This window comes from Dactylosporangium sp. CS-047395, assembly GCF_050942185.1.
GTDB lineage: Bacteria > Actinomycetota > Actinomycetes > Mycobacteriales > Micromonosporaceae > Dactylosporangium.
Genome location: NZ_CP192015.1, coordinates 1,822,357 through 1,879,411, shown reverse-complemented (window position 1 = coordinate 1,879,411; position 57,055 = coordinate 1,822,357). Strand labels below are relative to the sequence as shown.

The window sequence follows — 57,055 nt, the reverse complement described above, 5'->3', positions numbered from 1 at the left end:
TCACCGGCGTCGACCTGCGGGTGCCCGCCGGCACGGTGTTCTGCCTGCTCGGCCCGAACGGGGCGGGCAAGACCACCACGGTGCGCATCCTCACCACGCTGACCCGCCCGGACGGCGGCCGCGCCCGGGTGGCCGGCCACGACGTGGTCCGCGACCGCGCCGGGGTGCGCCGGGCGATCAGCCTCACCGGCCAGTACGCCTCGGTCGACGAGCTGCAGACGGGCGCCGAGAACCTGCGCATGATGGGCCGGCTCTCCGGGCTGTCCAAGCGCGACGCCCACCGGCGCGCCGACGAGCTGCTCGAGCGCTTCGACCTGACCGCGGCCGCGCACCGGCGGGTCGGGCACTACTCCGGGGGTATGCGGCGCCGCCTCGACCTCGCGGCCGGGCTCACCGGAACAGCGCAGGTCATCTTCCTGGACGAGCCGACCACCGGGCTGGACCTGACCAGCCGGCAGGGCATGTGGGAGGTGGTCGACGGGCTGGTCGCGGCCGGGCGGACGGTCTTCCTGACCACGCAGTACCTCGAGGAGGCCGACCGCCTCGCCGCCCGCGTCGCCGTCGTCGACCACGGCCGCGTCGTCGCCGAGGGAACCCCGGCCGAGCTCAAGGCGCGCTTCGGCGACCAGCGCCTCGACCTCGACCTGGCCGACCGGGGCGCCTACGACGCGGCGGCGGCCGTGCTCGGCGCCCGGGTCGTGCAGCGCGACGACGCCGGGCTGACCCTCGGCGTCACCACGGACGGCAGCGCGGCCCACGTGCGCTCGGTCCTGGACGAGATCGACCCGGCGGGCTCGGGGGTCCGCCGGTTCTCCCTGCACAGCGCCACCCTCGACGACGTCTTCCTCGCCCTCACCGCACGCAAGGAGCTGGCCGGTGTCCAGTAGCGCCCTCACCCAGTGGACCGTGCTCGGCGGCCGCTCGCTGCGCCTCGGCCGGCGCAACGTCGAGGCCCTGCTCATGTCGATCATGCTGCCGGTGCTGCTCATGGTGGTCTTCGTCTACCTGTTCGGCGGGGCGATCCAGACCGGCACCGAGTACGTCACCTACGTCGTGCCCGGCGTCATGCTGCTGTGCGTGGCGTTCGGCTCGGCGATGACCGCGGTCTCGGTGGCCAACGACCTCAAGGAGGGGATCGTCGACCGGCTCCGCACGCTCGACGTCGGCGGCGCCGCGGTTCTCTCCGGGCACGTCTTCGCGAGCCTGGCCCGCAACGTGGTCTCCAGCGCGCTCGTGCTCGGGGTCGCGTTCGCGCTCGGGTTCCGGCCGCACGCGGACGCCGGGCAGTGGTTCGCCGCGCTGGGCATCCTGCTGCTGACGATCGCCGCCGTCTCCTGGCTCTCGGCGTGCCTGGGCCTGCTCGCCGGCACCCCCGAGGCGGCCAGCGGCTACACGTTCGGGATCACCTTCCTGCCGTACGCCAGCAGCGCCTTCGTCCCGATCGACACGATGCCCTCGTGGCTGCGCGGGTTCGCCGGCAACCAGCCGGTCACCCCGATCACCGAGAGCCTGCGCGGGCTGCTGCTGGACCAGCCGGTCGGCGACGCGCCGTGGCGGGCGATCGCCTGGTGCGTGGGGATCATGGTGGTCTCGGTGATCGCGGCCGCGTTGCTCTTCCGCGCGAAAACTCGGACATAAGCCGTGAATTACGTATAGCGTGCCCGAATGCGGAGCCTCCTCGCCGTCGTCATGCTCGCCACGCTGGCCCACCCGGTCTCGCCCGCGGATACCGGTAACGGCCACGCCCAGGCGGGACGGCACGAGGAGGCCGCCGCGGCGACGCCCGGCCCGCGGTACACGGTGCAGGGCATCGACGTCTCCAGCCACGACCACAGCGTCTACAAGACGATCGACTGGGCCGGCCAGGCCGCGCAGGGCGTGCAGTTCGCCTACGTCAAGGCGACCGAGACGAACAACTACATCAACCCGTACTTCGCCCGGGACATCGCCGACGCCAAGCGGGCCGGGCTGCTGGCCGGCGCGTACACCTTCGCCCGCCCCGACCACGGCGACCCGGTCGGCGACGCGAACATCTTCATCGACAACGCGGCCTGGGTGAACGACTCGAAGACCCTGGTGCCGTTCGTCGATCTGGAGTGGCCGTACTTCAACACCGTCGGCGCCTGCTACAACCTCGACCAGACCGCGATGCGCGCCTGGATCCAGGCGTTCCTCGACCAGATCCAGGTCCGCATCGGGCGCAAGGCGATGATCTACACCGCGGCGAGCTGGTGGAACCAGTGCGTCGGCGGCACCAGCCAGTTCAGCTCCTACCCGCTGGACGTGGCCAGTTACAGCGGCACCGCGCCGAAGCTGCCGGGCGGCTGGAGCTCGTGGACGCTGTGGCAGTACGCGGCCGGCGAGAACGACCAGCAGGGCAACTACGACAAGGACGTCTTCAACGGCACCCTCGAGCAGTTGCGCCGGCTGGCCGGGATCGACCCGCCGGAGCCGCTGATCGCCAAGCCGGTCGCGGTCGCCCATCCGGCCACGACCCAGCTGCAGGTGTACACCGACGCCACCCACGGGCTGTCCCAGCGGTACTGGAGCCCGGGCTACGGCTGGTCCAGCTGGAGCAACTTCGGCGGCGGCATCGCCGGCACCCCGCACGTGCTGCAGAACCCGGCGGCCCGCACGGTCGAGGTCTACGCCCGCACCCGCGACGGCCGGCTGGCCCAGAAGTACTGGCTGGGCGGGCGCTGGTCGGACTGGACGGACCTGGGCGGGGACCTGGCCGGCGATCCGGTGGTGTTCTGGAGCCCGCGGTACCGGACGACCGAGATCTACGCCCGCGGCGCGAACGGCCACCTGATGCAGCGCTTCTACAACGGCGGCTGGTCACCCTGGAACGATCTCGGCGGCGACCTCGCGGGCGACCCCGCCGAGGTGCTCTACAACCCGGTCTACAGGACGACCGAGATCTACGCGCGGGGCGCCACCGGCCACCTGATGCAGCTGTACTACGGCGCCGGCTGGTCGGGCTGGCAGGACCTCGGCGGCGACCTGCGCGGCGATCCGGTGGCGTTCCGCAGCCCGCTGCACGGCACCACCGAGATCTACGCCCGCTCGTCCGGCGGAAGGCTCGCCCAGCAGGTGTACACGGGCACGCGGTGGACGGGCTGGACGAACCTCGGCGGCGCGCTGTCCGGCGATCCGGCGGTGTTCTACAACCCGCGGTACCGGACGACCGAGATCTACGCGAACGACGCCGGCACCCTCAAGTACACCCTGGTCATGCCCTTTGGCACGTGGACGCCGTGGACCAGCATCGGCGGGGTCGCGCTCGACACGGACCCCGCCGTGGTGCTCAATCCTTGGACCGGCAACACCGAGATCTATGCCGTCTCCGGCGGCAACCTCGTCACCCAGCTGTGGCTGCGCGACCAGTCCACGTGGACCGGCTGGTCGAACCTCATGCAATGAGCTGCCACTCGGCGAGCTGCGTCTCGGCCGCGCCGTGGTTGGCGGTGATCTGCAGCCGGTACCGCGAATAGGACGCGCTGCCGGTGACCACGAACGCCCGCGTCTGGCGGCGGTCGGCGAAGTCCACATTGGACCGCGTGTCGACCGTCGTCCAGGTGACCCCGTCGTTGGAGCCCTGCAGCGTCCAGGCCCGCGGGTCCCGGCCGGGGACGTCGTCGGCCGAGGTCAGCGTGTACTGCTTGACCGCCACCGACGCCGTCAGCTGGTCGGTGAGCGTGGCCGTGTTCGCGAACGTGAGCCACTTCGTCATCGACGTGTCGTCGGTCAGCTTGTCCCGCGCCTCGCCGGGGCCGTTCTCGCCGCTGGCGGTGAGCGTGCCGCCCGGCGTCCGGTCGGTGAGGCGCGCGGGCGCGGCGGCCCCGGAGGTCAGCGACGGCGGGATGTCGGCCGAGCCGGTCCCCCACGAGGACGGGTTCGGCCCCATCACGAACGCGAGCGTGCCGCCGGCCAGCAGGTCCGCGTGGGTCAGATAGTTCCGGGTGTACGGCACGCCGTTGAGCGTCGCGCTCTGGATGTACCGGTTGGCGTCGCTGACCCCGGGCGCGCTCACCGTGAACGACTTGCCGTTCTCCAGCGCGATGGTGGCCTTCGGGTGCAGCGGCGCGCCGATGGTGTAGTCGGTGCTGCCCATCCGGGCCGGGTAGAAGCCCAGCGCGGAGAAGACGTACCAGGCCGACATCTCCCCGTTGTCCTCGTCGCCGAGGTAGCCGTTGCCGGTCCCGGCGCCCGAGTCGTAGAGCTGGGTCAGCACCCGGCGCACCTGGTTCTGGGTCTTCGCGGGGGTACCGGCGTAGTTGTACATGTAAAGCATGTGGTGAATGGGCTCGTTGGCGTGCGCGTACTGGCCCAGGTTGCCGTCGTACGCCTCGCGCATCTCGTGGATGACCCCGCCGTAGCAGCCCGGCAGGTAGTCCCGGGACGCGGCCAGCACCTGGTCGATCTTCGCCGACATCGCCGCCCGGCTGCCGTAGAGCCCGGCCATGCCCTGCGGGTCCTGCGGGGCGCCCATCGCGTAGTGCCACGGCGCGCCCTCGGTGAACTCGCAGCCCCACAGGTTCGGCTTGAAGTCGGCGTCGCTGGTGCGCCAGTTGCCGTTGCTCTGCCTCCCCCGGAACATTCCTACTGTTGGGGAGTACAGGTTCACGTAATCCAGCGCGCGGTTGCGGAAGTACGCCGCGTCCTCGGTCTTGCCCAGGGCCGAGGCGAGCTGGAAGACGCCGAAGTCGTTGTTGGCGTCCTCGAGCGTCCACGACGCCGACTCGCCCCGCACGTCGGTGGGCACGTACCCCTTGAACGTCGAGACCTCGATGCCCTGGCGGCCGTTCTGATCCGACCCCGCGTACACCGTCGCGTTCTTCACCATCGAGGCGTAGGCGGCGGCGTAGTCGAAGTTCCGCACGCCCTTGACGTAGGCGTCGGCGAACGCCAGGTCCTGGTTGGAGCCGACCATCGCGCCGACGTTCCACGGGCCGGACCAGCGCGGGGTCCAGCCGACCTCCTTGTAGGCGTTGACGAACCCGTCGAGCATCTCGCCGGTGTGGGTGGGGCTCAGCAGCGTCATGAGCGGCCACTCGGCCCGCGAGGTGTCCCAGAAGCCGTTGTTGACGTACATCTGGCCGTCGTGGAGCTGGTTGTCGTACGGGCTGAGGAAGCGCCGCACCCCGTTCACCATCTCGGCGCGGTTGTTCGGGTACATGTTGGCCCGGTACAGGTTCGAGTAGAAGGTCACCAGCTGCGCGTTGCTCGCGCCCTCCAGCCGCACCTTGCCCAGCACGGCGTCCCACTGGGCCTGGGCCTCGGCCCGGACCGTCTCGAAGTCCTTGGCGCCGACCTCCTGGGCCAGGTTGGCCGCGGCCTGGGGCACGCTGATCCACGAGGTGCCGATCCGCAGCGTGACCCGCTGGCCGTTGCCGGTCGCGAAGGTGACCCCGCCCGGGGTGCCGGAGGCGGCGATCGCGGTGTCGACGGTGGCCGAGAAGTACAGCTTCTGGCCGCGGTGGTCCGAGTAGCCGCTGATCGTGCGGGACCCCGGGTCGACGCTGAACGAGCCGCCGGCGCTGTCGATGACGTCGAACAGGATCGCCGAGTCGGACGCGGCCGGGAACGTGAAGCGCATGACGCCGGCGTGGTCGGTCGGGGTCATCTCGGCGGTGATGCCGTAGGTGTCCAGCCGCGTCGCGTAGTAGTGCGCCCGCGCGACCTCGTTGCCGTGGCTGAACGTCGACTTGCGCGCGTCCGGCGACGCCTTCACCCCGCCGGTCATCGGCATCACCTGCAGCTGGCCGTAGTCGCCGATCCAGGGGCTGGGCTCGTGGCTGATCGCGAAGCCCTGCACGGTGGCCGCGTTCCACTGGTACAGCCAGCCGTCGCTGTTGCCGTTCGTGACCGGCGTCCAGAAGTTGAACCCGTTGGGCACCGTCGCGCCCGGGAACGTGTTGCCGCGCGAGTAGCCGAAGTCGGAGTTCGAGCCGCGCCGGGTGTCCACGTAGTTGGCCAGGGTGCCCGGCGTGATCGAGATGTCGTCGAAGTACCCGCGGAACGTGGCGGTGCCGGCCGGCTGGTCGTAGCCGATCAGGATGCGGTCGATCGTCTTGCCGGCCGTGTTCGCGCCGATGTTCGAGGTGACGACGTTCCAGGTGTTGAAGGACAGGACCGAACCGCTGCCCTGGTACTGCGGGTGCACGCGCACCCCGTGCTGGTCCACGGCCCCGGAGTCGCGCAGGTACGTGCCGTCGGTGAAGGCCAGGTCCACGGCGACGTCGAGGTTGCCGCCGCTCTGCGGGAACACCCAGTACGACAGCGTGGTGCCGGCCCCGACCGGGATGTCGACGTCGAAGACCCGGTTGTAGGAGTAGCTCGACGTGGCGCTCGTGTCGGCGCCGGAGTACATCAGGGCGGCCGTGCCGGTGTGCGCGGTCTCGCTGCGCACCCCGCTCTCCATGCCGGTCAGGCCGCAGCAGTACCCGCCGACGCCCGCGCTGCGCTCGACGCTGTCGGTCCACGTCGGCTGCGGGTCGCCGGCCTCGAACGAGGTGCTGAACGTGTCCGGGCCCGCGGCGTGCGCGGGGGTGCCGATGAACGTCAGCAACCCCGCGGCGAGGACCGCGACCATGAGCGCCCTGCCACCCCATCGATGCATATCGACAGGCTGCGGGGTACCGCCGGTTCTGTCAATGCTTTACGGAAGGTTTGCTACCAGATCCGCGATCTCGCGCCGCCGCCCGGTGTAGAACGGGACCTCCTCGCGGACGTGCCGGCGGGCCCGCGACGCGCGCAGCTCGCGCATCAGGTCGACGATGCGGTGCAGCTCGTCGGCCTCGAAGGCCAGGATCCACTCGTAGTCGCCGAGGGCGAAGCTGGCCACCGTGTTGGCCCGCACGTCCGGGAAGCCACGGGCCTGCTGCCCGTGCTCGGCGAGCATCGAGCGGCGCTCCTCGTCCGGCAGCAGGTACCACTCGTAGGAGCGCACGAACGGGTACACGCACACCCACTCCTTGGGCTGCTCCTCGCCCAGGAACGCCGGGATGTGGCTCTTGTTGAACTCGGCCGGCCGGTGCAGCGCCATCTGCGACCACACCGGGGCCATCCGCTGGCCAACGCTGGTGCGGCGGAACCCGGCGTACGCCTCCTGAAGGGCCTCGGCGCTCGGCGCGTGCCACCAGACCATCAGGTCGGCGTCGGCGCGCAGCCCGGCGACGTCGTACGTGCCGCGGACGGTGACGTCCTTGGCCGCCAGGTCGGTGAAGAACGCCGAGACCTGGGTGGCGTCGCGGCTGTCCGCGCCGTAGGGCTGAGCGAGGCGGAACACCGACCACATGGTGTACCGGATGCTGTCGTTGATCTCCCTGATGCGGGCCGCGTTCGTGCTCGTCATGTGCTCGATTCTCCCAACTGCGCTTCGGTCAACTGCGCGATGACCGCCTCGGCGGCGGTGCGCCCGGACGTGATGCACGCCGGGATGCCGACGCCGTCGTAGGCCGCGCCCGCGACCGCGATCGGTGCGTAGGTCTCGATGGTCCGTCGCAGGGCGGCGACCCGGTCCCGGTGCCCGGGCGCGTACTGCGGCAGGGCACCGCCCCAGCGGTACACCCCGCGGTCGAGCTCCTCGGGGAGCGCGTCGACGCCGATCAGCCGCGCGACCTCGGCCCGGACCACGTCGGCCAGCCCGTCGTCGGTGCGCTGCAGCTGGGCCTCGTCGCCGTGCCGGCCGACGGACGCGCGCAGGATCGTCACCCCGGGCCGGCGCAGGTGCGGCCACTTGCGGTCGAAGAACGTGACCGCCTTGACCGCGAGGCCCTCGGTGGCGGGGACCAGGAAGCCGGACAGCTCGGGCAGCTTGGTGGCGGGCAGCGCCAGCGCGACCAGCGCGATGCTCGCGTACTCGAGCTCGAGGGTCTGCACGTCGTCCAGCAGCCGGCTCGCGTTCGGGGCGGGGACGGCGAGCACGACCGCGTCGGCGTCGAGCGTCTCGGCGTCCCGGGTCGAGCCCAGGACGAGCCGCCAGCCCTTTGCGGTTTGTTGGAGCTCGCGGACGGTGACGCCGCTGCGCACGTCAGGCAGGTTTTGGGTGATGGCCTGGACGAACCGGCCCATCCCGCCGTCCGCGATGGCGCCGAAGACCGGTGCGCCCGGCTCGCGCGGGCTTGTCGCGTTTTTCAGCGCGGCGGTCAGCGTGTCGTGCCGCTCGGCCGCGGCGGCCAGGTTGGGGATCGCCATGCGCAGCGACAGCTTGTCGGCGCGGCCGGCGTACACCCCGCCCAGCAGCGGCTCGACGTAGTGGTCGACCACCTCGTCCCCGCGCCGGGGCCGGACGAACGCGCCGACCGAGATGTCCGCGTTTTCGTTGAGGAGCGGGCCGTCGCCCGGTGGATCCTCGCCTTCGAGGGGGATCCCCATCAGCGTGCCGGACGGCAGGTCCCGCAGGTGGCCGCCGATCGCGACCGCGGCCCGGGCCGGGCCCGGGTGCACGACGGCGTCGCCGAGGCCGACCTCGTGGGCCAGCTCGACGGCCGCGGACGGGCCGCCGACCAGGAAGGACTCCGCCCCGCGCTCGACCGGCAGGCCGGCCAGGGAGCCGGTGGACAGCTTGCCGCCGGGGCGCTCCCGCTGGTCGAGCAGGATCACGTCGAGGTCTGGTCGCAGCGTGTGCAGCCGGTGGGCCGCGGCCAGTCCGGCGATGCCGCCCCCGACGACCACGACGCGCTTTGTCATACCTGGAGTCTATTGTCGCGGCATGGATGACGACCGGGTGGCAGTGATCACGGGCGCGGCTCACGGCATCGGCCGGCGGACCGCCGAGGTGCTGGCCGATGAGGGCTACCTGCTGGCCGTCATCGACCGCGAGCCCGTCTCGGCCTTCGACGCGCTCTCGTTCGTCGGCGACGTCTCCGACGAGGACGACGTGGAGCGCTTCGTGGAGCTGGTGGAGGCCCGCTACGGCCGGGCCGACGTGCTGGTCAACAACGCGGGCATCGCCTCGATCGGCCCGGCCGAGGAGACCACGGCGGCCACCTGGCGCCGCGTGCTGGAGGTCAACCTGACCGGCCCGTTCCTGCTCAGCCAGGCGTTCGGCCGCCGGATGCTGGTCCGCGGGGCGGGTTCGATCGTGAACATCGCCTCGGTGGCCGGGCTGATGGGCGTGGCCGACCGGGTGGCCTACAACGCCAGCAAGCACGGCCTGATCGGGCTGACCCGGACCCTGGCGGTCGAGTGGGGCGGGCGCGGCGTGCGGGTCAACGCGGTCTGCCCGGGCTGGGTCAAGACCGAGATGGACGACGCCTCCCAGGCCGAGGGCGCCTACGTGGACACCGACATCACCGAGCACGTGCCGATGGCCCGGTTCGCCCAGCCGGACGACATCGCCAAGGCGGTGGCGTTCCTGGCCGACCCGGCCCGCAGCGGCTTCGTCAACGGCGCGGCCCTGTCGGTCGACGGCGGCTGGGCGGCCGACGGCTCCTGGCAGTCACTGCGCCTGGACAGCCGGTCCCGTTGATCTCCCGAATGTGTGTCGATATGTCAGTGAGTAGGGTGATCGTCCGTCCCTCCTTGTCCTTCTGAGGGTTGAACCCCTCTGGAAGATCGCCGCTGCGGGGCGCACACTCTCGGGGATGAGCGACCTCGCGTCCTCCCGACCAGTGCCCGACGAGCCGCCGGACCCGCGCCCCGGTGGCCCCTCCGACGTGTCCGGGCTGTTCCCGAGCGCCTCGGAGCTGTACGTGCCGGCCGCCCGGGAGCCCTCCGATCTGGACGAGCTGGCTCTGAGCCCGCTGGCCGAGGTGATCGCCGACCTGGCCGATCTGCGCACCGAGAGCGGCGGCTCGCCCTTCGCCGCGGACGCCGGCCCGGACGACGCCGAGCCGACCGCGCAGAGCATCGCGGCCCTGCTGAGCTCCCCGGCGACCCGCCCGGCCGAGCTCGCGGACGCGGTGGCCTGGTGCTACGACGACACGGCGCTGCCGCTGCTGCTGCCGCTGGCCCGCCACCCCGACGCGGGCGTGCGCCGGGCGGTGGCCCAGGCCCTGCCGAGCGTGCTGGGCGAGGCGGCGGCCGACGACACCGTGCACGCCCTGATCCTGCTCAGCGCCGACCGCGACGACGACGTGCGCGACTGGGCCTGCTTCGCGCTGGGCACCCAGCTGTCCGAGATCGACTCGGCCACCGTGCGCGGCGCCCTGGCCGCCCGGCTCGACGACCCGCACGACGACACCCGCTGCGAGGCGCTGCTGGGCCTGGCCCGCCGCCGCGACACCCGGGTGCTGCCGGTCCTGCGCGAGCGGCTGGCCCGCGACAACGTGTTCTCGCTGGAGATCGACGCGGCCGGCGCGCTCGGCCACGCCTCGCTGCACACCCTGGTCCGCGGGCACCTGTCCGGCTGGGACGACGACGTGGTGGCCCGGGTCTGTGCGGCGCTGCGCCTCACCGACCCCGACGGCGTCGGCGACGACCTGCTCGACGGCCTGGCCGACTGGTTCCGGGCCGGCGCCCCGCACGCCACCGACGAGGACCGCTACTGGTGGGCGGTCACGCTCCAACTCCTGGAGCACGCCGAGTACCGGGCGCCCGAGATCGCCGAGCAGGTGCACTACCGGCTGCAGGCGGCCGAGCCCGCCACCGGGCTGATGCTCGGCTCGCGGCTCTCCCAGCTCGCCGGCGACCACGGCTGGCCGCGCTGGAGGCCGAACTACTAGCCCTCGGTGTGGACCAGGTCGACCAGGCGGGTGAGCGCGTCCGGGTCGGTCTCAGGCAGTACACCGTGGCCGAGGTTGAAAATGTGGCCGGGTGCCTTGGCGCCCTCGGCCAGCACGCGGCGGGCCTCGGTGGCCACGACCTCCCAGGGCGCCAGCAGCGTGCAGGGGTCGAGGTTGCCCTGCAGCGCCTTGCCGGGGACCCGGCTCGCGGCCACGTCCAGCGGCGTGCGCCAGTCGACGCCCACCACGTCCGCGCCCGCCTCGGCCATGGCGGGGAGCAGCTCGCCCGTACCGACGCCGAAGTGGATCCGGGGAACTCCCAGGCCGGCGAGCACGGCCTGGGAGTGGGGCAGCACGTAGCGCCGGTAGTCGGCCTCGGACAGCGCGCCGGCCCAGGAGTCGAACAGCTGGATCGCGTCGGCGCCGGCCTCGATCTGCACCTGCAGGAACGTCCGGGTGATCTGGGCCAGGCGCGAGCACAGGGCGTGCCAGACGTCGGGGGCGCCGTACATGAGCGCCTTGGTCTTGGCGTGGTGCCGCGACGGGCCGCCCTCGACGAGGTAGCTGGCCAGCGTGAACGGGGCGCCGGCGAAGCCGATCAGCGCGGTGTCGCCCAGCTCGGCCACCAGCAGCCGGACCGACTCGGCCACGAACCCGACGGCCTCCGGCTCGAGCCCGCCGATCGCCTCGACGTCGGCCATGGTCCGCACCGGCTCGGCCACCACCGGGCCCGTCCCCGCCACGATGTCGAGGTCGATGCCGGCGGCCTTCAGCGGGACCACGATGTCGCTGTACAGCACGGCCGCGTCGACCTTGTGCCGGCGCACCGGCTGGAGGGTGATCTCGCAGACCAGGTCGGGCCGGCGGCAGGCGTCCAGCATGCCGATGCCGGCGCGCACCTCGTGATATTCGGGCAGCGACCGGCCGGCCTGTCGCATGAACCAGACGGGAACGTGGGGCACGGCCTCGCCCCGGGCGGCGCGCAACAACAGTTTCGTCATCGGGTCCATCGTTTCACTCAGTGTGCACCGGCGGCGCGGCGGCACCCCCTGCGCACGTTTCGGTCTTAGTCTTCCGTTATGGCGCCATCGACCGCGACTCCCCCCACGTTCACCCGGGCGGTGGAGGATTTGCGCGCCGTGACCACCAGGCCGGAGATCACCCTCGAGGAGGTCCCGGCGCCGCAGCGGCTGGCTCCCTTCGCCCACGCCATCAGCGGCACCGTGCTGCGCCACGGCGACGAGGTGGCCACGGGGCGGCTGATCCTGCTGCACGACCCGGCCGGCCACGACGCCTGGGACGGCACGATGCGGCTGGTGACGTACGTGACCGCCGAGCTGGAGGCCGAGCTGGCCACCGACCCGCTGCTGCCCGGGGTCGGCTGGAGCTGGCTGGTGGACGCGCTCGACGGGCACAACGCGGCCTACACGGCGATCGGCGGCACGGTCACGCAGACGATGTCGACCCGGTTCGGCGACCTGGCCGGTCCGCCGGCCGCGGCCGACCTGGAGATCCGGGCCTCGTGGACGCCGACCGACGAGGACATGCAGTCCCACGTGCACGCGTGGTGCGCGCTGCTGGCCTCCACGGCGGGCCTGCCGCCACCCGGGGTCACCGCGCTGCACGCATGAAAAAACGGGCCCCCTGTCCAGGAGGCCCGTTCTTTCGTTCTTAAATCCCGAGGATGACCTGCGCCTCGTTGCAGGGCTTGTCCATCTCGTTGATCTTGTTCTGGGTGGTCGTCTTGTCGCCCGCGGCCGAGGCGTCGAGGGCCTCCAGCAGCAGCTTCAGGCACTGGCCGATGACGTCGCGCTGGCGCTTGGCCTCGGTGCTGTCGGCCTGGGTGCCGCGCAGGTCCTGCTGCGACTTGCTCAGCTCGTCGGCCTTGGCCTGCAGGTCCTTCTTGGTCGAGTCGAGGTCCTTGTTCGTCTGGTCGAGCGAGGCCTGACGCTGGGCCGAGGTGTTCTCGGACTTGTCGAGCTTGCTGGACTTGTCGACGTACAGGCCGACGAACACGCCCGCGGCGATGACCGCGAGGGCCAGGAGGCTCGCCAGCAGCGGCACCGCGATGCCGCGCTTCTTGGCGGGCTCGGCCGGCGGCGGGTAGAGCGGCTGGCCCGGGAAGCCGGTGGTGGGCGGGCCGGAGACCGGGCCGTAGGCGACCGGCGGGCCGGACATCGGCGGGCCCGACATGGGCGGCGCGGACATCGGCGGGGCCGACTGCTGCATGGGGGCGGTCGGCGGGGCCGAGACCGACGGGTCGAGGCTATAGGAGGCCTCGCCGCCGTACGCCGGCAGCTGCGAGGTGCCCTGGTCGTGGGTCGGCTGCGGCTGCGGCGGCACGGGCTGGCCGTACTGCGGGGCCGGCTGGCCGTACTGCTGCTCGGCGGGCTGGCCGTACTGCGGCTGCGCCGGCTGGCCGTACTGCGGCTGGGCCGCCTGCTCACCGTAGGGCGACACCGGCGCGGCGGCCGGGTAGCCGCTGGTCGGAGCCTGCTGGGGCGGCGGCGGGTAGGCGCCGGCCGGGGCGTTGGGGTCGGGGTAGCCGTATCCCTCGTTCGGGTTCCCCTGGGGGCTTCCGGGGTATGTCATGGTCTCTTCCTCCTGGTGGCCCCGCCGGGCAGCGCCCCGGCGGGAGGTCGTACTACCGGCGCGTCCGGGAGCGCCGGCGGTGAAGCGGGTTCAGACGGACGGGTCAGCAGACCGACGGCACCGTGTCGCACACCACGGAGATCGGGATGGCCAGGCCGATGCCCTCGGCCTGCTGCGCCTTCAGGGTCGCGACGCCGACCACCTCCTTCTTGGCGTTGAACACGGGACCCCCGGAGTTGCCCGGGTTGATGGCCGCGTCGAACTGCATCAGCTGCTCGCCGTTGAGGGTCCGGAAGGCGCTCACGACACCCGTGGTGACGGTGTCCTCGAGGCCCATCGGCGAGCCGATGACGAGCACGGGCTCGCCGACCTTCGGCACGGTGGCGGCCGCCGAGAGCTTGGCGAAGTCCTCGTCGGTGTGCAGCACGGCGAGGTCCTTGTCCGGGTGGACCTCGATGATCTTGGCCGGGAAGCGCTGGTCGGTGCGCTCGAGGCTGACGTCCTTCTCGCCCTTCTCGTACGCGTCGGCGACCACGTGGTAGTTCGTGATCAGGTTCGTGCCGCCGCCCTGCGGGGCCTTGCCGACCGCGAACCCGGTGCCGATCGCGTACTTGGTGGTGACCCGGAAGACGCTCGGGCGCACGGTCGCGGCCACCTCGGGCGCGTCCAGGCTGCCGCCGGTCTTCTGCTCCAGCTTGTCGGCCCGGTCCTCCAGCGCCTTCAGCCGGGACGCGTCGCCGGCCGCGGCGGTCTTGGCGGCCGCGTCGGCCTTGTCGACCTTCTTCTCCAGGTCGACGATGAACGCCGTCTGCAGGCCGGCCACGATCAGCAGCAGCACCGCGATGACCAGGGCGATCGCGGCCAGCGGGCTGCGCTTCGGCCCGGCCGGCACCGGCGGCACGCTGTGCGGGGAGATGCTGTGCGGCGGCGCGCTCTGCGGGGCCGGCGCGGGGCCGGAGACCGGCCAGGAGCTGGTGGGCTGCGGCGGGACGGAGTGCGTGGGGATCGACCCGGTCTGGGTGATCCTCGGGGGAAGTGGACCGAGTCGTTCCGAGTCGTCGCCCGGCGCGGCATGCCGCGGGCGCTCGTCGTACCCATCGGAACTGCCGGAAGCCACCGGGTTGGAGGGGTCATACCCGGCCGTCATGCTTCTCGTTTCCTTCCTGTCACGGTTCCACCCGTTTCGCCGGAAGTCCGGCCTCGGCGTGAGGCCACCGGCGATACCGCGGTCGGCCCTCAATCTAGACGGCGGGCACAAGTGCCGCGACCTCCGATGCAGCCTGTGTACAGAACCGGACCGCCCGCGCTGACGAACCGTACCGGCAAGGACCGCACCCTGTCCGTCCCGTTTCCAGTGGCTCCCGCCACCGTTTCCGACGACCCCTCATACCGTTTCCGGCGGCTCCGGACAGTCAAGAACGCCGACGCGCCGGACCGGCTGCACACAGGGACCTATGGCGCAACGTACGGTTGTCGCGTGACCGACGAACCCCCCGCGCGGCGTCGGGACGAGGAGCCAGACAGTCCGGGCAATCCGGACCCAACAACCGAGCCCGTCCTGCTGACCGCCCCCCGAGACGGGACCCCCGAGCCGATCGCGGATCGAGCCGAGCTGGCGCGCGCCGTCGAGCGCTTCGCCCAGGGCACCGGCCCGGTCGCCGTGGACGCCGAGCGCGCCTCCGGCTACCGGTACACCCACCGCGCCTACCTGGTGCAGCTGCGCCGGGCCGGCGCGGGCACCGTGCTGATCGACCCGCTGCCGTTCGGCCAGCTGCCGGAGCTCGACGAGGCCATCTCGCCGACGGAGTGGATCCTGCACGCCGCCAGCCAGGACCTGCCCTGCCTGACCGAGCTCGGGCTGCGGCCCACTCGGCTGTTCGACACCGAGCTCGCGGCCCGCCTGTGCGGGTTCGAGCGGGTCGGGCTGGCCGCGCTGACCGAGTCCCTGCTCGGGTACACGCTGGAGAAGCACCACTCGGCCGCCGACTGGTCCACGCGCCCGCTGCCGGCCTCCTGGCTGACCTACGCCGCCCTCGACGTCGAGCTGCTGCTGCCGCTGCGCGACACGCTCGCCGAGGAGCTGGCCAAGCAGGGCAAGACCGAGTGGGCCGCGCAGGAGTTCGCCGCGCTCGTCGCCTCGGCCGGCGACCCGCCGCGGGTGCGGGCCGACCCGTGGCGGCGCACCTCCGGCATCCACCGGGTCCGCGGTGCCCGCGCGCTGGCCCGGGTCCGCGCCCTGTGGACCGCCCGCGACGAGATCGCCCAGCGCCGCGACGCGAGCCCCGGCCGGGTGCTGGCCGACGCGGCCATCATCGCCGCGGCCGAGAACGACCCGAAGGACGAGCGCTCGCTGCTGGCCCTGGCCGGGTTCGGCGGGCGCTCGGCGCGCCGGCTGGCCCCGACGTGGCTGACCGCGCTGTCGGACGCCCGGGCGCTGTCGGACAAGGAGCTGCCGACCACCCCGCCGTCGGAGGGGCCTCCCCCGCCGCACCGGTGGGCCGAGCGCGATCCGGTCGCGGCGGCCCGCCTGGCCCGGTGCCGGGAGCTGGTGACCACGCTCGCCGCGACGCACCACCTGCCGCCGGAGAACCTGATCACCCCGGATTCGGTACGGCGCCTGGCCTGGTCGCCCCCCGAGGAGCTCACCGACGAGGCGGTGGCCGCGGTGCTCGCCGGCTTCGGCGCGCGCCCCTGGCAGGTCGGCCTGGTCTCCCCCGGCCTCACGGAGGCGCTCAAGATCCCGGAGTGAGCCCGGGGTGCGCCCGAGTGAAGGGGTTCACAGCTCCTGGCGACTTACTGGCGAGTAACATAGCCGGTACTTAGTCGCTAGGAGGACACCCGTGCCCCGTGCTGTCCGCGACGTCGTCTTCGTCGACGGCGTGCGCACCCCGTTCGGCAAGGCCGGTGGGATGTATGCCAACACCCGCGCCGATGACCTGGTCATCCGCTGCATCCGCGAGCTGCTGCGGCGCAACCCGCAGCTGCCGCCGGAGCGCGTCGACGAGGTGGCCATCGCGGCCACCACACAGACCGGCGACCAGGGCCTGACCATCGGCCGGACCGCCGCGCTGCTCTCCGGCCTGCCCAAGACCGTGCCCGGCTACGCCATCGACCGCATGTGCGCGGGCGCCCTGACCGCGGTGACCACCGTGGCCGGCGGCATCGCGTTCGGCGCCTACGACGTGGCGATCGCCGGCGGCGTCGAGCACATGGGGCGCCACCCGATGGGCGAGGGCGTCGACCCGAACCCGCGCATCCTCGCCGAGAAGCTCGTCGACCCGTCCGCGCTGGTCATGGGCTCCACCGCGGAGAACCTGCACGACCGGCTGCCCGGCATCACCAAGGAGAGGGCCGACAAGTTCGGCTACGCCTCGCAGGTCCGCACGGCCGCCGCGTACGCCGCCGGCAAGCTGCAGCCCGACCTGGTCAGCGTGGCCACCCGCGACCCGGAGACCGGCTGGGGCCTGGCGACCGTGGACGAGGCGCCGCGCGAGACCAGCCTGGAGAAGCTCGCCACCCTCAAGACGCCGTTCCGCCCGCACGGCCGGGTCACCGCGGGCAACGCGGCCGGCCTGAACGACGGGGCCACCGCCTCGATCATCGCCGCCGAGGACGTGGCCCGCGAGCTCGGCCTGCCGGTCGGCATGCGGCTGGTGTCCTACGGCTTCGTCGGCGTCGAGCCCGAGGTGATGGGCTACGGCCCGGTCCCGGCGACCGAGAAGGCGCTGCGCCTGGCCGGCCTCACCATCGAGGACATCGGCCTGTTCGAGCTGAACGAGGCGTTCGCCGTACAGGTGCTGGCCTTCTTGGACCACTTCGGCATCGCCGACGACGACCCGCGGGTCAACCCGTGGGGCGGCGCGATCGCCGTCGGGCACCCGCTGGCCTCCTCGGGCGTGCGGCTGATGACCCAGCTGTCCCGGCAGTTCGCCGAGCGGCCCGACGTGCGCTACGGGCTGACCGCCATGTGCGTCGGCATCGGCATGGGCGCGTCCGTGATCTGGGAGAACCCCAACTGGAAGGGCGACAAGTGACCGCCGCGCTGACCAACCCCAACGAGGTCGTCACGAAGGCCCTCCTGCGCTTCGTGACCCTGCCCGGCCGCGAGCGGGCCGCCGTCATCACGCTGGACAACGGCTTCGACCACACCAAGCCGAACTCGTTCGGCCCGGGCGGCCTGGCCAGCCTGGAGGCCGCGATCGACGAGGCCGTGGCGGCGAGCCCGAAGTTCATCGCGCTGACCGGCAAGCCCTACATCTTCTGCGTCGGCGCCGACATCACCGGCATGCCCCTGCTGACCGCCCGCGAGCAGGCGGTCGAGCTGGGCCGCTACGGCCACCGGGTCTTCAAGAAGTTCAAGGATTCGCCGGTACCGACCTTCGCCTTCATCAACGGCGCGGCGATGGGCGGCGGCCTCGAGGTCGCGCTGCACTGCCACTACCGGACGGTCTCCTCCGGCGCGGCCGCCCTGGCCCTGCCCGAGGTCGCGATCGGCCTGGTGCCCGGCTGGGGCGGCACCCAGCTGCTGCCGAACCTCATCGGCATCGCCCCGGCGGCGCAGGTCATCCTGCAGAACCCGCTGACCCAGAAGCAGCTCAAGCCGGCCCAGGCCCACGAGTTCGGCATCGCCGACGCCATCTTCGAGCCGGCCGACTACCTCGAGCGCTCCCTGGAGTGGGCCGCGGGCGTGGTCGACGGCACGATCACGGTGACCCGCCCGGAGATCGACCGGGACATGTGGGACGGGGTGCTGTACTTCGCCAAGGCCCAGCTCGACGAGCGCCTGCACGGCGCCGTGCACTCGGCCAACAAGGCGCTCGAGCTGCTCGCCCTGGCCAAGGACGCGTCGTTCGAGGACGGGACGGCGGCGGAGGACGCGGCCCTCGCCGACCTGATCATGGGTGACCAGGCGCGGGCCAGCCTCTACGCCTTCGACCTGGTGCAGCGCCGGGCCAAGCGGCCCGCGGGCGCGCCGGACCGGAACCTGGCCCGGGACGTCACCAAGGTCGGCATCGTCGGCGCCGGGCTGATGGCCTCCCAGCTGGCGCTGCTGTTCGTGCGCCGCCTCGAAGTGCCAGTAATCCTTACTGACCTGGATCGGGAGCGCGTCGACAAGGGCGTCGGCTACGTGCACGCCGAGATCGAGAAGCTGGTGAGCAAGGGCCGCCTCGACGCCGGGCGGGCCGCGAAGTACAAGGGCCTCATCGGCGGCTCGGTCGACAAGGCCGCGTTCGCCGACGCCGACCTCGTGCTGGAGGCGGTCTTCGAGGACCTCAAGGTCAAGAAGCAGGTCTGGGCCGAGGTCGAGGCGATCGTCCGCGACGACTGCGTGCTGGCCACCAACACCTCCTCGCTGTCGGTCACCGACATGGCGGCCGACCTCGCCCACCCGGAGCGGGTCGTCGGCCTGCACTTCTTCAACCCGGTCGCGATGATGCCGCTGCTGGAGATCGTGCGGGCGGACCGGACCGACGACGCCACCCTGGCCACCGCGTTCGCCGTGGGCAAGGCCCTGAAGAAGTCCTCGGTGCTGGTCAAGGACGCCCCGGCGTTCGTGGTCAACCGCCTGCTGACCCGCTTCCTGGGCGTGGTGACCGGCGCGGTCGACAACGGCACCCCGATCGACGTGGCCGACTCGGCCCTCGACCCGCTCGGCCTGCCGATGCGCCCGATGGCCCTGCTGACCATGGTCGGCCCGGCGGTCGCGCACCACGTGGCCGAGACCCTGCACCACGCGTTCCCGGACCGCTTCGGCGTCTCCGCGAACCTGGCCAAGGTCGTCGGGGCCGGCAAGCGCGGCTTCACCGACAAGGAGGGCAACCCCGACCCCGAAGTGCTCGCCCTGCTGGAGGTCGGCGACTCCCCGTCCACCGCCGAGGAGCTGCGCGAACAGGCCACCTCGGCGCTCGCGCAGGAGATCCGGCTGATGCTGGACGAGGGCGTGGTGGCCGACGCCCGGGACATCGACCTGTGCATGATCCTCGGCGCGGGCTGGCCGTTCCACCTGGGCGGCGTCACCCCGTACCTGGACCGCGAGGGCATCTCCGAGAAGGTGACCGGCGCGCGTTTTCTCGCGGAAGGCGTGGCAAACGCCCCGAACGGGTGATCCTTTTCTGAAATACCGCATTTCGGACCCCGTCAACGCCTAGCGTTGGCGGGGTTCGCGGTCCCCCCGGCCGGAGCAGGACTCCATCTCGACCCCGGGGGTGCACCATGTCCTTGTCCAAAATCGGCGCCGCGCTAGGCGTCCTGGTCGCATCCGTGGCCATCTCCCCCGCCGCCGCGCAGGCCGCGACCGCCGCGACGGTCGTCTCCCCCAAGCGCCCGCTGAACGTCCGCGAGGGCGCCGCGGTGTGGACCCGCTCCCTGCGCACCCTGCCCAACGGCACCGCCGTGCAGATCGAGTGCCAGGTCAAGGGCCAGCTGATCGACCAGGGCCCGGTCCGCGTCACCGACCAGTGGGACCGGCTCACCGACGGCAGCTTCATCAGCGACGCCTGGGTCCGCCGCGGCCCGGCCGCCCCCGCGTGCACGCCGGCCCAGCAGACCGCGGCCCCCACGGCGGCCGCCGCGGCCGCGGGCGCGACCACCGCCGGCACCGTCGCCTCGGGCGCCATCCCGCTGAAGGCCCGCAGCGGCCCGGCCCGCGCCGCGTTCCTCTACAGCGGCCTGCCCAACGGCACCGCGCTGAACATCGCCTGCCAGGTCCAGGGCGAGCCGATCACCGGCACCATGCGCGCCACGGCCGCCTGGGACCGCCTCGACTCCGGCGCCTACGTCTCCGACGCGTACGTCAAGCGCACCGCCGAGCCCCCGGCCTGCGCCGCCACCGCCGCCCCGGCCGCACCCGCCCCCGCACCCGCGCAGGCCGCGCCGGTTGCCGAGGCGGGCCGCTGGGTGAGCCCGCTGCCCGGCTTCTCGGCCCGGCCCGGCTTCCGCACCCCGACCAACCCGAACCACGTGGGCGTCGACATCATGTCGTTCGTCGGCACCCCGATCCACGCCGCGGCGGCCGGGACCGTCCTCGAGGTGGTGTGCAACATCGAGGCCGGCCACAGCTGCGACCAGACCGGCAGCGCCTCGATCGGCGGCTGCGGCTGGTACGTCAAGCTCCAGCACGCCGGCGGCGTCTCCACGCTGTACTGCCACATGGTCCGCCGCGGCGTCGTCAAGCCCGGCCAGAAGGTGGCGGCCGGCCAGGTCATCGGCTACGTCGGCAGCTCCGGCAACTCCTCCGCGCCGCACCTGCACTTCGAGGTCCACGTGCACACCCCGCCGACCTCGCCCGGCAACGCCATCGACCCGCTGCCCTTCATGCGCACGCACGGCGCCTCGATCGGCTGACGCTGCTATAACCCCGCTGGGGGTATACCCTCGGTGGCGTGCCGAAAATCAACGTCTACCTGCCCGACGAGCTCGCCGAGGCGGTGAAGGCGGCCGGAATACCGGTCTCCGCGATCTGCCAGCGGGCGCTGGAGCAGGCGGTACGCCGGGTCACCGCGATCCGCGAGACCGTCAGCGGCCTCGGCGACGGCGACCTCGACGACGCCGCGCTGGCCGCGCGGTTGCCCCATCTCACCGCTCGCGCCCGCACGGTCCTCAAGCTGGCCGGCGCGCACGGCCGCCCCGTCGGCACGGCGGAGCTGCTCGGCGCGCTCGTCGACGAGGGCGCCAACCTGGCCCTGCACGTCCTGCGGGCGATCGAGATCGACCCGGCCCGGGTCACCGAGGCGCTGGCGACCCGGCCGAGCCGGCCGGAGACCACCGAGGCCACCACCGCCCTGGAGCTGGCGGTCAGCGAGGCCACCGCGCTCGGGCACAACTACGTCGGCTGCGAGCACCTGCTGCTCGGCCTCATCGCCGAGCCCGACGGCGCCGCCGGCCAGGTGCTGCGCTCGCTGGGCGCCGAGCTGCGGCTGACCCGCCGCGCCGTGTCGGCCGCCCTCGCCGGCTACGTGCACCTCCAGGCCCAGACCCCGTCCGTCGAGGCGGCCCTGAAGCCCCTGCTGGAGCGCATCGAGCGGCTGGAGTCCCGGCTCGAATGAGACTGCTCCTGCTGGCCACCAAGGACACCATCGCCTACCGCGACGGCTTCGTCGCCACCGGCGCCGAACTGCTCGAATCCGTGGCCACGACCGCGGACGTCACCGTCGAAGACCTGCTGACCGAGCCCGGCTTCGACACCACCCCCGGCACCATGGCCGCGACCGCCCGCCGGGTCCGCAAGGCCCTGGGCGAGGACGGCTTCCAGGGCGTCGTCGTCACGCACGGCACCGACACCCTGGAGGAGGCCGCCTACCTGACCGACCTCATGGCCGGCGCGGCCGCGGCCCGGGGCAGCATCGTCTACACCGCCGCCGCGCACCCCGCCGACGGCCCGGCCAACCTCGCGGCCGCCCTCGCTGCCGCCGCCGATCCGGCCCTGCGCGGCCTGGGCGCGGTCGCGTGCGTCTCCGGCGATCTGCACGCCGCCCGCTGGGTACACCAGGCCACCACCGGCACGTTCACCTCATCCCCGCACGAGCCGCTCGGACGCGGCCGCGCGCCGCTGCGACCCCAGCCGGCCCCGCCCGGCGAGATCGAGACGAACGTCGCCCTCATCAAGGCGTACCCGGGGATCGAAGCCAACCTCCTCACCACGGCCGTCGACGCCGGTGCGCGCGGCATCGTCCTGGAGGGCACCGGCGCGCACAACGTCCCCGTCTCCCTGCTCGGCGCCATCACCGACCTGGTCGCCTGGGACATCCCGGTGGTCGTCTGCTCCCGCGCCCGCACGGCCGGCCCGCCACAGCTCCCGGACGGCCTCGCGGCCCAGGTCGGCGCGATCCTGACCGATCTGCCGGCGGGCAAGGCCTTCGTCGCGCTGATGGTCGCGCTCGGGGGCGACCCGCGGGTCTACTTCGCAGCCCTCTCGGCGCCGTAGACCGCGAGCGCGCGGAAGGCGGCCTTCGGCGTCCACGAGCCGTCCGGGAGCACCCGCACGATCCCGCGCGCGGCCAGGTCGAAGTCGCGCGCCGGATCCTCGGTGGTGGGCAGGTGCCGGTTCGCGAACGTGTACACGAACGCCGCCTCCACCCCGCCCGCCTCGTAGTCGCGCAGCAGCTCGACGACGTACCGCGCCTGCCCCTCCTCGTCCCGTTCCAGCTCCGCGGTGAGCGCGACCGCGCGCCCGTCCGGCCCGTAGGTCACCGGCTCCGGCTTCCCCGCCACGTCCCCGGCCCCGCGGAAGGTGCAGCAGCCGAACTCGGTCGCCGCGTACGGCTTGCCCTGCCCCACCGCCGCCGCCAGCGTCAGCGGGAAGCTCGCGGCGTTGGAGGCATCCCGGTAGCCGCCGTCGCTCGCCACGATGTCGAAGGGCGCCCAGTCGACGGCCTCCAGCGGCACCGACGCGTAGCCGACCGGCCCGCCGAACCGGGCCCGCACCTGCGGCACCAGCTCCGCGAAGAACGCGCGCACGGCCGCCTGCGCGGCGGGGATGGCCGCCCGCAGCGCCGCCAGGTCGGTGAAGTCGGGCCGGCCGCCGGGCACGAAGCCGTCGGTGAACAGGCTGATCTCCGAACCGGTGAGGTACACGACGCGCGCCCCGGCGACGCGCAGCTTCTCCGCCCGCTCCGCGCCGTCGAGCAGGAACGCGCGCAGTCCGGCGCGATCGAGGCCGTTGGTGAACGGGCAGTACCAGACCTCGAGCCCCACCTCGGCGGCCAGCCCCGCGGCGAGTTCCAGCCGGTCCGGCACCCCGCCGGTGATCCGCACCGCGTCGCAGCGCAGCTCCTCGCGGATCACCCGCAGGTCCCGCCGCACCACCTCGGGGTCGAACGGCTCGTGCGTGGTCGACCCGCCGCTGGTGAACCCGGTGTCGTAGTTGATCCCGAACACGCGCATGCCCACTCCTCGCCGACAGGGTACGGACCCCTAGGTTCTGCAACAGGCCCTAGCTTCCACCGAGGTGCGGAAGGGCGCGCGCGGCGGTCTGGACGGCGGCCACCGCGGCGTCGATCGCCTCGTCCGGGCCGGCCGGGCGGACGGTCAGGTGCACCTCGAAGGTCAGCGGCGCGTCGGCGACGATCGGGACCCACTTGAACCGGTCCGCGTACCGCCCGCCGAACTCCATGCCGGCCTTGAACGGCAGGGACACGTCCGACGGGGCGACCAGCACGCGGCCGTCCCAGCGCGCGGCGGTCTCGTGGCGCAGGCGCAGCACGGCGGCGGCGGTGTCCCCGGTCGGCCGGCCGACGTGGGCGCCGGGGTGGCGGTCCAGCCCCCACGCCGCGCGGCGGTCGTCGGGGACGCCGGTGAGGTGCGGGATCACGCGGTACCGCCGCAGCAGCTCCGGCAACGCCAGCCGCACGCCCGGGAAGTGCGCCGCCGGCACCATCGCCTCCAGGCGCGCGGTGTAGAGGCGGACCGACCGGCTCCCCAGCGGCGGCGGCGCCCCGATGAGCAGGGCGTGCCGGTGCAGGTCGGGCGCGGCGTGCCGGTGCGGCTCGAGGTATTCGACCGCCACCCGGGGCCGGCCGAACCGCTCGATGAGGCGGGCCTGCGCGGGCGCGACGAACGCGGCGTGGTGCGGCAGGCAGGCCAGCCGCGGCAGCCCGTCGCCCGGGTTCGGCTTGCGCATCAGCTCGTACTCGCCGACGACACTGCGCGCCGCCCGCTCGAACTCGCGCCCGCGTTCGGTCAGCCGCAGCTGCCCGCGGTTGCCCTCGAACAGCGGCTCGCCGCACCAGCGCTCGATCCGCGCGATGGTCTTGCCGACCAGCTGCCGCGCATAGGGTTTGTCGCGCAGGTGCTGCGGCCGTGTCGGGGACAGCGCCTCGGCGGCCTTGGTGTGCTGGCGGTGCTCGGCGACGGCGAGGAAGACACGGCACTCCCACTCGTCGGGCGCGACGTCGTCGCTGACGGCCATGGTCCGAGAACCTAGGAGTTGCGTGGGCACCGGGGATAGCCGGAAACCGGATTTTCGCCGTATGGGCAAAAACCGCCCATACCCCCTTGCGTTCGTGACCGTCGGTTACTTGACGTACCGATGTCATCGTGACGCTCTGTGAAGTAGACCATAGCGAGGCGGACGCATCCGCGCGCGTTCCACCCTGGGTAGGGGCCGGACCACTCTACGCCGAGTGATGGAACACCTCGGGTGCGCCCGTCGCCCACGACTACGGTGCGCACGCGGGACGGGAGCGGTAGACAGGTGAGCGGCGGCGGGCCCGGCACCGAATGGGACCAGGTGACACCCATACGCGTCACGGCACTGAAGATCGAGCTCGTGCAGCACGGCGCCGTCCGCGGCACGCTGACCGTCCGCTCCCCCTCGCCCAAGCCGCCGGCGATCGCCAAGTAACGCAGCGCTACGCCCGGCGCCGGCCGGACCGGACGCGGCGCTACGCGCGGTGCCTGCCCGGCCGGTCCGAACGGTGCTTGACCGCGTACATCGCCTGGTCGGCGGTGCGCAGCACGGCGTCGGGCTGCTCGCCCGGCGCGGCCAGGTGCACCCCGATGCTCGCCCCGATCCGCACCTCCTGCCCGTCGATGGCGAACGGCGCGGCCGCGCACTCCCGCAGCCGCTCGATCACCCCGGTGGTCTCGGCGGCCGTGCCCACCCCCGGCAGGAGCAGCACGAACTCGTCGCCGCCGACCCGGGCCAGCACGTCGACCGGGCGCAGGCACGCGCTCAGCCGCGCGCCGACCTGGCGCAGCAGCTCGTCGCCGGCCTCGTGCCCGAGCTCGTCGTTGACCGGCTTGAACCCGTCGAGGTCGACGAAGAGCACCGCGACCGGCTCGGCCCGCAGCGAGTCGGCCAGCCGCTGCTGCAGCCGGCGCCGGTTCGGCAGGCCGGTCAGCGGGTCGTGATGGGCGTCGTGGGCCAGCCGGTCCTGCATCTCCCGGCTGTCGGTGATGTCCCGCGCGTTGACCACGATGCCGTCCAGGGCCGGGTTGTGCAGCTGGTTGGAGGCGGTGAGGTCGAACCAGCGGTGGTCGCCGTCGGCCTGGCGGACCCGCACCTGCATGCGCTCCAGCCCGCCCCGCTCGGCGACCAGCGCGGCGAAGCGCTCCCGCACGAGGTCGCGCTCCTCGGGGTGGATGCTCTCGAACACCGGCGCGCCGACCCAGGTCAGGCCGAGGATGCGCTGGCCGCTCGGGCTCGTGTACACCACGTTGCCCTGCCCGTCGAGCACCGTCACGACGTCCGGGGCGTGCTCGACCAGCGCCGAGAAGCGCTCCTCGGCGCGGCGGCGGACCAGCTGGGAGCGGTACCCGAGAATCGCCAGCCCGGCCACCCCGACCAGCAGCATCGTGAGCAGCGCCAGGTTGATGGTCAGGCTGCGGTTGCGCACCGGGCCGTCGAACGTCGCCTCGGACTGCGTGCGCACGTAGGCCCAGCCGCCGGGCAGGCCGCCGTGCACCGCGGCGATCATGGCGTGGCCGTTCTCGGTGTAGGTGGCGAACTGCGACTCGCTCGAGCCGATCTTGGCCATGATCGCCGGGTCGACGTGCGTGCCGAGCAGGTCCGGCTCGCTGGACGCGCCGACCATCCCGGTCGCGTCCACCAGCATCGAGGCGTGCGAGTCGTCCCGCAGTTTGACGATGTACTCCTGCAGCTGGCTCTTGGCGAGCGGGATGAACCCGTACACGATGGCCTCGGGTTGACTGCCAACCACGATGGGCACGGCCGCGGCCTGGATGAGGGTGCTGCCCACCGTCATGATCGACGAGAAGCCGGGCCTGCCGAGCGCGATGTCGGAGATGAGCGGCTTGAACGCCGCGGACTGCGGGTCGGGGAACATGCCGATCGGGCCGGTCGCGCTGAGCAGGTTCCCGGTCAGGTCGGTCAGCACCAGGCCGTAGGTGAAGTTCGCGGACTTCTTCTGGTACTCCTGCAGCGCCGCCACGTCGCCCGCGTCCCCGGCCGTCATCGACAGCGGGTGGCTGGTGACGAAGTCGTTGAGCTCCTTGACCGCGACCATGAGCACCTGCTCGGCCAGGCCGCCGTTGTTGGTGACCAGGGCCAGCGAGTCGGCCCGGTGCACGGTCTCGGCCGCCCGCAGCGCGGAGCGGTTCACCGAGATGCCGACGGCGCCGATGGCGAGCAGCAGCGCGATGCTGATGCCGACCACCAGCCAGCTGCGCAGCCGCATCCGACCGCCCCCATCGCGCCCGAGCGCCGGTCGGGATGGCCGGCGGGAAACATAAGACCGATCGGCGCCGCGCGGGGCGTTTCTGAGCAGAAGTGCCTTCGGTCACAGCTCAGGCGGCGGGGCGGACCGCCGCCGTGCCGCTCAGCACCGGCGTGACCGCGGCGGCCGGCAGGGAGACGGTGACCTCGAGGCCGCCGCCGTCGAGGGCGGCCGCGGAGACCCCGCCGCCGTGCGCCTCGCAGATGGCCCGCACGATCGACAGGCCCAGCCCGGTGCCGCGGGCCCCGGTGCGCTCCCGCCCGCCGCGGCGGAACGGCTCGAACAGCGCGGGCAGGTCGGCCGGCTCGACCTCGAAGCCGCTGTTGCCGACCACGAGCCAGGCCAGGGTCTCGTCGGTGCCGGTGCGCACCCAGATCCGTCCGCCGAGATGGTTGTACCGCACCGCGTTCTCGATGAGGTTGCCCGCGAGCCGCTCCAGCAGCCCCGGGTCGCCGACGACGTTGGCCGGGGCGAGGTCGGTGCTGACGTCGAGCTTGATCCGCTTCACCTCGTGGCTCATCGCCGACAGCGCGACGGTGACCCCGGTGGCCAGGTCGGTGCTCACCTTGCGGCCCAGCCGCCGACCGGCCTGCGCCTCGGTGCGGGCGAGCAGCAGCAGCGACTCGACCAGCGCGTTGGCCCGCGTCGAGGCGTCGCGCACGACGCTGCCCATCCGCCGGAACTCCTCGACGTCGGCCTCCGGGTCGTCCAGGGTCACGTCGACCTCGGTGCGCATCACCGCCAGCGGGGTGCGCAGCTCGTGGGAGGCGTTGGCCACGAAGCGTTTCTGGGTCTCGAAGGCCGCGGCTATTCGGTCGAGCATCGCGTCGAAGGTCTTGGCCAGCTCGGCGACCTCGTCGTCGGCCCCGTCGTAGTTGATGCGGGCGTCCATCGACTCGCCGGAGAGCCGCTGGGCGGTGGTGGTGACCCGCTGCAGCGGCCGCAGCGAGCGCCCGGCCACCACGTAGGCCCCGGCCACCCCGACCGCGCCGATGAGCAGCAGCGCCAGGCTGCCCCGGGTCAGCAGCTCCCACTCGGCCGCGTCGACGAGGTCGGTCTGCCAGGTGCGGGCGTCGACCTCGCTGCCGTCGGCGAGCACCACCCGGGTGCCGGGCTGTAGCTGGTCGGCGGGTTTGAGCGCGCCGTCGACGAGCAGGTAGGCGAGCACCACGAGCACCAGCCCGGCCCCAACCAGCAGGATGCCGTTGAGCAGGGTGAGCCGCAGCCGCAGGGTGGGGCGGAAGGCGGCGGTCCGGCGGGCGTCGTAAATCGTCATTGCGGGGGCCTGGTCCGGTAGCCGGCGCCGACCACGGTCTCGATGAGCGCGGGCTCGCCGAGCTTCTTGCGCAGCGTCATCATCGTCACCCGCACGGTCGTGGTGAACGGGTCGGCGTTGGCGTCCCAGACCCGCTCCAGCAGTTCCTCGCTGGACACCACCGCGCCGCGGGCCTTGAGCAGCTCCTCCAGCAGCCCGAACTCCTTGCGGGTCAGGTCCAGCGGCTGCCCGGCCCGGGTCGCGACCCGCTTGGCCTGGTCGAGCACCAGGTCGCCGATGGTGAGCACCGGCGGCGCGGCCGGGGTGGCCCGCCGGCCCAGGGCCTGCACCCGGGCCACCAGCTCGTCGAAGGCGAACGGCTTGGGCAGGTAGTCGTCGGCCCCGATCTGCAGCCCCTCGACCCGGTCGGCGACGCTGCCGCTGGCGGTCAGCATCAGCACCCGGGTCAGCGCGCCCGAGGCGACCAGGTCGGCGCAGATCTCGTCGCCGTGCACGCCGGGCAGGTCCCGGTCCAGGACCACGACGTCGTAGCGGGTGACCATGGCCATCTCGTGGCCGCTGGTCCCCTCGTAGGCGACGTCGACCGCCATGCCCTGCCGCCGCAGCCCCCGGACGATCGCGTCGGCGAGATTCGTCTCGTCCTCGATCACCAGCACGCGCACGCCCTTCACACCCCCACCCGATCCGGGCCAGTGTGGTTCAGGCGACGTGAAGTCCCCGTGAAAGGCCCCGGTGCCAAATGTAGCTACCCGGGCAACCGCCAGAGCCGGACCGAGTCGCCGCCGGCGATGCAGGCCAGCCGGTGGTGGCGCATCGAGCAGCGCGACGGGATCGGGCTGACCAGGCCGAGCGGGGTGATGGTGCCGGTGCGCAGGTCGATGCGGGCGATCCGGGCGCCGTCGTCCTCGGGCCGCTGCACCAGCTGGGAGCCGGCCGGGGCGAAGCCGATGTCGTCGTCGTCCGTGCCGTCGCTGGCGGTCGGGACCACGGCCCAGCCCGCCAGGTCGGCGCGGTCCTTGCCGGTCTGCCAGTCCACCACGCGGACGCGGGTGAAGTCGTCGCGGTCGCGGGCCACGAGCACCCCGGGCCCGGCCGCGTCCAGCTGCAGCGGCCGCCGCCACGCCTCCGTGCCGGTCTCCGGGTCGAGCACCGCGAGGTCGCGCCAGTTCGGCACGCAGATCATCGGGCCGCAGGCGACCACCACGGGGCCGTAGGCCATCTCGGCGATCGGCGCCTGGTCCGACGAGGAGAACAGCATGTGCCACTGGTAGCGCAGGGTGTCGCTGCGGTACGCCGTGATGAGCGCCCCGTCCCCGCGGACCTGGACGATCACGAGCAGGCCGGCCACGATCCGCACGCTGGTGGGCGGGGTGTCGGCGAGCTCCGGCACGTCGGCCGCCGCGGTGATGGCCCCGGTGGCGGCGTTGCGGATCTCGGCCCGCCCGCCCGGGTACCAGGCGGCGAACCAGCCGCTGCCGGGCACGTCCGGCGCGACGACGCGGGCCCCGCCGGGCAGGTCGAACGACCAGCGGATCTCGCCCGTCTCGGCGTCCAGCCCGCCCAGGTGCACCGGCGACGGCGCGGCGCCGCGGGCCGGCACCAGGGGCGGGCAGGAGGCGCTGCGGTCGTCCACGGTGAGCAGCCCGGGCGCGGCCCCGGCGGGCCCGGCGAGCACGGCGATCGGCGCGCCCGCGCGGGACCACAGCTGCCTGCCGGTGGCCGGGTCGAGCCGCTCCAGGCTCCAGCCGACGGTGGCGGTGCAGGGCCGGTGCCGCACGTACGCCCGGTCCGCGGTCAGGTACGCCTGGCCGCCCTCGTCGCCCGCGAGGGAGCGGGTCCAGCGGGGCTTGCCGGTGGTCCAGTCGAAGGCGGTGAGCGCGGGCTCGTCGCGCATGGCGTAGACCAGGCCGCGGTCGGCGACCATCGCGGACGCGTGCTCGGCGAGGGTGCCGGCCTCCTCGATCCCGGTCCCGGGCCGCGAGCCGGTGGCGAAGAGCACCACCAGGGTCAGCATCAGCACGATCGGCCACTGCCGGCGCCCGGCCGCGCGCGGTGGCGGCCACTCCAGCAGGTCCTCGCCGTCGACCATCCCATGCGATTCACCGAGATCGATCAGTTCGCCCACGCTTCCAGCGTCCCCGCTCACCGCCTAGGTCGCCAATCGAAACAGCACCACGTCGCCGTCGCCGGTCGAGCAGGCCACCCGGGGGCCGTCCAGCTCGCACGCGATGAGGCGGGCGTCGACGGTACCGATGGGAAGCACCCGATCCCCCGCGCGGAAGCCCAGCAGGGTCGCCTCCTCCCCGTCCGGCGCCCCGAGCAGCATGCGATCGGCGTCGGCCCCGAGGCGCTGCCAGCCGTCGAGCACGGGCGACTCGGCCCCCGTCGCCGGGTCGAAGAGGTGCACGACGCCCGCCCCCGGCTCGGTGAGCAGCCCGCCGGGCGCCGCCGCGAGCTGCGCGTAGCCGCCGGGGCTCCACCGCACCGCCCCGGTCGCCGGGTCGAGCACGAACGTGAGCTGCCCGGTCGCGCACAGCACGGCCCCGCAGGCCCGGACGGTGAACCGGTCGGAGCGCCCGGACGCGGACACCGTCGGCACGTCGGTCCGCCACAGCGGAGCGGACCAGGCCCCGCGCCGGTACGCGGTCAGCGTCGTCGCCCCGCGCGGCGACCCAGCCCCGGCCGCGGCGATGATCAGCAGATCCCCGGCGGCCGCCACGATGTCGCCGGACGCGGCGACGAGGTCTCCCGCGGGCGCGCGCCGCCCGGTGACGAAGTCGGCCACCGCGAGCGCGCCGGTGCGGTCGGCCAGCGCCGCCCAGCTCGCCCCGGCCTCGGCCGAGTCGACCGCGACCCGGGTGCCGGCGTCCACCGGCAGCTCCCAGCGCGGCTCGCCGCCGGGCCCGAGGGCCTGCCAGCGCAGCCCGCCGCCGATCGGGGCGTTCGCGGCCAGGGCGCCGCACCCGTCGGACCACAGGCTGCGCAGCACGACGGTGCCAGGGACGCCCGCCGCGGTCCGGACGGGAACGCCCGGCGCGTGCCAGACCTCCCGGCCGGTGCGCCGGTCGACGGCGACCGTGGTGCCGGTGACCCCGGAGCGGCACAGGTCGGGCCAGAGCACCACCACGTCGTCCGCCCCGGGCGCGGCCGCGGCGTAGGACAGCGTCGTGAGCCCGTCCGGCGTGTACGTCCAGCGCGAGTGCCCGTCGCCGGCGTCGAACGCCTCCACGGGCGTCGGCGTCCGGTCGTTCTCCAGCACCAGCAGCACGTCCCCGGCCAGCTGAAACGCCCCGTTGCGCAGCGGCTGCCGGACGATCTCGACCGGCGCGGCCGGCAACGGCACCGCCGACACCAGCGACATGGTCAGCCCGAGCGCCAGCAGCAGCCCCCACCCCCGGGGCAGCCCCACGCGCCCTCCGTCGGCGTCGGCGACCCACGGGGTCCCAACGTCACCGAGGTCGATGACGGCGGCCCCGGCGACCCCATCGCCAGAGGGCAACGTGCTCGGCAGCACGCCCCCATTCTGCAAGCCCGCAGCCTCCGGCGATACACACCGCCGCAAGCTAAGACCCGGTGCGGTCTTGAGGGGGTGTGGGTGGAGCGAAGCTCCCCCACCGCTTTTCAGGACATAACGCTGTATTCACCGGTGCCAGGGCGCCCATACAGCGCTAAGACCTTTCGGTGCTAATCCAGCACCGTCGGCGGGACCCGCCAAACGGTCAAATCCCCAGCCATCGTGCAGGCCACCAGGTCGGCGTCGGCCGCGCACGACGGGGTGCCGCCCCAGAACTCGCCGCTGCCGAGCACCGCGACCCGCCCGGTGCGCGGATCCAGCAGGCCGACGGTAGCGATCGGCTCGCCGTCCGCGCGGTGCCACACCACGATCCGGTCGCCGCGTGCCGCCACCGGGTGCCAGCCGTCGATCCGGGCCCTTACCGCGCCGGTGGCCGCGTCGACGACCGCCGCGACCGGCGGCGCCTCCGTGGTCCAGTTCAGCGCGCCCAGCGCCATCGTGGCCGGGCCCCGCCCCAGGATCAGGCCGAGCTCGCCGAACCGCCACGCCTCGGCGCCGGTGCGGGCGTCGTACGCGACCAGGCCCGACTCGTCCGCGCGGCACCACCGCCCGAACCCGCAGTCGCGCAGGGCCGCGTGCAGGCTCGCCGGGACGTGCCACAGCGGGCGCCCGCTCGCCCGGTCGAAGACCCAGTCCTCGGTCGTCCCGGAGCGGATCGCGAGCTGCCGCCCGTCCTCGCCCACGTCGATCCAGGTCGGGTCGATCCCGGTCAGGTCCAGGTGGTCGGTGTGGCGCACCGCGCCGGTGGCGAGGTCGTGGGTGCGCAGGTTCCCGGAGCGGTCCAGGACGCTGAGCGAGGTCAGCTCGTACGTCGCGCCGGCCCCCCAGCCCAGCGCCGGCACCTCCCCGGCCGGCACGTCCAGCGTCCAGACCGTCACCCCGCGCGGGTCGACCGCCACCAGGCCGTTGCGCGTGTCGCCGAGCACCACCAGCGGACCGGCCAGCCCGGCCAGGACCACGCCGCTGCGCTCCCAGCGCGGCGCACCCGTCCGCGCGTCGAGCGCGGCGACGGTCGCCAGGTCGAAGGCGTCACCGAGCTGCCGGGCGAGCAGCACGATGCCGGCGTCGGCGTGCACGAGCTGCTGCCCGTCGCCGAGGTCGGCCGACCACAGCAGTGCCCCCGCGGTCGAGTACGCCTCGAGCCGGTGCGGCCCCTCGCCGGTGTACCGCACGACGAGCACGCGCCCGCCGCCGATCGTGACGTACTGCGCGGACTCCTCGATGAACAGCACCGGCGGCGCGGTCGCGGCGCCCGCCGGCGGCACCGCGGCGGCCAGCACGGTCACCAGCGCGACGGCCAGCCACCGGCCCGTCCCGCCGAACCGCCGCCGGCGCGGTCGCGGGGTCTCCGGCGGGGTCCACGGCTGCGCGTCGCCGAGGTCGATGATCACGCTCACGGCAGCCGCCACACGTTGAGCCCGTTGCCGCTGCACAGCACGAACCCGCCTTCGGCCGTGCAGCGCGGGGTGGGGCCGATCTGCCCGCGGCCGAACACCCGCACGCCGCCGGTGCGCGGGTCGTAGAGCCCGACGTACCCGTTCCACTGGCCGGGGTCGACGTGCGCGACGATCTGCCGCCGCCCGACCCGGGCGTAGGCGCCGACCCAGCCCTCGAGCCGCGCCCCGACCTTGCCCGTCCGCGCGTCGATCGGGAACACCACGGTCTCGTGCGACGGCGACGCGGAGGTCCCGAGCCCGCCGGCCACCACGACGTCCTCGTCGGCCCCGAAGACGTTGTTGTACATCCCGACGCTCCACACCTCCCGCCCACTCGCCGCGTCGAGCGCGTGGATGCCGCCGCCGTCCACCGCGCACCAGTGCCCGGCGGTGCACGGGTACACCGACGTGAACTCCACGCCGCCGTAGCGCCACCGCACGCGGCCGGTGGCCCCGTCGTACACCTCGACGCCGACGACACCGATGCGGCTGACGACGGCGCGGTCGCCGTACACGTCGAACCAGTTCACTTCGTCGGCGCGCACGCCCAGCGGCCACCGCGCCGTCTCCGCCCCGCTGCCCGGGTCGCGGCGGATCAGCGTCCCGTCGGCGCTGAGCTCGTCGAGGGTGGCGAGCTGGTCCGTGCCCGCGCCGTAGCCGACGGAGACCAGCGACTCGCCGGCCAGCGTCACGTCCCACACCGGCGCGCCCGTGCGCAGGTCCACGCCGAGCAGGCGCTTCTCGCGGCCGCGCCCGGTCCCGACCCACCGCTCCGTCCATCCGGTGACGTCCTGCAGGACGAGCACCGACCCGGCGGCCCCGTAGACCGCCACCGCCGCCCGCCGCCACAGCACGGCCCCGGTGCGGGCGTCGAGGACCGTGAGCGTGCCATCCTGGGCGGCGAGGTCGCCGTACACGGAGGAGATCAGCACCACCCCGCCCGTCAGCAGCTGCAGTTCCTCGGTGTCGCGGGCGCGCGGCCGCGTCCACCGCACCTGCCCGGTGACGCTGCGCCCCTCGAACTGCCCGAGCGAGTTCACCTCGTACCGCGTCACGAACACCATCCCGCCCGCGAGCCGCGCGTCGAGCACCCGGTCCGCCAGGCTGAACAGCGGCGCGTCGAACCCCGGCACCCCCGCCCCGACCAGCAGCGCCGCCGCGAGCACGGCCACCGCGACCGCCGCCACCCGCCTCCCCGCCCGCCCCCGCCGCGACCCGCGCGGCGGCCCGTCCGGCGGCGACCAGGGCTCGGCCGCGCCGAGGTCGATGACGCTCACCGCAGCGGCCAGACGAACAGCACCCCGATCGCCAGGCACGCGACCCGGTCGGCGGTGGCCGTGCACTGCACCGACCCGTAGAAGTCATGCGCTCGCCCGAGCACGTGCACGCTGCCGTCGTCCGGGTCGAGCCGCCCCACGATCGCATCGGTGTTGCTGATCGGCCGCCACACGAACATGCCACGCGCGCCGACCGCCTCGTAGTACCCCCCGGCGACGTACCACCCCTGCCGGTTCCACGCCACCGCACCCCCACCGGCGACCGCGAACGCCGTCACGTCATCGGGGTGATACTCGTCGCTGAGCTGCCGGTACATGAGCAGCCGATCCCCCGTGTCGCCGAGCACCGCCGAATACCCCCGCGCCCGCCACAGCACCACCCCGGTGGCCGCGTCGAGCACCTCGGTGCCACTCTCCCCGAACACGCAGTAGTGCACCCGCAGACACGGCACCGGCACATTCCACGCCGGCGACTCCCCCGCCCACCGCCACAACCGCTTTCCGGACGCGAGATCGAACACCTCCGCCCCACCCCGCCCGGCCGGCAGCACCACCTCCTGCCCCGCCACCCCGGGCGAATGCCGCGACAAAACCGCCGAAAAATCCAGCTGGTACCGCCCGCTCACCGCCCCCGTCCGCAGGTCCCGCACCCTGACCACCCCGTCCGCCCCAAGCTCGGTGAACGCGCTCAGATACGGATACTGCGCCAGCCCGAACCCCGCCAACGTCCCCGGCGCCAGCTCCACGCTCCACAGCACTTCCCCGCTCAGCTGATCCAGCCCGAGGTACCGCTCATGATGCCCCCGCGGCGGCAGCGCGAGCCCCGGATCCTGCGGGTCACCGTAGGAGTCGTCGAACTCGTCCACCTCGTCGGGCCACGCATGCTCGCTCACCACGACAACGTCCCCGGCCATCCCGGCGAACGTCACGAGCTCCCGGTGCCAGAGCTCCTCCCCGGTGCGAGCATCAAGAGCAAACGTCCTTCCCGTGTACCGCCCATGCTCATCCGACTGCTCCCGCTGCACGAGCCCCACCCGATCGGTGAGCGCGGCAAACGACTCATTGGCCACCCCCGGCCGCCGCCACAACACCGCCCCCGACCGCGCATCGAGCGCCTCGGTGACCGGGTCAGCCCCGGCCCGCTGATACCGATGCACAATGAGCCGCCCCCCGGCCGCATCGATCGCCAGCACCTGAAACTCGGCCGTCCAGAGCGGTTCGAGCCCCGGCCGCCAGTCCGAACCCCCCGCCAGCAACACCCCGACCAGCACCACCACAACAAGCCCCAGCCGCCGCACCCCCGCACGCCGCGCACCACCGCCCCCCGGCCGCTCCGGCGGCTCCCAGGGCACACTGACATCGAGCTCGATGATCGCGTCGGGCAACGGACGTCCTCTCGTCGCAAGAAGAGAGTCCCACGCCCCCCGCCCGGGTTGCACGACCCAGCCACCGGCTCTTCCGTCACCTCAACCGCCTCGACCTCAACCGGCTCGGCGGCTTCTACCGCCTCGACCGCGACTGGCTCGGGTTCGAGCTCCGGCTTGACCGCGGCGGCCTCGCGCTCCAATGCCAACCGCCGCAGCTTCTCAGCGTGCCGCTGAGCAAGTCCCCAGTCCCGATGCCGCTTGTGCTCTTTCCGAAATGCCTCGTTGACGGGAGAGTAATTCCGGCGTCTCGTCGTGTCCCGCATCGCTGCCAATTCCGCCCGGCCAAACAATGACATCTGCCCCACCCGACAATTGTCCCACCAGGCCCCCAAATAGGCCGAACCCGACAACCGAACAATCGCAGATGCCGCAAATTCCTGCGCGTTGCACCGCCGTGACCGTCGCGTGGGTGGAAAAGCGTCAAGCCGGACCGATGGGCACCGCTATGTGCCCTCGGCCGATGGTCCCCGGCCGCTGGCGCGACCGGAATGTATTAGCGTGGTCCGGAGACGACTTTGGTCACCGTTCGGTGGTCCAGACCGTAGATTCAGGAGCCGGGTCCGCCGTGGTCATCATTCGGTGGTCCAGGAGGAGAATTTGGCATTAAAGAAAAATCCCCTGACATGAGCAAGTGCCCAGGCCAGGGGATTTTTTGCTTTTATTTTTTGACTTTTTTCCTTCTTGTCAGCGGCGGGGTGCCTTTACTTTGGTCGCGGGTGGGCTGACGGGGAGGGGCTCTTCGATCCGCGATACCCATTCGGTTACCTGGCGCGCTACGTCTTGGGCGGTCAGGCCCAGGTCGGCCAGGATTTCGTTGCGCGTGCCGTGCGGGTGGAAGCCCTGCGCCACGCCCAGGTCGCGGAGCGGCACCCACACGTCGGCGTCGCGGAGGGTCTTGGCGATGGCGTCGCCTACGCCGCCGGTGCGGACGCCGTCCTCCAGGGTTACCACCAGGCGGTGGTCGCGGGCCAGGGCTACCAGCTCGACCGGGACCGGGCGGACCCAGCGGGGGTCCACCACCGTCACGCCGTAGCCCTGTTCGGCCAGGCGGCCGGCCACGTCGACGGCCATGTGGGCGAAGGCGCCCACGCTGACCAGGAGGACGTCCTTGCGCTCGTGTTCGGCGAGCACGTCCACGCCGCCGAAGCCGTCGACGCCGCCGACGCGGCGCAGGGCTGGGAGGTCGGTGGGGACGGAGCCGGTCGGGAAGCGGAGGATCGTCGGGCCGTCCTCGATGCCTACGGCCTCGCGGAGTTCCTCGCGGACCGTCTGGGCGTCGCGGGGGGCGGCCAGGCGCAGGCCCGGCACGACGCCGAAGACCGACATGTCCCAGATGCCGTAGTGGGACGGGCCGTCGGGGCCGGTGATGCCCGCGCGGTCGAGGACGATGGTGACCGGGAGGCGGTGCATGGCCACGTCGAGCAGGACCTGGTCGAAGGCGCGGTTGAGGAACGTGGCGTAGACGGCGACGACCGGGTGCAGGCCGCCGATGGCGAGGCCGGCCGCGGAGGTGATCGCGTGCTGCTCGGCGATGCCGACGTCGTAGGCGCGCTCCGGGTATTTTGCCATGAGCTTGGCGATGCCCGTCGGCTCGGCCATGGCGGCGGTGATGCCCACGATGTCGGCGCGCTCGTCGGCGATCTCGACCAGCTCGTCGGCGAAGACGCCGGTCCACTTGACCGAGGCGGGGGCGAGCAGCTTGCCGGTCTCGATGTCGAAGGCGCCGGGGCCGTGCAGGCAGTCGGCCTCGTCCTCCAGGGCGGGGCGGTAGCCGAAGCCCTTGCGGGTCACCGCGTGCACGATCACCGGCTCGCCGAAGTTCTTGGCCTTGCGCAGGGCGGACTCGACGGCCGCGCGGTCGTGGCCGTCGACCGGGCCGACGTACTTGATGCCCAGGTCCTCGAACATGGCCTGGGGCGCGACGGCGTCCTTGATGCCCTTCTTGACCGCGTGCAGCACCTCGTAGAGCGGCGCGCCGACCAGCGGGGTGCGCCCGAGGGAGTCCTTGACCAGGTCGAGCACCTTCTCGTACCCGGGGTTGAGCCGCAGGTTGGACAGGTGGTCGGCCAGCCCGCCGATCGTCGGCGAGTAGGAGCGGCCGTTGTCGTTGACCACGATGACCAGGGGGTTCTTGGCCGCCGCGATGTTGTTCAGGGCCTCCCAGCACATGCCGCCGGTGAGGGCGCCGTCGCCGACGACCGCGACCACGTGGCGGGGCTCGCCGCGCAGCGCGAAGGCCTTGGAGAGCCCGTCGGCGTAGGAGAGCGCGGTGGAGGCATGCGAGTTCTCGATGATGTCGTGCTCGCTCTCGGCCTGGCTCGGGTAGCCCGTGAGCCCGCCGCGGCGGCGCAGCAGATCGAAGCCGTCCTGGCGGCCGGTGACGATCTTGTGGACGTAGGCCTGGTGGCCCGTGTCGAACAGGATGCGATCCTTCGGCGAGTCGAAGACGCGGTGCAGCGCGAGCGTCAGTTCGACCACGCCGAGGTTCGGACCCAAATGACCGCCGGTGCGCGAGACCTTCGCGATGAGAAAGTCGCGAATCTCCGCGGCGAGCACGTCGAGCTGCTCGGCGGTCAGACTGCGAAGATCACCCGGGGCCCGGACCGTGCTCAGCAACGACGCGGCCTCGTTCTCTTCTGTGCTCATGCCCGCCGAGTCTAGTGCGGGCGCGCAGCAGCGCACCTTGGCCGATCGAATCTTGACAGGTTCCACACATCCACGTCACGTGCGTGACACAGCCACCGCGCGGGCGAACTTCGCGGCGTCCTTGTCCTGCACGTACGCGGCCAGCGCGGTGTCGATCGCGGCGCTCCAGGTGGTGTCCGCGACCACCCCGTGGGTCAGCGAGCCGACCACGCGGGTGCCGTCGTCGGCCCATTCGGCGACCGCCGCCGCCAGGTAGCCCGTGTACTTCGACCGGTCGGTGTCGGTGCGTGCGGGTACCGAACCCTTTTGCGGGTTGAAGGCATCCTGCCCGCCCACCGATCCGCACTCGACCAGCCACTTGCGGGCCGCGCCGGGGTGGGGTGCGCCCCTGGGCAGGGTGAAGGAGTCGGACAGGAAGTTGTAGACGCGGTCGGTGCCGGGGCTGGCCACCACGCCGTAACCCTCCGTGAATGTCAGGCCCTTGGTGCGCAGGTAGGCGTCGGCCCAGTCACCCATCACGTTGTACGCCGCGGTGCCCGCCACCACCTTGTCCAGGGCCGGCTGCCAGTCCCCCGCGGGCGCGGCAAGGTCGCTGCGGGCGAGCACGTCGCCGTACAGCCGCAGCGCCGCCAGCACCGCCGCGCTCTCCCAGTCGGTCCCGCCGGTCCACAGCTCCGCGTAGGTCTGCGCCCCGAGCTGCCCGAGCAGCACGTTCTCGAGCAGGTGCTTCTGGGTCCAGGCCGGCCCGATCGACAGCGGCGTCAGGCCCTTCCCGGCGATCACGTCCGCCTGAGTCAGGAAGTCGGCCCAGCTCGCGGGCGGCGTGAGGTCCATTCCGGCGAGGATTTTCGGGTTGTACCACATGAGGTTGGACCGGTGGATGTTGACGGGAACGCAGTAGATCGCCCCGTCGACCGTGATGGCCTGCACCAGTCCCGTCGGCAGCTTGTCCAACCACCCCTGCTCCTGGTAGAGGTCGCGCACGTCCTCGACGTAGCCTGCCTTGATGTCCGCGGCCAGCTCCAGCCCGGCGTGGGCCTGGTAGGAGTCGGGCGGGTCGTCGTTCTGCAGGCGGGTCGCCAGGACGGATTTGGCCACGGTACCGGCACCGCCCGCCACCGCCGCGTTGCCGAACTCGACGCCGGGGTTGTTGCGGCTGAAGTCGGCGACGAGCGCCTCCAGCCCTTCTTTCTCCCCCGGCCCGGCCCACCACGAGAAGACCTCGACCTTGCGATCGGCATCGGCCTGGGTCTGCTCGCCGTCCCCGCAGCCGGGCAGGGCCAGCGCCGCCAGCCCGGCGGCGAGCAGGCCCCGCCGGCTCAATCCCATGTCAGTCAGTATTGACCGGCAATCCGGACCATTGGGGTGGTACCGGCAAAACCCCCGGTTATGCGTGCGCGGTCGGCGGCGCCATCCACTCCGAGCCCTGGGCCGGCTCCACGCCGATCTCGGCGGCCAGCTGGGCGGTGGACAGCGGCTCGTTGCGGGCGCGCATGTCGGCGTACGCGGTCACCGTGAGCACGTCGGTGAACAGCTTCATCGCCGCCTCCAGCAGCGACGTGACCAGCCGGCTGACGACGATCGAGGCGATCACCGCCGAGCTCAGCACCACCTGGTCCGACGTCTCCGACGAGGGGTCGAACGAGGCCTGCTGGACCCCGCTGATCGCCACCTCGATGATCTGGCCGATGAAGTACGTCACGACGCCGACCAGCACCCCCAGCCCGACGATCGTGGCGATCCGGGCGATCGCGCTGCCGAAGTCCTTGTGCACCAGCTGGAAGCAGCGCGAGATCGCCGCGCCGCCCCGCTCGAAGGTGACCACGGCGGGGAGGATGATGAACACGGCGTACAGATAAATGCCCGGCAGGATGCACAGGCAGAGCCCGACCAGCGTGATCAGCGCGGACAGGAACTGCCAGCCCCACAGCGGCAGGAACCGCCGCATGGCCACCGAGAACGCCGGCCCGAGCCGCGGCCGCTGCCCGCTCGCCACGGTCACCGCAATCTGGTTGCCGGCCACCGTGATCAGCGACCCGACCATCCCGGCCACCACCGCCCCCACGAACAGCAGCAGGAACGGCGCGAGCAGCGGGGTGAGCGAGGGCTCGTTCTCGGTCCCGGCCGAGCCGATCACGTCGGTGAACGCGCTGAGGAACCAGATCCCCTCGGGGATCACCACGAGCAGGGTGAGCAGGAACCCGATGAACTGCAGGATCGCCAGCTGCTTCCAGGCACCCTTGAAGATGGCGATGCTGCGCTGCCACCAGCCGCCGTAGTCCGGGCTGATCATCGGGTCGAACCCGGCCTGCTGCCCGGCGGCCGGGATGCCGTAGCCGCCGCTGGGAATGCCCTGCTGGTAGCCGGGCGCCGCCTGGTACACCACGTACGCCTGGGACGGGTCGTACGCCGAACCCTGCGGGTACTGCGGCACCGGCGGCTGCCCACCGGGCGGCTGGGCGGGCCCGTAGCCGGACTGCGCCCCGTAGGTCGACTGCTCCCCGTACGTCGACTGCGGGTTCCACGGCGACGCGCCCGACGCCGGGTACGTCGGCGAACCGGAGGTCGGATAGACCGGCGACTGCGCCCCGCCGGTCGTCGGGTCGGCGGGCGGCTGCGCTCCGCCGGCCGTCGGGTCGGCGGGCGGCTGCGCCCCGAACTGCTGCGGCTGCGCGAACGGCGAGTGCGGGTCGTACGGCGCCTGCGGATCGAACGGCGACGCCCCGGACGCGGGCGCCTGGTCGTCCTCGGTCCCACCCGGCGCGGCCGGGCGCAGCGGGTGGCCCGCCGGCTCGTCGGGTCCCGGTGTGGTCGGGGGGTGGGTCATTTCGCCTCCGTATCGCGATCCGCGCGCTGCCGCACGACACAGAAGATAGGGCCCGGCCGCCAGTTCCGCTGCCCCCCTCGCGTCCGCGCGGTTCCCGGGCAGACGGGCGTTTCCGCTGCCCTGCCCGCACCCACCCGCCGTCACCGCCGCGACCGCGCGCCGGGCACGGCGACCGTTCGGGCGCCGCGGGGGACGCGCCGGGCGGAGTGCTGATTCAGCGGGTAGGGGCGGGGACCATCTGGGAGTACACGATGGCGAAGACCAGGCCCAGGAGCCATACGGCGCCGGCCAGCCAGGCCGCGCGTTCGCCGAGGGCGGCCGGGGCCTTGCCGCGCAGGGACTGGATGGCCAGGGCCGAGGCGGCGACCATCAGCGCGACGCCGATGCCCCAGACGGTCCAGTCGGCCGGGGTGCGGTCGATCTTGATTTTGCCGGCGCCGAACGCGGCGCGGCCGATGGCGACCACGAACGGAATCGTGAAGACCACGGTGGTCTGCGCGATCGTGCGGCGCAGGGCGCGCAGCGGGTCGCGGCGGGGCCGGTCGGTGCCCTCGTCGGTCATGAGCGCTTCCCGGCGTACGTCGGGGAGAAGGCCGTGAGCAGCCGCGCAGTCTCCTCGAAGGGCAGCTGACCGGGCGCGGGGCGGCCGCCCATCGCCGAGTACGTGATGCGCGAGCCGAGCAGCGGGAAGAACACGCGCGACGCGGCGCCCTCGTGGCCCATGGCGATGACGATCATCGAGTCGTACCGCAGCAGCAGGCCGGCCAGCCGCTTCAGGTCGCCGGGGTCGTGGGCCATGGTGCTGATCTTGACGAGGTCGGCCCCGGCGGCGCGGGCGGCCTCGGCGGTGGCGGCGAGGCGGTCGTCGTTGGGGGTCTTCTCGAAGTCGTGGTACGACACGATGACCGGCCGGTCGGCGGCGCGCGCGGCCGCGACGACGCCCGGCAGGATCTCGGCCGAGGAGAGCTCGACGTCGACCGCGTCCACCTCGGGCAGCACGGCCTCGAAGAGGGCCAGGCGCGCGGTGTCGTCGCCGGACCAGTAGCCGCCCTCGGCCTTGGCGCGGATCGTGGCCAGCGTCGGCAGGCCGGCGGCGCGGAACGGCGCGATCGCGGCCAGCACGTCGGCCGGGTCGGCGCTGCGGTGCCAGTCGATGCGCAGCTCGGCCAGGTCGACGCCGAGCGCGCGGGCGCGGGCCGCGTGGCCGGCGGCGTCCTCGTCGCCGAAGCTCACGGCGACCAGCGGCGGGCCGGCGGCCAGCCGCTCCCGCAGCGTCTGCGTTGACACCTGAAGACTCCCCCTGCCGATCGGACAGGGCCGCTCGGACAGGGGGAGTCTACGGGCGCGCACGCACTTGGATCCCGGCGGCGTCGATTACCTCGTCCCCATCAAAACGGCCAGGTGCCGTCGCGCCCGGCCTCCAGCAGCGGGATCATCCCGAAGCCGGCGTCGGACAGGCCGCCGAACGTCCAGCGGTTCGCCGTCGCGGGCGTGTGGCCGTACCGGTAGCCCGCGAGGTTCCACGTGAATTTCGGAACCTCTGGGGGTACCGACGACGAAACCGAACCGTCGTAGGACGCCTGCTCGTCGGTGAGGATGACGACCCGGTCGTGCCGCTTGAAGTGCTTGCGCACCGCGGTGGCGGTGTTGGTGCCGCCGCCGTGGAAGTGCCCCTCCGCGCGGAAGCGCTCGATGGCCTTGAGCACCGACTCGCCCTTGCGCAGCTGGAACACCGTCGAGCCGGTCGAGAACGAGACCACGTCCGCGTCCGCGCACCGCGTGGCGAGCGCGATGCCGAACACGACCGCGGCGTCCCAGCGCATCAGCGTGCCGTCGCGCGAGAACCCGGCGTGCATCGAGCCCGACGTGTCGACGAGCACGAGCGTGCGCCCGCGCAGCGCCGGCACGTTGGCCAGGCTCCGGGTCAGGGCCTGCTCCAGCGCGTACGACCAGCGCAGCGACGGTGCCGCCCGGTACGCCGACAGGAAGCGCATCGGCAGCTGCCGCGACCGCGCGACCTCCGCCGGGTCGGCCAGCCGCGCCGCCACCTGGGCCGCCACGTCGTCGCCCACCCCGGACTGGTCGAGGTTGCGCAGGTTGCGCAGCCGCGCCATGTAGCCCATCGACGGCAGCAGCGCGGTCCACAGCGCGGACTTGGCAAGGCCCGTGCCGCCGCTCATCGACAGCGCGTCCTCCCAGGTCAGGCCGGCCGCCTTGAGCCGCTCGGCGTCGAGCAGCACGCCCGGGTCGGCCGCCGCGTCCGCGCGCAGCCGCTCGTTGGCGGCGAGCACGCCCAGCGACGCCGGCACCGTGAGGTCCTCGCGGCCGTGGCGGCGCCCGAGCGCGTACGCGAACAGGTCACCCTGCCACGGTGCGACCGGCGTCGGGTGGGTGAGATCGATGACGTCGCCGAAGCGGAACGCGTGGCTCGCGGTGTCGTACTTGAGCAGGTTCCGCTCCGTGTAGAGCCGCTGCACGGCGTCGGCGATGCCCCGCTTGACCGGCTTGGGCACGGCGCGGCCGTGGCGCGACATCCAGTACGCCAGCAGCTCCCCCGGCTCGTCGGCCCGCTGCAGCACGTCGGCGACCACCCGCCGGTTCTCGCCGGTCGAGGGCGCCTGCGCGGCCAGCCGGCCGTGCACGAACTCGGCCGCGCCGACGACCGCCGCCGTGCGCATGTTCGCGCCGGTCCGCAGCCACGCCAGGAAGCGCGCCGTCCACGCGGGGTCGGCGACCGCGGCCGCGCGGACGAGCTCGGCGTAGCGGTTGTCGCGGTCCGCGGCCGGCTCGTAGAACGTCTGCTCGCCGACCATGTTGGTCACGGCCAGCAGGAACAGCTCCGACTTGAGGTCCCGGGCATATCCGGCGCCGCCCTCGTAGGTCGGCCCGGCCACGCGGCTCGGGCCGGCGATCGGGCCCAGGCCGATCGCGGCGCGTACCTTCCGGACATTGAGCTTTGCCATGCCCGGACCGTACGGCTTCGCAAAATACGGTGACCGATGTTTTCCGATGGCGCATCCTGGCCCGATGACTCGCTTCGACCTGCGCGCGGCGGACCTTCGGGCAGTGAACTCGCTGACCAAGTACCCGTCGATCCCGACGTACCACGAGCTGGACCCGCGCAACGGCGGCCTGCTCGAGTCCGCCACCGCGTTCCCCGGAGAGGTCATCGCCACCGAGAAGGTCGACGGCACCAACAGCCGGCTCGTCCTGCTCCCCGACGGCAACTACCTGATCGGCTCGCGGGAGGAGCTGCTCCTCGCCCGCGGCGACCTGATCGGCAACCCGTCGCAGGGCATCGTCGAGCAGCTCCGCCCGGTCGCCGACCGCCTGATCGCCGGCCACACCGGCGGCGTGCACGTCTACTTCCTGGAGCTGTACGGCGGCAAGGTCGGCGGCGCGGCGAAGCAGTACACGACGGACCCGGCCCACTTCGGCTGGCGCCTGTTCGACGTGATGCTGCTGAACGACTGGGAAGAGGCGCTGACCTGGCCGCAGGCGCAGATCTCGGCGTGGCGCGAGGCGGCCGGCCAGCCGTACGCCACCGAGGAACAGCTCACCACGCTGGCCGCCGAGGCCGGTCTCGACCTGACGCCGCGGCTGTTCCGCACCGACGCCCTCCCGGAGACGATCGCGGACATGCAGGCGCTGCTGGCCGAGCGGCTGCCGGCCACGCTCGTCGCGCTGGACGAGCGCGCGGGCGGCCGCGCGGAGGGCATCGTGTTCCGCTCCCCGGACCGCAAGGTGATCGCCAAGGCCCGCTTCCAGGACTACGCGCGAACCCTCAAGCGGCGCTAGCGCGGCGTGAGCTTCCCGATGGTCTCGAAGTGCTGGGTCATCGGGAAGCTGTCGAACGCGCGCAGCCCGGTCAGCTCGTAGCCCAGCTCGCCGAACGTCCGCACGTCGCGGGCGAACGCGGCGGGGTCGCAGGCGACGTAGGAGACGGCCCGCGGTGACCGGGCCACGATCGCCTCGACCACGGCGCGGCCGGCGCCCGAGCGCGGCGGGTCGAGCACGACCAGGTCGACCCGCCGCCAGCTGGGATTGGCCAGCACCTGCGCGACGTCGCCGCGGGCGAAGGTCACGTTGGTCAGGTCCCGCAGCGCCCGGCGCCCGGCCGCGACCGCGCGCCGGTCGGACTCGACGACGGTGACCGGCCCGCACAGCGGGGCGAGGGCGGCCGCGAAGACGCCGGCGCCGCCGTACAGGTCCCAGGCCCGCTCGCCCGGCTCGGGCGCGAGCTGCTCGAGCACCGCGCCGGTGAACGCGGCCACGGCGTGCGGGTGGACCTGCCAGAAGCCGCCCGCGTCGAGCCGCCACTCGTGGCCGGCGGCGTGCTCGCGGACCTGCGGCACGGGCCCGGCCGGCGGCCCGGTGCGCGACGCGCGGGTGACGACCGCGGTGTCGCCGGCCGAGGTGGCCGTCGCCTCCACCGTCGCACCCGCGGGCCAGCGCTCGTCGAGGATCGGCAGGGCCTGGATCGCGGGGTGGGCGATGCGGCAGCGGTCGACCGGGATCACGTCCGACGAGCGAGCGCGGTGGAAGCCGGCCCGCCCCTCGCCGTCGACCGCGTACTGCACCCGCGTCCGCCAGGACAGCGGCCCGCCCGGGAGCGGCTCCACCAGATCGGATCTGTCGGAAAAATCGGTAACGCCGCCAAGTCGTGTCAGCTGCTCGATCAGCACCTGCGTCTTGAGCGCACGCTGCGCCGGCCAGGCCACGTGCTGCCAGTCGCACCCGCCGCAGGCGCCCGGCCCCGCGAACGGGCACGGCGGGATCACGCGGTCCGGCGAGGGCAGCAGCACCTCCACCGCGTCCGCGCGCAGGAAGCCCTTGCGCCGCTCGGTGACCACGGCGCGGACCCGCTCCCCCGGCAGGGTGTGCCGCACGAAGACGACCTGCCCCTCGTGCCGGGCCACGCAGAACCCGCCGTGCGCGACCGGGCCGATCTCCAGCTCGAGCTGTTCCAAGATCACGCGTCCGGGGTCGCCGACGACCGGGGGCCGCGCTTCGGGCCGCGGCTCAGCGTCGCGTCGAGCCGGTCGATGTCCACGTCGCCGATGGAGGAGAGCTGCCACGGTACCGACGTCACCATCACGCCCGGCTCGAACAGCAGCCGCCCCTTGAGCCGCAGCGCGCTCTGGTTGTGCAGCAGGTGCTCCCACCACTTGCCCACGACGTACTCCGGAATGAACACGGTCACCACGTCGCGCGGCGAGTCGCGGCGCTTGCTGCGCACGAAGTCCAGGATCGGCCGGTTGATCTCCCGGAACGGGCTGTCGACCACGGTCAGCGGCACCGGAATCCCGCGCCGCTCCCAGTCCTCCTGCAGCGCCCGGGTGTCGTGGTCGTCCACGTTCACGGTGAGCGCGGTCAGCGAGTCCGGCCGGGTGGCCTGCGCGTACGCGACGGCCCGCAGCGTCGGGCGGTGCACCTTCGACACGAGCACCACGGCGTGGTTGCGGGCCGGCAGCACCGGGCGCACCTCCGAGGGCTCCAGCTCCCGGGCGACCGTGTCGTAGTGCTTCTTGATGCCGACCATCAGGAAGTAGATGACGATCATCGCGATGATGGCGATGTACGCGCCGAGCAGGAACTTGGTGATGAGCACGACGATCAGCACGGCGCCGGTGAGGGTGAGGCCGACCATGTTGATCGTGCGGGACCGGATCATCCGGTTGCGGGCCTGCCGGTCGCGCACCGTTCTGAGCAGGCGGTTCCAGTGCCGGATCATGCCGGCCTGGGAGAGCGTGAAGGACACGAAGACGCCCACGATGTACAGCTGAATCAGCCGCGTGACCTCGCCGTTGAACCCGATGATCAGCACCATCGCGGCCAGCGCCAGCAGGATGATGCCGTTGGAGAAGGCCAGCCGGTCGCCGCGGGTGTGCAGCTGGCGGGGCAGGTAGCGGTCCTGGGCGAGGATCGAGCCGAGCACCGGGAAGCCGTTGAACGCCGTGTTCGCCGCCAGGAACAGGATGAGCGCGGTGATGATGCCGACGATGTACAGCATGATCGAACCCGCCCCGAAGACCGTCTGCCCGAGCTGGGTGGTGACCGTCTTCTGCACGTAGTTGGCCGGTCCGCTGGCGATCTGGCTCGGGTCCTCGACGAACTGCAGGCCGGTCTTGTTGGCCAGCAGGATGATGCCGAGCAGCATGGTGATCGAGATCGCACCGAGCAGCAGCAGCGTGGTGGCGGCGTTGCGGCTCTTGGGCTCCTTGAACGCGGGCACCCCGTTGGAGATGGCCTCGACACCGGTGAGCGCCGCACAGCCCGAGGAGAACGTCCGCAGCAGCAGGAACCCCATCGCGAGCTGGCTCATGTTCGTGTGCTCGGCGTGGATGACCAGGTCGGCGCTGGGTGCCTTGAGGTCGTCGCCGAGCACGAAGATCTTGAAGAAGCCGGTGATGACCATCCCGATCATGACGATCATGAAGCCGTACGTCGGGATGGCGAACGCGGCCCCGCTCTCCCGGATGCCCCGCAGGTTCATCGCGGTCAGGATGGCGATCGCGATGATCGAGATGGCCACCTTGTGGGTCGCCACCCACGGCACCACCGAGCCCAGGTTGGCCACCCCGGAGGCGGTCGACACGGCCACGGTCAGCACGTAGTCGACGAGCAGGGCGCTGGCCACCGCCACCCCGAAGCGCGGACCCAGGTTGACCGTGGCCACCTCGTAGTCGCCGCCGCCGGACGGGTACGCGTGCACGTTCTGCCGGTAGCTCGCGACGACTGTGAGCATCACCACGGCGACGGCGAGACCGATCCACGGCGAGATCGTCAGCGCCGTGGCGCCCGCGATGGACAGGGTCAGCAGGATTTCGTCCGGCGCGTAGGCGACCGACGACAGCGCGTCGGAGGCGAACACGGGCAGCGCGATCCGCTTGGGCAGCAGCGTGTGTTTCAGCCGGTCCGAGCGGAACGGTCGGCCCAGGAGCAGCCGCTTCATGAGGGAGGTGGGACTGGCCACGACGTGTAAGCGTACGGGCAGGGCCGCCTCCCGTTGCACCGGTCGGGCTCCCGCATGACATCCTCGTGACGAACCGACCGCGAACCACGAAGGACACGAAGGGCGGGGACGTGCACGTCGTGATCATGGGCTGCGGCCGCGTGGGCTCCACGCTGGCGCAGAGTCTCGAGCAGCGCGGACACACGGTCGCGGTGATCGACGTCGACGCGGACGCGTTCCGCCGGCTCGGCGGGGATTTCCACGGCACGACGGTCACCGGGGTCGGCTTCGACCGCGATGTCCTGCTGCAGGCGGGCATCGAGCGGGCCGACGCGTTCGCCGCCGTCTCCTCCGGCGACAACTCCAACATCATCTCGGCCCGCGTGGCCCGGGAAACCTTCGGCGTGGAGCGGGTCGTGGCCCGCATCTACGACCCGAAGCGCGCGGAGGTCTACGAGCGCCTCGGCATACCGACCGTGGCGACCGTGCGCTGGACCGCGGACCGGATGCTGCGCCACCTGGTGCCCGAGGGCAACGTCGAGGTCTGGCGGGACCCGACGAGCACCGTGTCGATCGTCGAGGTGCCGATGCACCCGGACTGGATCGGCCACACGATCGCCCAGCTGGAGGCCCGCAGCGGCGCCCGGCTGGCGTACCTGATGCGCTTCGGCCTGGCCATGCTGCCCACCGAGTCGACCGTGATCCAGGACGGCGACCTGGCATTCATGCTGGTGACCGATGAGCTGTCGGCCTCCGTGACGAAGGTCACCGGCTCGGCTCCCGAAGGGGGACACTGATCATGCGCATCGCGATCGCCGGGGCCGGCAACGTGGGCCGCTCCATCGCCAAGGAGCTCGTCGACAACGGCCACCAGGTCATGCTGATCGAGCGCGTCCCGCGGATGGTGCGCCCCGAGCGGGTGCCCGCCGCCGAGTGGATCCTCGCCGACGCGTGCGAGCTGTCGAGCCTGCAGGAGGCCGACCTGTCCTCCTGCGACGTGGTCGTGGCGGCCACCGGCGACGACAAGGTCAATCTGGTCGTCTCGCTTCTTGCCAAGACGGAGTTTGCGGTACCGCGTGTGGTCGCCCGCATCAACCGCGCCGAGAACGAATGGCTGTTCAACGAGCAGTGGGGCGTGGACGTCTCGGTCAGCAAGCCGCGGCTCATGGCGGCGCTGGTCGAGGAGGCGGTGTCGGTCGGCGACCTGGTCCGGCTGATGACCTTCCGGCAGTCCGAGGCCAACCTGGTCGAGATCACGCTGCCGGAGCACGCACCGTACGTCGGGCACCCCGTCCGCGACGTCCCGCTCCCGCACGACGCGGCCCTGGTCGCCGTCCTGCGCGGCCGTCGGGTGCTGGTGCCGACCCCGGACGACCCGCTGGAGGCCGGCGACGAGCTGGTGTTCGTGGTGACCTCCGAGTTGGAGGACACCGTGCGCGAAGTCATCCTCGGCGAGGACTCGGTCGAGAAGACCCGCGGCAACCGCTCCTAGAGCGGCTTGGTTTCGAGGGACTCGGCTTCCGGGGTGGGCTCGTCGCGGAGGATGCGGCGGGCCCGCCACACGGTCAGGGCGGCCAGCAGCGCGTACGGCGGCCAGCCCAGGGCCAGCCGGGCGATCCCCAGCAGGTCGTCCGAGTCCGCGCTCGTGTCGCGGTAGATGAGGATCTGCACGCCGAGCTTGAGGGCGTAGACGAACGCCCACAGCACGGTCAGCCACATGAAGGCACCGCGCAGGCGCTGGTTGTCGTACCAGCGGGTGGTGCCGCCGTCCAGGGTGACCGACCACAGCCAGCCGACGAGCGGCCGGCGGATGACCACCGAGACGAGCATGCCGACGACGTAGCCGACGGTGAGCAGCATGCCCGGCAGGTACACGTCCTTGGCGTCGCCGCTCTTCCAGGCGATGTAGGCGCCGAGGGCGATGCCGAAGACGCCGTTGAGCGCGTGGCGGATCGACTCGCGGCGGGCCAGGCGGTACACGGCCAGCGACAGGGCGGCGCCCACGGCGATGATCAGCGAGGTCTGCAGGGACCACCACTCGAAGTGGTCGCCCAGGAAGTTGACCACGATGAACAGGGTGATCGGGATGCTGGACTCGACCAGCCCGCGCACACCGCCGAGCTGCTGGGCCATCTGCACCGAGAACGGGGGGAGCGGCTCCTCCTCCTCGCTCGTCTCGGCGGGGGTGGTCCGGCTACCTGGGTTTCCTGGCTGCATCCGCCCTCATCGTGGTGTGTCGAGCCCGCTCAGCGGGGCGTGTCGAGCTCGTAGTACGGGTTGTAGAGCACCTTACGGCCATCCCGTACGGCGATGCGCCCCTTCGCCGTGATCGCTCGACCCGGCTCGATCCCCGCGATGTGCCGGCGGCCCAGCCACACGAGCGTGACCAGGTCGGATCCGTCGAACAGCTCCGCCTCCAGGGTAGGCAGGTTGGTCCGCGGGGTGTAGACCACCGTGCGGAGCCGGCCCTTGAGGCTCACCACCTGCCCGCGCTGGCACTTCAGCGCCTGCATGCTGCCGCACTGCTTGGCGTCGTGGCGCAGCTCCTCAGCCTCCAGCTCGGAGTCGCTGGCGGTGAACCGGCGAAGAAACTTTCGCAGGCCACGACCTTCTTCGACCGCGTTCTCACTGTCCGTGGCCATGAATGGTGCCACCCTCCCGCTCGGCTGCCATGACACCCTCATGAAAAACGGTACGCGTTTTTTCGCAGCATGCGACGTGGCGTTGGTGACGGCTTTGGGCGCGCGTCCGCGCTACCATCCGCCGCCACCTCGCCATGATCTTCCCGGTGCTCTTGTTCGGTGGTCTGCTCGGCGGCCGGCGCTACTTGCGCCGCGGGCGCGGCGAAGGCCGGCGGCGCGCCTCGCCCGTCCCGTCGGTGCCGTTCGTCCCGTTCGTGCCGTTGGCTCCGGCGGGCTCCGGCTCGGCCCCGGGCTGCTGGCCGGCCTCGGCCGCCTCGGCGACCTCCTTGGGCAGGTGCAGCGGCAGCGCCTCGCGGACCGGCATGGCCTCGTGGCCGCGCTCGACGACCAGGTTGTGCAGGCACTCCAGCAGCGGCGGGGCGACCTGCGGGTCGACCGCGGCCGGGCCCTGGAACACGGCGCGCACGAGCCAGCGGGGGCCGTCGACGCCGATGAAGCGGATGTCGGTCAGGCCCTCGGGGCCGCGCACGCGGCCGCGCAGCTCGGTGCCGTACTCCCCGGTCACCTCCTCGGCCGCCACCCCGTCGTCGAACAGCGTCTTGCGGATCTCCGCGCGGACCTCGTCCCAGATGCCCTCGCTGCGCGGGGCGGCGAACACGCCGAGCTGCAGCGCGCTCTGCTCGAAGACCAGGAGGATCTGCTGGATCTTGCCGTCGTTGTCGGCCTGGACCCGCACCTCGACGTTCTCGACCGCGGGCACCTTGAGCGAGCCGAGGTCGAGCTGGGCGATGCCCTCGGGCGCCTCGCTGATGTCGTACGGGCCGTTGGCTCGGTCCGACTTGCCGGCGCGCGGCTCGTCGTCCTCGATCGCGTCGAGGTCGTCGTCGCGGTCGAGACTCTCCCGGCCCTGCGAGCCGCGCGGGTCCGACTTGGCGTGCCGGCCGCTCCCGCGGTTGCGCGAGAAGATCACTGCTCTGCCTCCAAGTTCGCTGCCGGGACGAGCCCGGCATGCCCGCCGGTGGACCCATGGCCACCGGCTCCGCGCACAGTATCGGGAAGGTCCTCGACGACGTGGAAGTGTGCCCGCTCCACGCGCTGGATCACAAGCTGGGCAATTCGGTCACCACGGGATATCTTTGCCGATATCACTCGATCGTGATTGATGAGGTTCACCAGGATTTCGCCCCGGTACCCCGCGTCGACCGTCCCGGGGGCGTTGACGACTGTCACGCCCATCTTCGCGGCGAGGCCGGAGCGCGGGTGCACGAGGCCGACGTACCCCTCGGGCAGGGCGATCGCGATCCCGGTGCGCACCAGGGCCCGCTCACCCGGCCCCAGCTCGACGTCCTGGGCCGCGTACAGGTCGGCGCCGGCGTCGCCCGGGTGCGAGTACGCGGGCAGCGGCAGGCCCGGGTCGAGCTGCCGCACGAGTACGTCCATCCCCATGCCCTCCATCCTGCCGCCTCCATCCTGCCGCCTCCATCCTGCCGACTCCGCCCGGGGCGCGTTCACGTACCCTCGCCTGTGTGGCACAGCCGAACCCCTATCGCGAGCGGCTCAGCCTGTCGTGGTGGCTGTGGCTGCCCGCCGTGGCCGTCGCCGCGGCGCTGGCCGCCGAGGTCAAGCTGGGCGCCCCCGGTGCGGCGACGTGGGTCGCCTACCTGGTGCTGCTGCCGTTGACCGTCGCCGGGCTCTGGTGGCTGGGCCGCATCCGCATCGAGGTGTCCAACGGGGAGCTGCGGGTCGACGACGCGCACATCCCGCTCCGGTACGTCGGTGAGGTGACCACGGTGACCCCCGCGGACAAGCACGACCTGCTCGGTCCGTACACGGATCCCGAGGCTTTCGTCGTGCAGCGGCCCTGGATCGGCCCGGCCGTGCGCGTGGAGGTGCGCGACGAGGCAGACCCGACGCCGTACTGGCTGATCAGCTCCCGCCACCCGGAGGCCCTCGCGGCCGCGATCCGGGAGGCCGCTCAGCCCTCGATCACGCGCTGATCGGTGTTCCTGAGGTCCTTGCGGATCTCCTCGCCGAGCGAGTGCGTCGCGCGGCGGTTCAGGAAGCCCCCGACGGCCGCGCCGGTCAGGAAGGGGCCCATGGTGGACAGGTTGCGCCCGAAGCGCTTGAGGAGCCGGTCCCGCAGCTCCTTGCGCAGGGCGGTGCCCATCGCGGCCGCCACGCTGCCGCCGACGCGCAGCGGGTTGATGCCCCGCCGCTCGGCCCAGGCCTGCACGAGCGCCATCGCGCGCTGGCTGCCGGAGCCGGGGATCGGACGGCCGTAGACCGAGTGCAGCTCGCCGATCAGCTTCATCTCCACCGCGACCACCGCGACGGTCTCGGCCGCCAGCAGGACGGGCGCGGACAGCAGGGACGGTGTCGCGACCCACTCCACGGCGGCCACCCCGCCGCCGGCCGCGCCGATGCCGGCCGTGACCCGCGCGGCGTTGCGAATGAGCCGCTCGGCCAGGGCGTCGCCCTCCAGGCCGGGGTGATGCGCGCGCAGGGTCTCCAGGTCACGCACCGGGATGTGCGGGGCGACCCGCGTCACCGAGTCGGTCACCCAGCCGATCGCCTTGCGCGGGCGGAACAGGTCCTTCACGCCGCGCTCGCCGATCTCGAGGCGCACCAGGCGCCCCAGCAGGCGGCGGCGGTCCTTGGCCGGCACGTCGTCGCCGGTGAGCGCGACCACCGCCTCGGACAGTTCCGCCTCGTCCGCCGGGCCGGCCAGTGATCCTGGTCCGGCCTGCCCTTCCGGCTGGACGGGCGCGTTCTCGGCCGCCTCGTCGGCGGGCACCGGCTCGGCCATCTCGAACCTCCGCAGTGGTTTCGGTCGCCGCTTCACACTGAAGCACGCCGGCGCCAGTTCCGCGCGATCAACTCGTGCCGCGCGAACCCGCCGTGTTTCATGCCCTTTTCATGCCGTACACATGCGTGATTGCCGTCACGCGAAGTTCAGGCGGCGGAGGTCAGGCACACTCGCGGCAGATGAGCTCGCCATTGCGCTCCACCGCGAGCTGACTGCGGTGGTGCACCAGGAAGCACCGCGAGCACCGGAACTCGTCGGACTGCATCGGCAGAACCTTGACCGTCATGTCCTCGTCGGCGAGGTCGGCACCCGGGAGTTCGAAATTCTCGGAGATCTCGGTGTCGTCGACGTCGACGGTCGCGGACTGCGCGTCGGTACGTCGGGACTTGAGCTCCTCGAGGCTGTCCTCCCCGAGGTCGACCTCGTCGCGACGTGGCGCGTCGTAGTCGGTGGCCATCGGTGTTCACACTCCCAATTTCATGTCGCCGGTCAGGTTGGGCGCCCGAAGCAACGTCGTCTTCAACGTCCAAAGGCGGCGTACCTTACCGCCCTCGTGCGTTTGTTGTACGCCCGCACGCGGAAAGTTGTTCCCACTGTGACCGAGGCGACACAATGATCATGCCTCGGCCAGGCCGCACACGCTTGCCGACCCGCCCTGCGGCGATGGAACGATACCCTCCGGCAAAGAATTCCGTGCGGAGTCCCAGCGCAACGGCGAGTGGGAACTTTGTGGTATCGCCGGTGGGGACTTCAGCGGTTCTCCCGCCCAGGCGCTAACCTCTCCGGCAGCCAGAGCGTCTTCTCTGGTGACAGAGCACGATCTGAGCGTGGCGCGGGGAGCGAACCATGAGTTTTGCGCGGGTGAGGGCACTCGTGGTGGTAGGCGTCCTCATTGTCGCCGCGGCGATCTTCGTCGGCGTCGCCGTCATCAAGGACCGGCAGGGCGGACCGTCCACGGACGCGAACAAGTGCGCCGAGGGCTCGGTCATGGCCGACGCGAAGCTCCCCACGCAGGAGGACGTCAAGGTCACCATCTTCAACGCCACGAACCGCTCGGGCGTGGCCTCGGACGTGGCCAACGACTTCATGAGCCGCCGGTTCAAGGAGGCGAAGGTGGTCACCGCCGCGCCGAACCCGCCGGCCAACAAGATCAATGACGTGGTCGCGGTGATCCGCTACGGTCCGTCGACGGTCGGCGCGGCCTGGCTCGTGCGGGCCTATTTCCTGGACCAGGCCCGGCCGGAGTTCGACAAGGCCCGCCAGGACGACAAGGTCGAGATCATCCTCGGCGGCAAGTTCAAGCAGCTGCCGACGACGACCGAGGTGAACCAGGCGATCGCCCAGCTGGGCAACCCGGAGCTGCCCGAGGGCACGTGCGCGAAGGACGAGGGCTGAGGTCAGGCGCTCTGTATGGGCGCCTTGGCAGCGGGGTTTTCCGGTCGGTGTCCTTGGGCAGCGGCGGGGTTTTTCGGTCGGTGTCCTTGGGCAGCGGCGGGGTTTTTCGGTCGGTGTTCTAGCAGCGGAAGGTCGCGCACTGTATGGGCGCCTTGGCAGCGGGGTTTTCCGGTCGGTGTCCATGGGCAGCGGCGGGGTTTTTCGTCGGTGTTCTAGGGCAGCGGAAGGTCACGCACTGTATGGGCGCCTTGGCAGCGGGGTTCGACCGTCGGATGTCCTGAAGAACGGTGGGGGAGCTTCGCTCCACCCACACCCCCTCAAAACCGCACCGAGTCGTTGGGTTTGCAGTGGTCAGATTTTCGGTTGTTGGGTTTTGCGCTCAGGGGCCGCCTGATGCGTCCAGCTTGCTCAGGAGGTCGTGAAGCTGCGGGTGGAGGGCCGGTGGGGCGGCGATCACCATGTCGACGCCGGGCGGGTTGCCGTCCAGGCCGGTGACGAGTGCGCCCGCCTCGGCGGCGATCAGGCCGCCGGCCGAGTGGTCCCAGGGGTTGAGGCCCTTCTCGTAGTACGCGTCGAGGCTCCCCTCGGCGACCAGGCACAGGTCGATCGAGGCGGCGCCGAAGCGGCGGATGTCGCGGATGTGCCCGATCAGGCCGGCGACCACCCGGGCCTGGTGCAGGCGGCGCTCGGCGGCGTAGCCGAAGCCCGTGCCGACCAGGGCCTGGGCGAGCTCGGTCTCGCCGGACGCCCGGAGCGGCCGGCCGTCGGCGAACGCGCCGCCGCCCCGGGTCGCGGTCCACTCGCGGCCGGTGGCGGCGTTGCGCACCACGCCGGCCACGACGGCACCGTCGACCTCGGCGGCCAGCGAGACCGCGTACTGGGGCAGGCCGTAGAGGTAGTTCACGGTCCCGTCGATCGGGTCGAGGATCCAGCGCACGGCGGCGTGGCCCTGGCCGCCGCCGTACTCCTCCCCCAGTACCGTGTCGGCGGGACGCACTTGCTTCAGCTTTTCTCGGACGTGTTGTTCGACCGCACGGTCGGCCGCGGTGACCACATCGGTCGCCGTCGACTTGGTCGCGACGGGGTCGACGCCCTCGGCTCGCATGCGATTGGCCAGGTCGCTCGCGGAGCGGGCGACGGAGACGGCAAGGGCGAGGAGTTCGGCCGGACTTTCCATGGTCACCATCCTGGCAAAGGCCGGGAAAGACCCCGACAGCCCATCCGTTCGGTCACAAGACGCGCGTCCCGCCCCCTCAAGAGGGGATGTTGGGGCGAGAGAGCGTTACAATTCACGCGCTGCCCGCTGTCGTTCGTGAATCCGCCCGGAGTCACGGCACACACGGGCGCCACACCACAAGCAACCCGGCCCACTCAGCACGGCCGCGCCGTGCGCGAACCCGGCCGCACCGGCCGTCGCTCGCTCATCGCACCGGAAGGTCGTTCGTGACAGCAGCTCACCAGCCCAGCGTTGACGTACGTTCCCTCGCCGACACGCTGATCGCGCGTGCCGCCAACAACGGCGGGCACCTGACGTCAGCGGAGGTAGCGCAGGCGGTCGACACCGCAGAGGTAACCCCCGCGCACGCCAAGAAGCTGCTGAGGAGCCTGGCCGAGGCGGGCGTGACCGTCGTGGTCGACGACTCCGCTCACAGCCGGCGCCGGGTCGCCGCGGCCCGCTCCGCCACTCCCGCGTCCAAGGCGGCGACGGCCAAGGCCGCTCCGGCCCGCAAGGCCCCCGCCGCCAAGCCGCTCACAGCCGTCGAGTCCGCACCGGATCCGGCGGCGGCGAAGAAGGTGCCCGTGAAGAAGGCCGCGCCCTCGGCGCCCACCGCATCCGCCGCGGCTGCCGCCGCGCCCGCTGCCGCGGCTCCGGCCGCAGCTCCGGCCAAGAAGGCCGCGCCGGCCAAGAAGGCGGCGGTGAAGAAGGCCGCGCCGGCGAAGGCCGCACCCGCCGGCGCCAAGAAGGCGTCGCCGGACCAGGCCGCCGACCCGGCGAACCCGGCCGCCGCGCCCGGCGAGGAGCCGGAGCTCGAGGAGATCGACGACGCCGCCCTGGCCGCCGAGATCGAGGACGTCGTCGTCGACGAGCCGGTCGAGGAGACCCAGGCCGCGGAGGCCGACGCGGAGGCCACGGCTACCGACGACGACTTCGCGTGGGACGACGACGAGTCCGAGGCGCTCAAGCAGGCCCGGCGCGACGCCGAGCTCACCGCCTCGGCCGACTCGGTCCGCGCCTACCTCAAGCAGATCGGCAAGGTCCCGCTGCTCAACGCCGAGCAGGAGGTCGAGCTGGCCAAGCGCATCGAGGCCGGGCTCTACGCGGCCGAGCGCCTGCGCGCGGCCGAGGACGCCGGCGA

At 72.5% G+C, this 57,055-nt stretch carries 49 protein-coding genes (2 of these 49 running past the window's edge); 18 read left to right on the top strand and 31 right to left on the bottom strand.

What is annotated here, in order from left to right; translation table 11 throughout:
• The 3 genes in view from ACQP00_RS08670 to ACQP00_RS08660 are tightly spaced (at most 27 nt apart) and all read left to right on the top strand, a layout consistent with a single transcriptional unit that may run on beyond the window.
• A protein-coding gene (locus ACQP00_RS08670; RefSeq protein WP_433216912.1) for an ATP-binding cassette domain-containing protein crosses the window boundary here: on the top strand, positions 1-887 show its 3' portion. Its footprint begins 88 nt before the window's first position; only the last 887 of its 975 coding nucleotides appear in the window; the start codon falls outside the window, past its left edge; its stop codon occupies positions 885-887.
• Positions 877-1,638, top strand: coding sequence for an ABC transporter permease (locus ACQP00_RS08665; protein ID WP_433216909.1), 762 nt, complete (start codon positions 877-879; stop codon positions 1,636-1,638). The genes ACQP00_RS08670 and ACQP00_RS08665 overlap by 11 nt, the downstream gene beginning before the upstream one ends.
• Positions 1,639-1,665: 27 nt before the next feature.
• Positions 1,666-3,423, top strand: coding sequence for a GH25 family lysozyme (locus ACQP00_RS08660; RefSeq protein WP_433216906.1), 1,758 nt, complete (start codon positions 1,666-1,668; stop codon positions 3,421-3,423).
• On the opposite strand, the gene ACQP00_RS08655 is transcribed toward ACQP00_RS08660, so the two are convergent.
• From ACQP00_RS08655 to hemG, 3 genes are read right to left on the bottom strand one after another with little or no spacing between them, the layout of a single operon-like run.
• Positions 3,413-6,622 carry a GH92 family glycosyl hydrolase gene (locus ACQP00_RS08655; RefSeq protein WP_433216903.1) on the bottom strand — a complete coding sequence of 1,070 codons (3,210 nt, stop codon included), beginning with the start codon at positions 6,620-6,622 and terminating at the stop codon, positions 3,413-3,415. The two genes, ACQP00_RS08660 and ACQP00_RS08655, sit on opposite strands and share 11 nt — an antisense overlap.
• A gap of 39 nt (positions 6,623-6,661) precedes the next feature.
• Positions 6,662-7,357, bottom strand: a complete 696-nt coding sequence (hemQ, locus tag ACQP00_RS08650; RefSeq protein WP_433216900.1) for a hydrogen peroxide-dependent heme synthase — start codon at positions 7,355-7,357, stop codon at positions 6,662-6,664.
• Positions 7,354-8,694, bottom strand: coding sequence for a protoporphyrinogen oxidase (gene hemG / locus ACQP00_RS08645; protein WP_433216897.1), 1,341 nt, complete (start codon positions 8,692-8,694; stop codon positions 7,354-7,356). Before hemG ends, hemQ begins: the two co-directional genes overlap by 4 nt.
• Positions 8,695-8,716: 22 nt before the next feature.
• Between hemG and ACQP00_RS08640 the strand changes: the two genes are divergently transcribed.
• Positions 8,717-9,475, top strand: coding sequence for an SDR family NAD(P)-dependent oxidoreductase (locus ACQP00_RS08640; RefSeq protein ID WP_433216894.1), 759 nt, complete (start codon positions 8,717-8,719; stop codon positions 9,473-9,475).
• A gap of 115 nt (positions 9,476-9,590) precedes the next feature.
• Entirely contained in the window at positions 9,591-10,670 is a 1,080-nt protein-coding gene (locus tag ACQP00_RS08635) for a HEAT repeat domain-containing protein (RefSeq protein ID WP_433216891.1), read from the top strand.
• Here ACQP00_RS08635 and hemE read toward each other — a convergent pair.
• Positions 10,667-11,680, bottom strand: a complete 1,014-nt coding sequence (gene hemE / locus ACQP00_RS08630) for a uroporphyrinogen decarboxylase (protein ID WP_433216888.1) — start codon at positions 11,678-11,680, stop codon at positions 10,667-10,669. The two genes, ACQP00_RS08635 and hemE, sit on opposite strands and share 4 nt — an antisense overlap.
• A gap of 69 nt (positions 11,681-11,749) precedes the next feature.
• Between hemE and ACQP00_RS08625 the strand changes: the two genes are divergently transcribed.
• The gene (locus ACQP00_RS08625; RefSeq protein ID WP_433216885.1) at positions 11,750-12,301 is read left to right on the top strand and encodes a DUF3000 domain-containing protein; all 552 of its coding nucleotides are present in this window, start codon (positions 11,750-11,752) and stop codon (positions 12,299-12,301) included.
• A 40-nt stretch (positions 12,302-12,341) separates the two neighbouring features.
• Here the strand turns inward: ACQP00_RS08625 and ACQP00_RS08620 are convergent, their stop codons facing one another.
• Both ACQP00_RS08620 and ACQP00_RS08615 read right to left on the bottom strand, forming a co-directional pair.
• On the bottom strand, positions 12,342-13,262 hold the full coding sequence (locus ACQP00_RS08620; protein ID WP_433216883.1) for a hypothetical protein: 921 nt from the start codon (positions 13,260-13,262) through the stop codon (positions 12,342-12,344).
• Between the two features lie 103 nt (positions 13,263-13,365).
• Positions 13,366-14,409, bottom strand: a complete 1,044-nt coding sequence (locus ACQP00_RS08615; protein ID WP_433216880.1) for a trypsin-like peptidase domain-containing protein — start codon at positions 14,407-14,409, stop codon at positions 13,366-13,368.
• A gap of 330 nt (positions 14,410-14,739) precedes the next feature.
• Between ACQP00_RS08615 and ACQP00_RS08610 the strand changes: the two genes are divergently transcribed.
• The 6 genes from ACQP00_RS08610 (at position 14,740) to ACQP00_RS08585 (ending at position 22,185) form a co-directional block, all read left to right on the top strand.
• A complete protein-coding gene (locus tag ACQP00_RS08610; RefSeq protein ID WP_433216877.1) occupies positions 14,740-16,011 on the top strand; it encodes an HRDC domain-containing protein in 1,272 nt (423 codons plus the stop codon).
• Positions 16,012-16,102: 91 nt separating this feature from the next.
• Positions 16,103-17,296: a thiolase family protein gene (locus ACQP00_RS08605; RefSeq protein ID WP_433216874.1), complete on the top strand. Its 1,194-nt coding sequence runs from the start codon at positions 16,103-16,105 to the stop codon at positions 17,294-17,296.
• Positions 17,293-19,368: a 3-hydroxyacyl-CoA dehydrogenase NAD-binding domain-containing protein gene (locus ACQP00_RS08600; RefSeq protein WP_433216871.1), complete on the top strand. Its 2,076-nt coding sequence runs from the start codon at positions 17,293-17,295 to the stop codon at positions 19,366-19,368. Before ACQP00_RS08605 ends, ACQP00_RS08600 begins: the two co-directional genes overlap by 4 nt.
• 107 nt (positions 19,369-19,475) lie before the next feature.
• Positions 19,476-20,606, top strand: a complete 1,131-nt coding sequence (locus ACQP00_RS08595; RefSeq protein WP_433216868.1) for a peptidoglycan DD-metalloendopeptidase family protein — start codon at positions 19,476-19,478, stop codon at positions 20,604-20,606.
• Between the two features lie 38 nt (positions 20,607-20,644).
• On the top strand, positions 20,645-21,307 hold the full coding sequence (locus tag ACQP00_RS08590) for a Clp protease N-terminal domain-containing protein (RefSeq protein WP_433216865.1): 663 nt from the start codon (positions 20,645-20,647) through the stop codon (positions 21,305-21,307).
• Entirely contained in the window at positions 21,304-22,185 is an 882-nt protein-coding gene (locus ACQP00_RS08585; RefSeq protein WP_433216862.1) for an asparaginase domain-containing protein, read from the top strand. Before ACQP00_RS08590 ends, ACQP00_RS08585 begins: the two co-directional genes overlap by 4 nt.
• Here ACQP00_RS08585 and ACQP00_RS08580 read toward each other — a convergent pair.
• The 16 genes from ACQP00_RS08580 to ACQP00_RS08505 all read right to left on the bottom strand — a co-directional run bounded on the left by ACQP00_RS08580 (position 22,158) and on the right by ACQP00_RS08505 (position 43,863).
• Positions 22,158-23,144 carry a hypothetical protein gene (locus ACQP00_RS08580; protein WP_433216859.1) on the bottom strand — a complete coding sequence of 329 codons (987 nt, stop codon included), beginning with the start codon at positions 23,142-23,144 and terminating at the stop codon, positions 22,158-22,160. The two genes, ACQP00_RS08585 and ACQP00_RS08580, sit on opposite strands and share 28 nt — an antisense overlap.
• A 49-nt stretch (positions 23,145-23,193) precedes the next feature.
• Positions 23,194-24,168, bottom strand: coding sequence for a hypothetical protein (locus tag ACQP00_RS08575; RefSeq protein ID WP_433216856.1), 975 nt, complete (start codon positions 24,166-24,168; stop codon positions 23,194-23,196).
• A gap of 475 nt (positions 24,169-24,643) precedes the next feature.
• The gene (locus ACQP00_RS08570; protein WP_433216853.1) at positions 24,644-26,398 is read right to left on the bottom strand and encodes a diguanylate cyclase domain-containing protein; all 1,755 of its coding nucleotides are present in this window, start codon (positions 26,396-26,398) and stop codon (positions 24,644-24,646) included.
• A 109-nt stretch (positions 26,399-26,507) separates the two neighbouring features.
• Positions 26,508-27,713 (bottom strand): sensor histidine kinase, encoded by a 1,206-nt coding sequence (locus tag ACQP00_RS08565; RefSeq protein ID WP_433216850.1) that lies wholly within the window; start codon positions 27,711-27,713, stop codon positions 26,508-26,510.
• Positions 27,710-28,375, bottom strand: a complete 666-nt coding sequence (locus ACQP00_RS08560) for a response regulator transcription factor (RefSeq protein WP_433216847.1) — start codon at positions 28,373-28,375, stop codon at positions 27,710-27,712. The genes ACQP00_RS08565 and ACQP00_RS08560 overlap by 4 nt, the downstream gene beginning before the upstream one ends.
• An 83-nt stretch (positions 28,376-28,458) precedes the next feature.
• Positions 28,459-29,838, bottom strand: coding sequence for a PQQ-binding-like beta-propeller repeat protein (locus ACQP00_RS08555; protein ID WP_433216844.1), 1,380 nt, complete (start codon positions 29,836-29,838; stop codon positions 28,459-28,461).
• A gap of 24 nt (positions 29,839-29,862) precedes the next feature.
• The gene (locus tag ACQP00_RS08550) at positions 29,863-31,122 is read right to left on the bottom strand and encodes a hypothetical protein (protein WP_433216841.1); all 1,260 of its coding nucleotides are present in this window, start codon (positions 31,120-31,122) and stop codon (positions 29,863-29,865) included.
• A 275-nt stretch (positions 31,123-31,397) separates the two neighbouring features.
• Positions 31,398-32,684, bottom strand: coding sequence for a PQQ-binding-like beta-propeller repeat protein (locus ACQP00_RS08545; RefSeq protein WP_433216838.1), 1,287 nt, complete (start codon positions 32,682-32,684; stop codon positions 31,398-31,400).
• Complete coding sequence (locus ACQP00_RS08540) at positions 32,681-34,000, bottom strand: PQQ-binding-like beta-propeller repeat protein (RefSeq protein ID WP_433216835.1); 1,320 nt, start codon at positions 33,998-34,000, stop codon at positions 32,681-32,683. Before ACQP00_RS08540 ends, ACQP00_RS08545 begins: the two co-directional genes overlap by 4 nt.
• A complete protein-coding gene (locus ACQP00_RS08535; RefSeq protein ID WP_433216832.1) occupies positions 33,997-35,385 on the bottom strand; it encodes a PQQ-binding-like beta-propeller repeat protein in 1,389 nt (462 codons plus the stop codon). The genes ACQP00_RS08540 and ACQP00_RS08535 overlap by 4 nt, the downstream gene beginning before the upstream one ends.
• A 726-nt stretch (positions 35,386-36,111) precedes the next feature.
• The gene (gene dxs, locus ACQP00_RS08530) at positions 36,112-38,073 is read right to left on the bottom strand and encodes a 1-deoxy-D-xylulose-5-phosphate synthase (protein ID WP_433216829.1); all 1,962 of its coding nucleotides are present in this window, start codon (positions 38,071-38,073) and stop codon (positions 36,112-36,114) included.
• Between the two features lie 75 nt (positions 38,074-38,148).
• A complete protein-coding gene (locus tag ACQP00_RS08525) occupies positions 38,149-39,402 on the bottom strand; it encodes an ABC transporter substrate-binding protein (RefSeq protein WP_433216826.1) in 1,254 nt (417 codons plus the stop codon).
• A 58-nt stretch (positions 39,403-39,460) separates the two neighbouring features.
• Positions 39,461-40,900 (bottom strand): hypothetical protein, encoded by a 1,440-nt coding sequence (locus ACQP00_RS08520; protein ID WP_433216823.1) that lies wholly within the window; start codon positions 40,898-40,900, stop codon positions 39,461-39,463.
• A 214-nt stretch (positions 40,901-41,114) separates the two neighbouring features.
• Positions 41,115-41,462 (bottom strand): hypothetical protein, encoded by a 348-nt coding sequence (locus ACQP00_RS08515; protein ID WP_433216821.1) that lies wholly within the window; start codon positions 41,460-41,462, stop codon positions 41,115-41,117.
• On the bottom strand, positions 41,459-42,187 hold the full coding sequence (locus tag ACQP00_RS08510; RefSeq protein WP_433216819.1) for a type I 3-dehydroquinate dehydratase: 729 nt from the start codon (positions 42,185-42,187) through the stop codon (positions 41,459-41,461). Before ACQP00_RS08510 ends, ACQP00_RS08515 begins: the two co-directional genes overlap by 4 nt.
• A gap of 101 nt (positions 42,188-42,288) precedes the next feature.
• Positions 42,289-43,863 carry a TROVE domain-containing protein gene (locus tag ACQP00_RS08505; protein WP_433216816.1) on the bottom strand — a complete coding sequence of 525 codons (1,575 nt, stop codon included), beginning with the start codon at positions 43,861-43,863 and terminating at the stop codon, positions 42,289-42,291.
• Positions 43,864-43,927: 64 nt separating this feature from the next.
• Between ACQP00_RS08505 and ACQP00_RS08500 the strand changes: the two genes are divergently transcribed.
• A complete protein-coding gene (locus ACQP00_RS08500) occupies positions 43,928-44,698 on the top strand; it encodes an RNA ligase family protein (protein WP_433216813.1) in 771 nt (256 codons plus the stop codon).
• Here the strand turns inward: ACQP00_RS08500 and ACQP00_RS08495 are convergent.
• Together ACQP00_RS08495 and ACQP00_RS08490 are read right to left on the bottom strand one after the other, a co-directional pair.
• Positions 44,695-45,876, bottom strand: coding sequence for a class I SAM-dependent RNA methyltransferase (locus ACQP00_RS08495; RefSeq protein WP_433216810.1), 1,182 nt, complete (start codon positions 45,874-45,876; stop codon positions 44,695-44,697). The genes ACQP00_RS08500 and ACQP00_RS08495 overlap by 4 nt on opposite strands.
• Positions 45,873-47,876: an APC family permease gene (locus ACQP00_RS08490; RefSeq protein ID WP_433216807.1), complete on the bottom strand. Its 2,004-nt coding sequence runs from the start codon at positions 47,874-47,876 to the stop codon at positions 45,873-45,875. The genes ACQP00_RS08495 and ACQP00_RS08490 overlap by 4 nt, the downstream gene beginning before the upstream one ends.
• A gap of 110 nt (positions 47,877-47,986) precedes the next feature.
• On the opposite strand from ACQP00_RS08490, the gene ACQP00_RS08485 reads away from it, so the two are divergent.
• Both ACQP00_RS08485 and ACQP00_RS08480 read left to right on the top strand, forming a co-directional pair.
• Complete coding sequence (locus ACQP00_RS08485) at positions 47,987-48,652, top strand: potassium channel family protein (protein WP_433223774.1); 666 nt, start codon at positions 47,987-47,989, stop codon at positions 48,650-48,652.
• Entirely contained in the window at positions 48,649-49,347 is a 699-nt protein-coding gene (locus ACQP00_RS08480; protein ID WP_433223772.1) for a potassium channel family protein, read from the top strand. The genes ACQP00_RS08485 and ACQP00_RS08480 overlap by 4 nt, the downstream gene beginning before the upstream one ends.
• Here the strand turns inward: ACQP00_RS08480 and ACQP00_RS08475 are convergent.
• The 4 genes from ACQP00_RS08475 to dut all read right to left on the bottom strand — a co-directional run bounded on the left by ACQP00_RS08475 (position 49,344) and on the right by dut (position 51,937).
• Complete coding sequence (locus tag ACQP00_RS08475) at positions 49,344-50,072, bottom strand: DUF3159 domain-containing protein (protein WP_433216804.1); 729 nt, start codon at positions 50,070-50,072, stop codon at positions 49,344-49,346. The two genes, ACQP00_RS08480 and ACQP00_RS08475, sit on opposite strands and share 4 nt — an antisense overlap.
• Before the next feature lie 29 nt (positions 50,073-50,101).
• Complete coding sequence (locus tag ACQP00_RS08470; RefSeq protein WP_433216801.1) at positions 50,102-50,497, bottom strand: OB-fold nucleic acid binding domain-containing protein; 396 nt, start codon at positions 50,495-50,497, stop codon at positions 50,102-50,104.
• A gap of 181 nt (positions 50,498-50,678) precedes the next feature.
• Positions 50,679-51,467 (bottom strand): DUF3710 domain-containing protein, encoded by a 789-nt coding sequence (locus tag ACQP00_RS08465; RefSeq protein ID WP_433216798.1) that lies wholly within the window; start codon positions 51,465-51,467, stop codon positions 50,679-50,681.
• Positions 51,464-51,937 carry a dUTP diphosphatase gene (gene dut / locus ACQP00_RS08460; RefSeq protein WP_433216795.1) on the bottom strand — a complete coding sequence of 158 codons (474 nt, stop codon included), beginning with the start codon at positions 51,935-51,937 and terminating at the stop codon, positions 51,464-51,466. The genes ACQP00_RS08465 and dut overlap by 4 nt, the downstream gene beginning before the upstream one ends.
• 86 nt (positions 51,938-52,023) lie before the next feature.
• On the opposite strand from dut, the gene ACQP00_RS08455 reads away from it, so the two are divergent.
• Positions 52,024-52,494, top strand: a complete 471-nt coding sequence (locus ACQP00_RS08455; RefSeq protein WP_433216792.1) for a DUF3093 domain-containing protein — start codon at positions 52,024-52,026, stop codon at positions 52,492-52,494.
• On the opposite strand, the gene ACQP00_RS08450 is transcribed toward ACQP00_RS08455, so the two are convergent.
• Both ACQP00_RS08450 and ACQP00_RS08445 read right to left on the bottom strand, forming a co-directional pair.
• Positions 52,473-53,303: a hypothetical protein gene (locus ACQP00_RS08450; RefSeq protein WP_433216790.1), complete on the bottom strand. Its 831-nt coding sequence runs from the start codon at positions 53,301-53,303 to the stop codon at positions 52,473-52,475. The two genes, ACQP00_RS08455 and ACQP00_RS08450, sit on opposite strands and share 22 nt — an antisense overlap.
• A 160-nt stretch (positions 53,304-53,463) precedes the next feature.
• Positions 53,464-53,760 carry a DUF4193 domain-containing protein gene (locus ACQP00_RS08445; protein ID WP_433216787.1) on the bottom strand — a complete coding sequence of 99 codons (297 nt, stop codon included), beginning with the start codon at positions 53,758-53,760 and terminating at the stop codon, positions 53,464-53,466.
• A gap of 404 nt (positions 53,761-54,164) precedes the next feature.
• Here ACQP00_RS08445 and ACQP00_RS08440 point away from each other — a divergent pair, with 404 nt between their 5' ends.
• On the top strand, positions 54,165-54,698 hold the full coding sequence (locus tag ACQP00_RS08440) for a LytR C-terminal domain-containing protein (RefSeq protein ID WP_433216784.1): 534 nt from the start codon (positions 54,165-54,167) through the stop codon (positions 54,696-54,698).
• A gap of 379 nt (positions 54,699-55,077) precedes the next feature.
• Here the strand turns inward: ACQP00_RS08440 and ACQP00_RS08435 are convergent, their stop codons facing one another.
• The gene (locus tag ACQP00_RS08435; RefSeq protein WP_433216781.1) at positions 55,078-55,875 is read right to left on the bottom strand and encodes an inositol monophosphatase family protein; all 798 of its coding nucleotides are present in this window, start codon (positions 55,873-55,875) and stop codon (positions 55,078-55,080) included.
• A 266-nt stretch (positions 55,876-56,141) separates the two neighbouring features.
• On the opposite strand from ACQP00_RS08435, the gene ACQP00_RS08430 reads away from it, so the two are divergent.
• Positions 56,142-57,055, top strand: the 5' portion of a protein-coding gene (locus ACQP00_RS08430; protein WP_433216778.1) for an RNA polymerase sigma factor. Its footprint extends 775 nt past the window's final position; only the first 914 of its 1,689 coding nucleotides appear in the window; the start codon lies at positions 56,142-56,144; its stop codon lies beyond the right edge, outside the window.

Bases quoted from the DNA above. Each gene is read 5' to 3' on its own strand.
- ACQP00_RS08660 (WP_433216906.1), top strand. From the start codon at position 1,666: ATGCGGAGCCTCCTCGCCGTCGTCATGCTCGCCACGCTGGCCCACCCG.
- ACQP00_RS08655 (WP_433216903.1), bottom strand. From the start codon at position 6,622: ATGCATCGATGGGGTGGCAGGGCGCTCATGGTCGCGGTCCTCGCCGCG.
- hemQ (WP_433216900.1), bottom strand. From the start codon at position 7,357: ATGACGAGCACGAACGCGGCCCGCATCAGGGAGATCAACGACAGCATC.
- hemG (WP_433216897.1), bottom strand. From the start codon at position 8,694: ATGACAAAGCGCGTCGTGGTCGTCGGGGGCGGCATCGCCGGACTGGCC.
- ACQP00_RS08640 (WP_433216894.1), top strand. From the start codon at position 8,717: ATGGATGACGACCGGGTGGCAGTGATCACGGGCGCGGCTCACGGCATC.
- ACQP00_RS08635 (WP_433216891.1), top strand. From the start codon at position 9,591: ATGAGCGACCTCGCGTCCTCCCGACCAGTGCCCGACGAGCCGCCGGAC.
- hemE (WP_433216888.1), bottom strand. From the start codon at position 11,680: ATGGACCCGATGACGAAACTGTTGTTGCGCGCCGCCCGGGGCGAGGCC.
- ACQP00_RS08625 (WP_433216885.1), top strand. From the start codon at position 11,750: ATGGCGCCATCGACCGCGACTCCCCCCACGTTCACCCGGGCGGTGGAG.
- ACQP00_RS08620 (WP_433216883.1), bottom strand. From the start codon at position 13,262: ATGACATACCCCGGAAGCCCCCAGGGGAACCCGAACGAGGGATACGGC.
- ACQP00_RS08615 (WP_433216880.1), bottom strand. From the start codon at position 14,409: ATGACGGCCGGGTATGACCCCTCCAACCCGGTGGCTTCCGGCAGTTCC.
- ACQP00_RS08595 (WP_433216868.1), top strand. From the start codon at position 19,476: ATGTCCTTGTCCAAAATCGGCGCCGCGCTAGGCGTCCTGGTCGCATCC.
- ACQP00_RS08585 (WP_433216862.1), top strand. From the start codon at position 21,304: ATGAGACTGCTCCTGCTGGCCACCAAGGACACCATCGCCTACCGCGAC.
- ACQP00_RS08580 (WP_433216859.1), bottom strand. From the start codon at position 23,144: ATGCGCGTGTTCGGGATCAACTACGACACCGGGTTCACCAGCGGCGGG.
- ACQP00_RS08575 (WP_433216856.1), bottom strand. From the start codon at position 24,168: ATGGCCGTCAGCGACGACGTCGCGCCCGACGAGTGGGAGTGCCGTGTC.
- ACQP00_RS08570 (WP_433216853.1), bottom strand. From the start codon at position 26,398: ATGCGGCTGCGCAGCTGGCTGGTGGTCGGCATCAGCATCGCGCTGCTG.
- ACQP00_RS08565 (WP_433216850.1), bottom strand. From the start codon at position 27,713: ATGACGATTTACGACGCCCGCCGGACCGCCGCCTTCCGCCCCACCCTG.
- dxs (WP_433216829.1), bottom strand. From the start codon at position 38,073: ATGAGCACAGAAGAGAACGAGGCCGCGTCGTTGCTGAGCACGGTCCGG.
- ACQP00_RS08525 (WP_433216826.1), bottom strand. From the start codon at position 39,402: ATGGGATTGAGCCGGCGGGGCCTGCTCGCCGCCGGGCTGGCGGCGCTG.
- ACQP00_RS08520 (WP_433216823.1), bottom strand. From the start codon at position 40,900: ATGACCCACCCCCCGACCACACCGGGACCCGACGAGCCGGCGGGCCAC.
- ACQP00_RS08515 (WP_433216821.1), bottom strand. From the start codon at position 41,462: ATGACCGACGAGGGCACCGACCGGCCCCGCCGCGACCCGCTGCGCGCC.
- ACQP00_RS08505 (WP_433216816.1), bottom strand. From the start codon at position 43,863: ATGGCAAAGCTCAATGTCCGGAAGGTACGCGCCGCGATCGGCCTGGGC.
- ACQP00_RS08500 (WP_433216813.1), top strand. From the start codon at position 43,928: ATGACTCGCTTCGACCTGCGCGCGGCGGACCTTCGGGCAGTGAACTCG.
- ACQP00_RS08475 (WP_433216804.1), bottom strand. From the start codon at position 50,072: ATGCAGCCAGGAAACCCAGGTAGCCGGACCACCCCCGCCGAGACGAGC.
- ACQP00_RS08470 (WP_433216801.1), bottom strand. From the start codon at position 50,497: ATGGCCACGGACAGTGAGAACGCGGTCGAAGAAGGTCGTGGCCTGCGA.
- dut (WP_433216795.1), bottom strand. From the start codon at position 51,937: ATGGACGTACTCGTGCGGCAGCTCGACCCGGGCCTGCCGCTGCCCGCG.
- ACQP00_RS08450 (WP_433216790.1), bottom strand. From the start codon at position 53,303: ATGGCCGAGCCGGTGCCCGCCGACGAGGCGGCCGAGAACGCGCCCGTC.
- ACQP00_RS08445 (WP_433216787.1), bottom strand. From the start codon at position 53,760: ATGGCCACCGACTACGACGCGCCACGTCGCGACGAGGTCGACCTCGGG.
- ACQP00_RS08435 (WP_433216781.1), bottom strand. From the start codon at position 55,875: ATGGAAAGTCCGGCCGAACTCCTCGCCCTTGCCGTCTCCGTCGCCCGC.